58 protein-coding genes, 1 tRNA gene and 1 pseudogene (1 of these 60 cut by a window edge) are annotated in these 57,671 nt (G+C 41.6%); 33 read left to right on the forward strand and 27 right to left on the reverse strand.

The genetic code is table 11. The annotated features are described in order from the left end of the window. Window positions 1–648, reverse strand: a pseudogene (locus RMY64_RS16520) (hypothetical protein); the annotation flags it as partial. Between the two features lie 603 nt (window positions 649–1,251). Here RMY64_RS16520 and RMY64_RS16525 point away from each other — a divergent pair. Then, a complete protein-coding gene (locus tag RMY64_RS16525; RefSeq protein WP_094348028.1) occupies window positions 1,252–1,449 on the forward strand; it encodes a hypothetical protein in 198 nt (65 codons plus the stop codon). Window positions 1,450–1,529: 80 nt separating this feature from the next. Then, window positions 1,530–2,006: a Tic20 family protein gene (locus tag RMY64_RS16530; RefSeq protein WP_322670288.1), complete on the forward strand. Its 477-nt coding sequence runs from the start codon at window positions 1,530–1,532 to the stop codon at window positions 2,004–2,006. A 3-nt stretch (window positions 2,007–2,009) separates the two neighbouring features. Here the strand turns inward: RMY64_RS16530 and RMY64_RS16535 are convergent, their stop codons facing one another. After that, window positions 2,010–2,783 (reverse strand): fumarylacetoacetate hydrolase family protein, encoded by a 774-nt coding sequence (locus tag RMY64_RS16535; protein WP_322670289.1) that lies wholly within the window; start codon window positions 2,781–2,783, stop codon window positions 2,010–2,012. A 382-nt stretch (window positions 2,784–3,165) separates the two neighbouring features. Between RMY64_RS16535 and rpsF the strand changes: the two genes are divergently transcribed. Together rpsF and RMY64_RS16545 are read left to right on the forward strand one after the other, a co-directional pair. Then, window positions 3,166–3,522 (forward strand): 30S ribosomal protein S6, encoded by a 357-nt coding sequence (rpsF, locus tag RMY64_RS16540; RefSeq protein WP_322670290.1) that lies wholly within the window; start codon window positions 3,166–3,168, stop codon window positions 3,520–3,522. 227 nt (window positions 3,523–3,749) lie between these two features. Beyond that, entirely contained in the window at window positions 3,750–4,310 is a 561-nt protein-coding gene (locus tag RMY64_RS16545; protein ID WP_094348024.1) for an Npun_F5560 family protein, read from the forward strand. Window positions 4,311–4,790: 480 nt separating this feature from the next. On the opposite strand, the gene RMY64_RS16550 is transcribed toward RMY64_RS16545, so the two are convergent. Beyond that, entirely contained in the window at window positions 4,791–5,144 is a 354-nt protein-coding gene (locus RMY64_RS16550; RefSeq protein ID WP_322700624.1) for an STAS domain-containing protein, read from the reverse strand. Between the two features lie 454 nt (window positions 5,145–5,598). Between RMY64_RS16550 and RMY64_RS16555 the strand changes: the two genes are divergently transcribed. Next, window positions 5,599–6,228 (forward strand): DedA family protein, encoded by a 630-nt coding sequence (locus tag RMY64_RS16555; RefSeq protein WP_322700625.1) that lies wholly within the window; start codon window positions 5,599–5,601, stop codon window positions 6,226–6,228. A gap of 122 nt (window positions 6,229–6,350) precedes the next feature. Here the strand turns inward: RMY64_RS16555 and RMY64_RS16560 are convergent, their stop codons facing one another. Together RMY64_RS16560 and RMY64_RS16565 are read right to left on the reverse strand one after the other, a co-directional pair. Next, window positions 6,351–7,553: an argininosuccinate synthase gene (locus RMY64_RS16560; protein ID WP_322670293.1), complete on the reverse strand. Its 1,203-nt coding sequence runs from the start codon at window positions 7,551–7,553 to the stop codon at window positions 6,351–6,353. A 445-nt stretch (window positions 7,554–7,998) separates the two neighbouring features. Continuing rightward, a complete protein-coding gene (locus RMY64_RS16565; RefSeq protein ID WP_322670294.1) occupies window positions 7,999–8,760 on the reverse strand; it encodes a PEP-CTERM sorting domain-containing protein in 762 nt (253 codons plus the stop codon). 493 nt (window positions 8,761–9,253) lie between these two features. On the opposite strand from RMY64_RS16565, the gene RMY64_RS16570 reads away from it, so the two are divergent. The 4 genes from RMY64_RS16570 to RMY64_RS16585 all read left to right on the forward strand — a co-directional run bounded on the left by RMY64_RS16570 (window position 9,254) and on the right by RMY64_RS16585 (window position 14,460). Beyond that, on the forward strand, window positions 9,254–10,516 hold the full coding sequence (locus tag RMY64_RS16570; protein ID WP_322686430.1) for an anhydro-N-acetylmuramic acid kinase: 1,263 nt from the start codon (window positions 9,254–9,256) through the stop codon (window positions 10,514–10,516). 202 nt (window positions 10,517–10,718) lie between these two features. Then, window positions 10,719–11,165: a hypothetical protein gene (locus tag RMY64_RS16575; RefSeq protein ID WP_322686429.1), complete on the forward strand. Its 447-nt coding sequence runs from the start codon at window positions 10,719–10,721 to the stop codon at window positions 11,163–11,165. Window positions 11,166–11,389: 224 nt separating this feature from the next. Continuing rightward, a complete protein-coding gene (locus RMY64_RS16580) occupies window positions 11,390–12,403 on the forward strand; it encodes a glycosyltransferase family 2 protein (RefSeq protein WP_322670297.1) in 1,014 nt (337 codons plus the stop codon). Window positions 12,404–12,906: 503 nt separating this feature from the next. Further along, on the forward strand, window positions 12,907–14,460 hold the full coding sequence (locus RMY64_RS16585) for a serine/threonine-protein kinase (protein WP_322670298.1): 1,554 nt from the start codon (window positions 12,907–12,909) through the stop codon (window positions 14,458–14,460). A gap of 461 nt (window positions 14,461–14,921) precedes the next feature. Here the strand turns inward: RMY64_RS16585 and RMY64_RS16590 are convergent, their stop codons facing one another. The 5 genes from RMY64_RS16590 to abc-f all read right to left on the reverse strand — a co-directional run bounded on the left by RMY64_RS16590 (window position 14,922) and on the right by abc-f (window position 20,447). After that, window positions 14,922–15,119, reverse strand: coding sequence for an NblA/ycf18 family protein (locus tag RMY64_RS16590; RefSeq protein ID WP_041565841.1), 198 nt, complete (start codon window positions 15,117–15,119; stop codon window positions 14,922–14,924). Between the two features lie 681 nt (window positions 15,120–15,800). Further along, complete coding sequence (locus RMY64_RS16595) at window positions 15,801–16,538, reverse strand: Stp1/IreP family PP2C-type Ser/Thr phosphatase (protein ID WP_322688396.1); 738 nt, start codon at window positions 16,536–16,538, stop codon at window positions 15,801–15,803. A gap of 16 nt (window positions 16,539–16,554) precedes the next feature. Continuing rightward, window positions 16,555–18,240: an AarF/ABC1/UbiB kinase family protein gene (locus RMY64_RS16600; protein ID WP_322670300.1), complete on the reverse strand. Its 1,686-nt coding sequence runs from the start codon at window positions 18,238–18,240 to the stop codon at window positions 16,555–16,557. A 159-nt stretch (window positions 18,241–18,399) separates the two neighbouring features. Continuing rightward, entirely contained in the window at window positions 18,400–18,726 is a 327-nt protein-coding gene (locus tag RMY64_RS16605) for a DUF6825 family protein (RefSeq protein ID WP_322670301.1), read from the reverse strand. Between the two features lie 107 nt (window positions 18,727–18,833). Beyond that, the gene (gene abc-f / locus RMY64_RS16610) at window positions 18,834–20,447 is read right to left on the reverse strand and encodes a ribosomal protection-like ABC-F family protein (protein WP_322688395.1); all 1,614 of its coding nucleotides are present in this window, start codon (window positions 20,445–20,447) and stop codon (window positions 18,834–18,836) included. Window positions 20,448–20,850: 403 nt separating this feature from the next. On the opposite strand from abc-f, the gene RMY64_RS16615 reads away from it, so the two are divergent. The 5 genes from RMY64_RS16615 (at window position 20,851) to RMY64_RS16635 (ending at window position 22,960) form a co-directional block, all read left to right on the forward strand. Continuing rightward, complete coding sequence (locus RMY64_RS16615; protein WP_322700626.1) at window positions 20,851–21,198, forward strand: hypothetical protein; 348 nt, start codon at window positions 20,851–20,853, stop codon at window positions 21,196–21,198. 230 nt (window positions 21,199–21,428) lie between these two features. Then, complete coding sequence (locus RMY64_RS16620) at window positions 21,429–21,767, forward strand: DUF433 domain-containing protein (RefSeq protein WP_322700627.1); 339 nt, start codon at window positions 21,429–21,431, stop codon at window positions 21,765–21,767. Further along, on the forward strand, window positions 21,764–21,949 hold the full coding sequence (locus RMY64_RS16625) for a DUF5615 family PIN-like protein (protein WP_322700628.1): 186 nt from the start codon (window positions 21,764–21,766) through the stop codon (window positions 21,947–21,949). The genes RMY64_RS16620 and RMY64_RS16625 overlap by 4 nt, the downstream gene beginning before the upstream one ends. A gap of 6 nt (window positions 21,950–21,955) precedes the next feature. Next, entirely contained in the window at window positions 21,956–22,132 is a 177-nt protein-coding gene (locus tag RMY64_RS16630; protein WP_322700629.1) for a hypothetical protein, read from the forward strand. Between the two features lie 84 nt (window positions 22,133–22,216). After that, a complete protein-coding gene (locus RMY64_RS16635) occupies window positions 22,217–22,960 on the forward strand; it encodes a Uma2 family endonuclease (protein WP_322688391.1) in 744 nt (247 codons plus the stop codon). A gap of 12 nt (window positions 22,961–22,972) precedes the next feature. Here the strand turns inward: RMY64_RS16635 and RMY64_RS16640 are convergent, their stop codons facing one another. Further along, window positions 22,973–25,711, reverse strand: coding sequence for a CBS domain-containing protein (locus tag RMY64_RS16640; protein ID WP_322700630.1), 2,739 nt, complete (start codon window positions 25,709–25,711; stop codon window positions 22,973–22,975). 157 nt (window positions 25,712–25,868) lie between these two features. On the opposite strand from RMY64_RS16640, the gene psbZ reads away from it, so the two are divergent. The 5 genes from psbZ (at window position 25,869) to RMY64_RS16665 (ending at window position 29,400) form a co-directional block, all read left to right on the forward strand. Next, complete coding sequence (gene psbZ / locus RMY64_RS16645) at window positions 25,869–26,057, forward strand: photosystem II reaction center protein PsbZ (RefSeq protein WP_322670309.1); 189 nt, start codon at window positions 25,869–25,871, stop codon at window positions 26,055–26,057. Between the two features lie 192 nt (window positions 26,058–26,249). Beyond that, window positions 26,250–26,828 carry a 6,7-dimethyl-8-ribityllumazine synthase gene (gene ribH, locus RMY64_RS16650; protein WP_322670310.1) on the forward strand — a complete coding sequence of 193 codons (579 nt, stop codon included), beginning with the start codon at window positions 26,250–26,252 and terminating at the stop codon, window positions 26,826–26,828. A gap of 176 nt (window positions 26,829–27,004) precedes the next feature. Continuing rightward, window positions 27,005–27,076 (forward strand) — tRNA-Gly (locus RMY64_RS16655). 649 nt (window positions 27,077–27,725) lie between these two features. After that, window positions 27,726–28,133 carry a hypothetical protein gene (locus RMY64_RS16660; RefSeq protein WP_094348002.1) on the forward strand — a complete coding sequence of 136 codons (408 nt, stop codon included), beginning with the start codon at window positions 27,726–27,728 and terminating at the stop codon, window positions 28,131–28,133. A 4-nt stretch (window positions 28,134–28,137) separates the two neighbouring features. Beyond that, the gene (locus RMY64_RS16665) at window positions 28,138–29,400 is read left to right on the forward strand and encodes a glutamate-5-semialdehyde dehydrogenase (protein ID WP_322670311.1); all 1,263 of its coding nucleotides are present in this window, start codon (window positions 28,138–28,140) and stop codon (window positions 29,398–29,400) included. 68 nt (window positions 29,401–29,468) lie between these two features. On the opposite strand, the gene RMY64_RS16670 is transcribed toward RMY64_RS16665, so the two are convergent. Then, the gene (locus tag RMY64_RS16670) at window positions 29,469–30,482 is read right to left on the reverse strand and encodes a hypothetical protein (RefSeq protein WP_322700631.1); all 1,014 of its coding nucleotides are present in this window, start codon (window positions 30,480–30,482) and stop codon (window positions 29,469–29,471) included. A gap of 238 nt (window positions 30,483–30,720) precedes the next feature. On the opposite strand from RMY64_RS16670, the gene RMY64_RS16675 reads away from it, so the two are divergent. Together RMY64_RS16675 and RMY64_RS16680 are read left to right on the forward strand one after the other, a co-directional pair. After that, window positions 30,721–32,292, forward strand: coding sequence for an alkaline phosphatase (locus RMY64_RS16675; protein ID WP_322700632.1), 1,572 nt, complete (start codon window positions 30,721–30,723; stop codon window positions 32,290–32,292). A gap of 813 nt (window positions 32,293–33,105) precedes the next feature. After that, window positions 33,106–33,960, forward strand: a complete 855-nt coding sequence (locus RMY64_RS16680) for a universal stress protein (protein WP_322670314.1) — start codon at window positions 33,106–33,108, stop codon at window positions 33,958–33,960. Between the two features lie 176 nt (window positions 33,961–34,136). Here the strand turns inward: RMY64_RS16680 and psbM are convergent, their stop codons facing one another. From psbM to RMY64_RS16705, 5 genes are all read right to left on the reverse strand, one after another. Further along, window positions 34,137–34,253 carry a photosystem II reaction center protein PsbM gene (gene psbM, locus RMY64_RS16685; RefSeq protein ID WP_084227279.1) on the reverse strand — a complete coding sequence of 39 codons (117 nt, stop codon included), beginning with the start codon at window positions 34,251–34,253 and terminating at the stop codon, window positions 34,137–34,139. Between the two features lie 201 nt (window positions 34,254–34,454). Next, complete coding sequence (locus RMY64_RS16690; RefSeq protein ID WP_322700633.1) at window positions 34,455–34,751, reverse strand: 2Fe-2S iron-sulfur cluster-binding protein; 297 nt, start codon at window positions 34,749–34,751, stop codon at window positions 34,455–34,457. A gap of 185 nt (window positions 34,752–34,936) precedes the next feature. Next, window positions 34,937–35,074 (reverse strand): photosystem II reaction center protein K, encoded by a 138-nt coding sequence (locus RMY64_RS16695; protein WP_006195022.1) that lies wholly within the window; start codon window positions 35,072–35,074, stop codon window positions 34,937–34,939. A gap of 125 nt (window positions 35,075–35,199) precedes the next feature. Then, window positions 35,200–36,324: a tRNA guanosine(34) transglycosylase Tgt gene (tgt, locus tag RMY64_RS16700; RefSeq protein ID WP_322700634.1), complete on the reverse strand. Its 1,125-nt coding sequence runs from the start codon at window positions 36,322–36,324 to the stop codon at window positions 35,200–35,202. Window positions 36,325–36,769: 445 nt separating this feature from the next. Then, a complete protein-coding gene (locus RMY64_RS16705; protein WP_322662022.1) occupies window positions 36,770–37,222 on the reverse strand; it encodes a hypothetical protein in 453 nt (150 codons plus the stop codon). 376 nt (window positions 37,223–37,598) lie between these two features. Here RMY64_RS16705 and cobS point away from each other — a divergent pair, with 376 nt between their 5' ends. After that, window positions 37,599–38,375: an adenosylcobinamide-GDP ribazoletransferase gene (gene cobS / locus RMY64_RS16710; protein WP_322700635.1), complete on the forward strand. Its 777-nt coding sequence runs from the start codon at window positions 37,599–37,601 to the stop codon at window positions 38,373–38,375. 66 nt (window positions 38,376–38,441) lie between these two features. Here the strand turns inward: cobS and RMY64_RS16715 are convergent, their stop codons facing one another. The 4 genes from RMY64_RS16715 to RMY64_RS16730 form a co-directional block, all read right to left on the reverse strand. Then, entirely contained in the window at window positions 38,442–38,897 is a 456-nt protein-coding gene (locus RMY64_RS16715) for a PPC domain-containing protein (protein WP_322670317.1), read from the reverse strand. 86 nt (window positions 38,898–38,983) lie between these two features. Next, entirely contained in the window at window positions 38,984–39,661 is a 678-nt protein-coding gene (locus RMY64_RS16720) for a ComF family protein (RefSeq protein WP_322670318.1), read from the reverse strand. Window positions 39,662–39,754: 93 nt separating this feature from the next. Continuing rightward, window positions 39,755–40,246: a GNAT family N-acetyltransferase gene (locus RMY64_RS16725; protein ID WP_322670368.1), complete on the reverse strand. Its 492-nt coding sequence runs from the start codon at window positions 40,244–40,246 to the stop codon at window positions 39,755–39,757. Between the two features lie 569 nt (window positions 40,247–40,815). Beyond that, complete coding sequence (locus RMY64_RS16730; protein ID WP_322670319.1) at window positions 40,816–41,982, reverse strand: AI-2E family transporter; 1,167 nt, start codon at window positions 41,980–41,982, stop codon at window positions 40,816–40,818. A 274-nt stretch (window positions 41,983–42,256) separates the two neighbouring features. On the opposite strand from RMY64_RS16730, the gene RMY64_RS16735 reads away from it, so the two are divergent. Together RMY64_RS16735 and RMY64_RS16740 are read left to right on the forward strand one after the other, a co-directional pair. Further along, window positions 42,257–42,598: a hypothetical protein gene (locus RMY64_RS16735; protein WP_322670369.1), complete on the forward strand. Its 342-nt coding sequence runs from the start codon at window positions 42,257–42,259 to the stop codon at window positions 42,596–42,598. 286 nt (window positions 42,599–42,884) lie between these two features. Beyond that, on the forward strand, window positions 42,885–44,309 hold the full coding sequence (locus RMY64_RS16740; protein ID WP_322670320.1) for an LCP family protein: 1,425 nt from the start codon (window positions 42,885–42,887) through the stop codon (window positions 44,307–44,309). On the opposite strand, the gene RMY64_RS16745 is transcribed toward RMY64_RS16740, so the two are convergent. The 6 genes from RMY64_RS16745 to RMY64_RS16770 form a co-directional block, all read right to left on the reverse strand. Beyond that, window positions 44,281–45,375, reverse strand: a complete 1,095-nt coding sequence (locus tag RMY64_RS16745; RefSeq protein WP_322700636.1) for an anthranilate phosphoribosyltransferase family protein — start codon at window positions 45,373–45,375, stop codon at window positions 44,281–44,283. The genes RMY64_RS16740 and RMY64_RS16745 overlap by 29 nt on opposite strands. A gap of 380 nt (window positions 45,376–45,755) precedes the next feature. Beyond that, window positions 45,756–46,397 (reverse strand): FHA domain-containing protein, encoded by a 642-nt coding sequence (locus tag RMY64_RS16750; RefSeq protein ID WP_322670322.1) that lies wholly within the window; start codon window positions 46,395–46,397, stop codon window positions 45,756–45,758. Continuing rightward, window positions 46,375–48,513: a substrate-binding domain-containing protein gene (locus RMY64_RS16755; RefSeq protein WP_322700637.1), complete on the reverse strand. Its 2,139-nt coding sequence runs from the start codon at window positions 48,511–48,513 to the stop codon at window positions 46,375–46,377. Before RMY64_RS16755 ends, RMY64_RS16750 begins: the two co-directional genes overlap by 23 nt. A 43-nt stretch (window positions 48,514–48,556) precedes the next feature. Further along, window positions 48,557–49,237, reverse strand: coding sequence for a response regulator transcription factor (locus tag RMY64_RS16760; RefSeq protein ID WP_322700638.1), 681 nt, complete (start codon window positions 49,235–49,237; stop codon window positions 48,557–48,559). Between the two features lie 36 nt (window positions 49,238–49,273). Continuing rightward, complete coding sequence (locus tag RMY64_RS16765; RefSeq protein ID WP_322700639.1) at window positions 49,274–50,395, reverse strand: HAMP domain-containing sensor histidine kinase; 1,122 nt, start codon at window positions 50,393–50,395, stop codon at window positions 49,274–49,276. A gap of 404 nt (window positions 50,396–50,799) precedes the next feature. Next, window positions 50,800–51,048 carry a hypothetical protein gene (locus tag RMY64_RS16770; RefSeq protein ID WP_322700640.1) on the reverse strand — a complete coding sequence of 83 codons (249 nt, stop codon included), beginning with the start codon at window positions 51,046–51,048 and terminating at the stop codon, window positions 50,800–50,802. 161 nt (window positions 51,049–51,209) lie between these two features. Here RMY64_RS16770 and RMY64_RS16775 point away from each other — a divergent pair, with 161 nt between their 5' ends. The 9 genes from RMY64_RS16775 to RMY64_RS16815 form a co-directional block, all read left to right on the forward strand. Then, the gene (locus RMY64_RS16775) at window positions 51,210–52,049 is read left to right on the forward strand and encodes a Pvc16 family protein (RefSeq protein ID WP_322700641.1); all 840 of its coding nucleotides are present in this window, start codon (window positions 51,210–51,212) and stop codon (window positions 52,047–52,049) included. A 30-nt stretch (window positions 52,050–52,079) separates the two neighbouring features. Then, window positions 52,080–53,741: a phage tail sheath family protein gene (locus RMY64_RS16780; RefSeq protein WP_322686408.1), complete on the forward strand. Its 1,662-nt coding sequence runs from the start codon at window positions 52,080–52,082 to the stop codon at window positions 53,739–53,741. A gap of 208 nt (window positions 53,742–53,949) precedes the next feature. Further along, window positions 53,950–54,405 carry a phage tail protein gene (locus tag RMY64_RS16785; RefSeq protein ID WP_094331970.1) on the forward strand — a complete coding sequence of 152 codons (456 nt, stop codon included), beginning with the start codon at window positions 53,950–53,952 and terminating at the stop codon, window positions 54,403–54,405. 221 nt (window positions 54,406–54,626) lie between these two features. Beyond that, window positions 54,627–55,121 (forward strand): phage tail protein, encoded by a 495-nt coding sequence (locus RMY64_RS16790; RefSeq protein ID WP_322700642.1) that lies wholly within the window; start codon window positions 54,627–54,629, stop codon window positions 55,119–55,121. Window positions 55,122–55,132: 11 nt separating this feature from the next. Beyond that, window positions 55,133–55,480, forward strand: a complete 348-nt coding sequence (locus tag RMY64_RS16795) for a hypothetical protein (protein ID WP_181931614.1) — start codon at window positions 55,133–55,135, stop codon at window positions 55,478–55,480. A gap of 35 nt (window positions 55,481–55,515) precedes the next feature. Then, complete coding sequence (locus RMY64_RS16800) at window positions 55,516–55,908, forward strand: hypothetical protein (protein ID WP_322700643.1); 393 nt, start codon at window positions 55,516–55,518, stop codon at window positions 55,906–55,908. Further along, window positions 55,898–56,281: a hypothetical protein gene (locus RMY64_RS16805; RefSeq protein WP_094347971.1), complete on the forward strand. Its 384-nt coding sequence runs from the start codon at window positions 55,898–55,900 to the stop codon at window positions 56,279–56,281. The genes RMY64_RS16800 and RMY64_RS16805 overlap by 11 nt, the downstream gene beginning before the upstream one ends. After that, window positions 56,224–56,427, forward strand: a complete 204-nt coding sequence (locus RMY64_RS16810) for a DUF6760 family protein (RefSeq protein ID WP_322700644.1) — start codon at window positions 56,224–56,226, stop codon at window positions 56,425–56,427. The genes RMY64_RS16805 and RMY64_RS16810 overlap by 58 nt, the downstream gene beginning before the upstream one ends. Continuing rightward, window positions 56,424–57,671, forward strand: partial view of an FHA domain-containing protein gene (locus tag RMY64_RS16815; protein ID WP_322700645.1) — the 5' portion only. The gene runs 855 nt beyond the window's last position; only the first 1,248 of its 2,103 coding nucleotides appear in the window; its start codon is at window positions 56,424–56,426; its stop codon lies off the right edge, out of view. The genes RMY64_RS16810 and RMY64_RS16815 overlap by 4 nt, the downstream gene beginning before the upstream one ends.

Raw genomic sequence — 57,671 nt, forward strand, 5'->3', positions numbered from 1 at the left:
AACAATGAGGTTGCCATCTGTAGTAATTGCCAGTCCTTCAGAAACTGCGATCGCTCGATCTGGCTCAATTGCAGTTTCTGCTGGGGCACTATATTCCAAGTTCTCTTCATCTGGCGCAACAATGAGGTTGCCATCTGTAGTAATTGCCAGTCCTTCAGAAACTGCGATCGCTTTCTCAAACGTAAATAACGTAATTGCAGTTTCTGCTGGGGCATTAGATTCCAAGTTTTCAGAAACAGTATCTACGCCATCGTCGGGTGAACTCGATCCTAAATTTTTCCTCGGCTCTCTCTCTGCTAACAGCGAGAAGACTTGTACTTGCACGCTGTATTGCCAAGATTTACCGAGCAGATCCGACATCAAATCGCCGGAACACCGCAACTCCCAAACTCCCGGTTGGAAGTAGGTAAAAGGAATTACCGCCATTATGCCTTCTGAATTAGTGCGACGCGATCGCTTGAAAATTCGCCGCGTTGGTTGAACTTCCTCGGTTGAAGAGTGAGTTACCCGCACTTCCACGTCTGTATTAAGAAGGTTAGAACGAGCCAAAACTCTATACTGCCCTTCCAAAATTTCCAAATTTGGCGATTCTAGGATATGCCACGAGCGAGCGCCTTGTTTCTGTATCAGAAATTGCCAGTGTTCCATTGTAAGTGATGCCCAGACCGACGAGCCGCTGAGTAATATTGTGTATTAACTTGCTTGCAAGTTTACCTCAGTATTTTAGAAATGCCTCACTTAAATGGCTATCAAGTTAACTCAATTTTACTGACTTGACTTCTCACACTTTAACTACTCACCTCAAGGGAATTTCGATAAGTCGCCGTGTTGCTTGTGCGTAAAGCTTTTGTTGTTTTCTAAATATTAAGTTTGACAGATTCTAGTGCTAAATTAACAGGGATGCAATGGATAGCGTTAGTTGTCTTTGCTCAACTTAATGCAAAAATTTTTGTATTATTTTTTACTAGAATTTCCACTTTGCAATAGACACAACGTACAATAAATTAAAATTCGCTTGAGAATTGTTATTGAATCGTAATTGCCCACATTTTTGCTACAAAGAGGTAGGATGCGGTTCTTAAGTGTCCTCTGCGATCGCCCAAGTTAGGCGCAAAGCGAGATTGCAAATTACAACACTTAACCACGCAAAACGCATCCAATCTATCTGAAGTGGCTCTTTGAAGCGCTACAAAACACGTCTTCCCCGGAGTGAAATGTGGGTTGACAATGAGGATTTACAGGAGGGATTCGATGCTAGTCATTTTAATGGACGAGCAAATCCTTGCCCCTGAGCAAGTTTGCCAGTCTTGTTTACTCGCTGACGGGAGCGGTCAACCCCGTTGGCGTGGGGGTCAACTGCGCTGTGGCCAAGCCATTCGCAAACTTACTCAACAGCAGCCAGACCAATATGAATGTATGATGGGCTTTCGCATCGCCCATATAGAATAGTTGAATTTCTCAGCAAGACCAGCAATTGCGTTATCCTATGCTCAAGTAACTATTAAAATTTAACCACAGGAGAACGCATAATGTCTTGGCGCGGGTCTACAACAGTTTCAGATCGGATTTTTGCTTCCTTGCCTTATTTGCTTCCTCTAATTGAAGTTTTTGTATTTGGTAGATATTTACTATCAGAGTTTCCACCGTTACAACTACTGTTTTTACCGCTTCTGCCATTATTAAGAATTTACTACGGCGTGCGTTATGCAGGAATGATTATTTTCTTTGCTTTATTTTTGCTGGTAGTAAGAAATGAAAAAATTAGTCATTTTATTCGTTTCAACACCATGCAAGCAATCCTTTTGGATATCATTATCTTTTTGTTTAGCATCCTAACTGATGTTGTGGGACTAGTTCCTTCCGGTGGTTTTGCAATCCAAACTCTATCCACAACCATTTTTATCGGCATAGTGGGAGCAGCAGCATATTCAGTCATCCAGTCTGTGAGCGGACGTTATGCAGAAATTCCAGCGATTTCTGATGCAGTGTATATGCAAGTGCGTTAGAAGTTAACGGGACGCTACGGTGTTTTCCAGGCGACCGATACCTTCAATTTCTACGCGGACGCGATCGCCTGGATGCAAAGCACTTACACCCTCCGGCGTACCTGTAAGCACCAAATCACCAGGAAGTAGCGTCATCACCTGACTGATATAGGAAACTAAAACATCGGGGGAAAACACCATCCGATCGATACAGGCAGATTGAACTGGATTAGCATCGTCATTCACAAAAGTCTGCAATCTCGCTCCTGGATTTAATTCTCGCACAATCCAAGGCCCCAAAGGACAGAAAGTATCAAAACCTTTGGCTCGCGTCCACTGACCATCCTGTTTTTGTAAATCCCGCGCTGTTACGTCATTGGCGATGGTGTAGCCCCAAATTTTGGTTTGGGCTACCTCTGGCGTACATTCAAAAGCGTAATCGCCAATCACTAGAGCCAACTCTCCTTCATAGTCAACTCTATGTGACTGGGGAGGATACTTAATTTCCCTTTCAGATGGAATGATCGACGTAGGTGGCTTAAGAAAGATTAATGGCTCAGAAGGTACTGGAGTTCCCATTTCGGCCGCATGATCTGCATAATTCTTACCCACGGCCACAATTTTTGAGGGAGCGCAGGGAGCCAGAATTTGGTAATTTTCTGGTGTCAAAGTTAAATCAGTGGGTTGTCCTTGTAACCAGGGTGGAGCATCTAGCACCTGTACATTCAGGGATAGCTGTAGTAACCCATAGTAAATCTGTCCTTCTGGATTTTGAATTCGCACGTAGCGCTGCGCCATAACCTTGATAAATACCTTTTTTCTGCTTTTTAGTTGCTGTGAGTACCTAGCAATCGTCAGTTAGCTGTTTAGCCAACCGATTGAGCCTTGAGCAAAAAAGCGATCGCTATAAGATGCCCTTTAAAGAAAGATACCCCTTAGCGAAGCTGATAGCTCGATCGATCTTGTGAAAGAAATATCAGGATTGCCTCTCAACCTAGTTTTCATTAGGGACATGCAAAAAATCCAAACTTTGGCGATTTGGCTAATGAAACAAAATTGAAAACTGGTAAGATTATAGTTCCTTGTTGCTTCAGATGTTGATTAATACTGGCATTTTAAAGAAAAGACAGGTATAAATTAATATCAGCAGCCACTTTTGTCCATGAGGAAACTGAAAAATATGACTACAAATTACGAAACAATGTACATCCTCCGTCCTGACTTGGGAGAGGAACAGGTAGAGCAAGCAGTTACTAAATATCAGAATTTGCTTCGCGAACAGGGTGCTGAAGAGATCCAAATTCAAAATCGTGGTAAGCGCCGTCTAGCTTACGAAATCAAAAAACACCGGGATGGCATCTACATCCAGTTAAACTACAGCGCGCCTGCAACTGCGATCGCTCCTTTTGAACGCGCTATGCGTTTAAGTGAAGAAGTGATTCGCTACTTGACAATTAAGCAGGACATTGAAGAAGAAAAACCCCCTAAAGAGGAAAAAGAAAAGCCTACTAAAGTAGCTGCACCTGCAACAGTGTAGGGAGGTGAGGTGCATGAGGGAGATGAGGGAGTAGGGGAAGCAGGGGAAGAATTCCTAACTCCTAACTCTCCACTCCCCAATCCCCACTCCCATTCAATAAAATTTTGTCTTTTTCTTTTTTCGTCACTTGTTTGGGAATGCTAAATTAACAAATACTTGCCAAAGGTAGTACTCCCGCAGTTATACCTAAGAGTGGACAAGATTCTGAATGGGAGCTTTAAGCTACTGTGAGCCAATCTGATACACCTAATATTCAAGTTCTCTCGACGGAAGTATCGCAGCTACGCCAGGAGCTGCAACTTCGCGATCAATTAGTGCAACAACTATCTCAAGAACTTTTCCGGCTGGTAAAGGGTAACACTAGTTTTATGCCACAGCAGCCGGAATTTGAGCGCGATCTGACCCAGTTACACGCTTTACAAGAACAACTTCAAGCTGTAGAACAGCAGGTGGCGTTCTACCAAGAGCAAATTACAACTCGTGACTCCGAAATTTATCAATTGCGACAGTCAGTTCAAGAACTTACCGACCGCACTCGGATGTTGGAGCAAGTAGTACAAGAGTTGCCTCAAATTTACCGTCGGAAGTTTGAGGAGCGGATGACGCCAGTGAGAGAAAAGGTAGCAACGCTACAACGGGAAAACCGCCAACTGCAAGCAGAACTGCAAAGTGTGAGTTACCGTTTAGCACTCAAAACTCGCAATGCTAGTCACAGCGGTATTGATTTACCAAATTTTCCCCGCCCAGCATCCGAACAAACTAATATTTCGACTCCCCAGAATGCCTAAAATTATCATTATGGTGGAATCTAAGAGGTAAGAAATTGGTGCATCAAAACATCTTGGAGGCATCCAAGTAGTAGATCGAGGCAAAAATAACTATAAAGTTAGAAATAACCTAAAAGCTGAGATTTTAACCTTTCTTACCTCCTGCTTCCTTTCACTAGTTACGTCCCATATAAAACAATTAGCTTAGAGTAATTTGCACAACCCTGGATTTAAAAGGCTGGGGAGTGTCACAAACAGTTGCATTTGATTTGATCGATTTTGGCAATTTCTGACTTTACTGCTTTAGGTAGATGACTTCCAACTAATGCAATTTATACTACCTAGCTTCAAAGATATGAGTTTCCCTCAACATTCTTCTCTGGACAATAAACAAAATCAGCCTGCTAGCACCAGACTGTTATTTTAAAGAGAATATGAAAGAATATGAACAAATGCAAATATTGCTTGACTCCGCCATCCTTCCATAGGTAGATTTATTAGTTAGTCTGCTAGCATCAGACTGTTATCTTTAACGTTGGTGAAAATATCTTGGTAAGTGTGAAAAATTTCAAACACTGTATCGAGTTGGGTAAGTTCCAAAATCAACCGTACAGGAGCTTGTACGTTGCATAGAACTAAGCGGCAACCACTCTGACGTGCAGCTTTTAAGCCTTTTACTAAAGGAACTAACCCAGAGCTGTCCATGAAGTTAACTTCTGCTAGGTCGATAACCCAGAGTTGATAAGCTTGAGGGACTACTCCAGCCATTTGTTCGCTCAAAGCCTTACCGCCTTGCAAATCTATGCTTCCTTGGGGTTTAAACAAAATCACTTGAAGTTCTTGTGTGAAAGCCATGAATTTAACAGGGTAATTGGAACACTTGACAAAAAATTGAAAAAGACATCAATACTTCTTCTCTTTCAACGGTAAAATGACCTTTTACCCAGATATTTGGGCAATTTTAGTCCTACAGTTGAGAGAGATTATTTCAGTATTCATGTCGTATAATTTGTGATAACTTTCATCAATATAGGCATAAGCGCCTAACAATTTCGGTATCAACCGTATCTTTTACAAGATTTTCACAATTTAAACGGATATTTATAAATTTTCTATAAAATTTTTAATCTTTTTTTAATAAATTATGAACATGTGGTATCAAGCCCAAAAATTGTATAGTTAATAGCCATAAGTTAATAGTTACCATAGAGTAGAAGTTATGTATTAGTTTGATTGACACCCCACCCAAAAACAAGCAAAAATGTAAAAATATAGTAAAAGTAAAAATTTGTAAAGACGGCGGTGTGGAATGTCTTTAGAGCTGATTTCACTAGAAAATATCCAGGAAGTTGCTCATAATTACGGGTATTGGGCAATTTTTTTCGGAATTTTGCTAGAAAATTTAGGCATTCCCCTTCCTGGTGAAACCGTGACCTTAGTGGGCGGGTTTTTAGCTGGCAGCGATGAACTAAATTTCTGGCTGGTTCTCGGTGACGCAATCATGGGTGCTGTCATTGGTGGCACTTGTGGCTATTGGATTGGTAGAGTTAGCGGTTGGGCTTTTCTGGTAAAAGTTGGCAGCATATTTCGGATTTCTGAAGTGCGTCTGCTGAGTATTAAAGACCAATTTAGTCAAAATGCTGCTAAAGCGGTGTTTTTTGGGCGTTTTTTGGCATTATTACGAGTTTTTGCTGCACCACTAGCTGGTATAGCTGAAATGCCCTTTGGAAAATTCTTTTTATACAACTTGCTAGGAGCAGTTGCTTGGGCTAGTTTGATGGTGACATTAGCTTTTTTTGCTGGCAAAATTGTCTCTTTAGAACAATTGGTTGCTTGGGTGGGTCAATTTGCGATCGCAGCTTTACTAATCCTCGCTGCCTTAATTATTGTGCCCCTGTGGCTGGAGTCTCGCCAAGTTAAAGGTGCAGCAGAAGAGTAAGTCAAGCATAAACTAAGTGAGGAGTGAGGAGTAAAGAGTAAAGTAAAAAGTGAATTTTTTTAACTTTTACTTTTGTATTTTGCTTTTTTAACTCCTAACTCCTAACTCCCAACTCCTAACTCTTAACCCCTAATCTGCTTTGACCAAATGCGAGTCGGTAGTCCCCAAACGTATATAAAGCCTTCAGCGGCTTTGTGGTCAAATTTATCCTCGGCTCCGTAGGTTGCCAAATCAGGAGTATAGAGAGAATTATCGCTCGAACGCCCAACTATCGTAGAGTTGCCCTTGAACAACTTCACTCGCACAGTTCCAGAGACTTGCTCTTGTGTCTTTTGAATAAAAGCATCGAGTGCAACTTTGAGTGGACTGTACCACAAACCGTTGTAAACAATTTGGCTGTAAGTTTCTTCAATCCCACGCTTGTAATGGGTAACGTCTGCTGTTAGCGTCAAGCTTTCTAAATCCCTATGTGCTTGAATTAGCACCAACATTGCAGGTGATTCGTAGATTTCCCGCGATTTGATCCCCACCAGACGGTTTTCAATCATATCTATCCGTCCGATGCCATGATTTCCCACCGCCTGATTGAGTTCTTCAATTAGCTCAACTGGCTTTTTAGCTATTCCATTGAGAGTTGTGGGGATACCACCCTGGAAACCAATTTCAATGTACTCTGGCTCGTTGGGAGTGTGAGCGATCGCTTTGGTCATCTCATAAATTTCTTCTGGTGGCTCAAATGAAGGATCTTCGAGTAAACCAGCTTCAATACTACGACCAAGCAAATTTTTGTCAATACTATAGGGAGAAGATTTTTTAACTGGTGAGGGAATACCAAACTTTTCCCCATAAGCGATCGTTTCCTCACGACTCATTCCCCATTCTCTGGCTGGTGCGAGGATCTTCAGGTTGGGGTTTAAGGCGGTGACAGAGACATCAAAGCGAACCTGATCGTTGCCTTTGCCAGTGCAACCGTGAGCGATCGCATCAGCACCATATTTTTCGGCTGTTTCTACTAATATTTTGGCAATCAGTGGACGAGCTAGGGCGGTTCCTAGAGGATAACGATTTTCATAAAGGGCGTTGGCTTGAATCGCTCCAAAGGCGTAATCTTTAACGAAGCTGTCTTTGACATCCGCCACTAGGGATTCACTTGCACCCGATTTCAGAGCTTTTTCTCTGATTGGCTCTAATTCATCTCCCTGACCTAAATCTGCTGCTAGGGTAATCACCTCTTCCACACCCCACTCTTGCTTAAGGTAGGGGATGCAAACTGAGGTATCCACTCCGCCAGAATATGCCAGGACAACCTTTTTGGCGCGACCCATTAATTTCTCCAGTTAGGACAACAAAGAATGAGTCATTATTATATCTAAACTAATCCACGTATATTTTATTCATGCAATAACCTATAGGAGTCAAAATTACGGTTCACTCTCAATACAGTCTGGTTAAGCTCTAAGCAGTATTGAGTAGACCTCTTGCACAAATGAAATGTAAAATTTGCCCACCTTACGGGATCTTGCTACATCCCTCAACCCCTTCTCCCAATTTTGCATGAATAAAAAGTCTAGTTAAAGAAAATTTTCTTAGCTTGCTGCGCGTAGCATTGACTGTAGAAGAAGCCCCGATTATAAATGGCAAATGGATTAGGGCGAGTTTACCTAAGTAAACTCACCCTGAGTTGCATTTTATATTAACTAAGTTTTGAAATCCTTCTACAGGCTAAGGTTAGACTATAGAGAAAATCTTACTGAGTTCAGATTGATATGTTTAATGAGATTGTCTTACAGTTTGTAACTTTTCGTTCTTGCGCTTGCGTAGAAACATACCACCTACAGCCAGCATACCTAATGTAATACTAGGCTCAGGAACAGACTTAGGGTCAAAACCTGTAAATTTGTCAGTTCCTAGATGGAAAGAATGGTTGTCGCTTTCAAATCCACCACCACCTGTTTGGGTAATGACAATCTTGTTGAAAATGTCGTTGCTACTATCTGAGTAGAAGTGAAGGTAGCCATTTCCTTCACCGCCATGCTGTGATGCACGAATTGGAGCAACTGGGTTCACATCCTCAGTTGTAAATGATTTGATTAAATTATCGCCATTGTAGAAGGAAAAAACGTTACCAGAACTAATAGCTCCCCAGTCAATACCGAAATAATTGAGGGAACTTGCAAGGTTAATTGTGACTTTATCGCCGTTGAAAACTGCCAAATACTTCCCATTATTGACCTCACCATTTGCCCCAGCAGGTGCCCATACATCTGACCTCACACTGCTGGTTCCACTGTTATTCTCAAATGAGTATTTAGCAAAACCAGTGGTTGGTGCTTGACCATTATTGAAGTTAACAGTTGTCGTACCAGGAAGTTGAGTAAACTCAGAAAAAGCACCTTGGTCAGTTTCTCCATTAGGGCCTGCAATGCCAGTGGTTATTTGGAAGGAAATAGCCTGGGCAGAACCTGCATAGATAAATGAGGAGATTGCAGATAAAGATAGAGCAGCGATACAAGCAATTTTTGTAAAAGACATAATCTTGAAATTCTGTATTTTTAATTGTTGAAAAGTTCGTTTGCGACTTGGATTCATTATGTAGTGTCTTCTAGAAGAAACAATAGGATGAAACTACTGGATTTGTATTTATTGAAAAATTCCTATATTTAGCCAACATTTTGCCCTATTCTTGAACAGAAATCAGTAGTTTCACTTGCAGAAAAAGTGGATAGTATATCTGTTATTTATCTGAAATTAAAAAAGTTGTAAAGTTAGCCTGCATATATTAAGAATTTGTATCTTCGGATGTTGTCCTGATTAAGGAGCAATTAAGATAACAAACAAAATTGTTTTAAATTCTTTGTTTCCTGATAAATATAAATAGATTCGTGGTATTGCTATTGGTTTTGAGATTCTTCCGTCGCTATATTTACTTTTTCTTCTGTAATTAACTATGCAACCTGAGTGTTTTGACATAGCTATTAACATGAATTAAACTAAACTCTTGCAATCAACAAAAGAATTTTGACCGATGCATCCAACTGAAAAAGCTGTTGTCCCTACTCGCGTTATTGGTTTAATTAGTGGCACATCCGTAGATGGCATAGACGCTGCGTTGGTAGAGATTTCCGGTACAGAATTGGATCTCAAAGTTGAGTTGCTAGCCGGGGCAACATATCCTTATCCAGCCCAACTCAGAGAAAGAATATTAGCAGTTGGTGCAGGCGTTGCCATCTCAATGGCAGAATTAGCGGAAATAGATGATGCGATCGCCCAAGTCTTTGCCCAAGCCGCCCAAAATATTCAAATTGGTCATCAGCGCGCCACTCTCATTGGTTCCCACGGTCAAACGGTTTATCATCGACCACCCAAAGAGGGAGCAGAGGGAGATGAGGAGCAGGGGAGCAGGGGGAGAGAAATGATCGCTACCCACGGGCTAAACCCTAGCTATCCGTTAACAGCATTGGGCAGTCCTTTGGGTTATAGTCTTCAACTAGGGCGAGGTGCATTAATTGCACATCTTATGAACATTACGACTGTGAGTAACTTCCGCGTTGCTGATATTGCTATTGGTGGTCATGGTGCGCCTCTCGTGCCTAGAGTCGATGCTTATTTACTCAGTCATCCCCAGGAGGGGCGTTGTATTCAAAACATTGGTGGTATTGGCAATGTTGCTTATATTCCGCCTCGGCATGGAGACTGGCTCTCAAAAATTCGTGGTTGGGATACTGGCCCAGGAAATAGTCTGTTGGATCTTGCGGTGGAGCATTTAAGCGGTGGTGCTAAAACTTATGATGAAGATGGCAATTGGGCAGCAAGTGGTACTCCTTGCCATCAATTAGTAGAACAATGGCTCAACCAAGACTACTTTCATCTACCGCCGCCCAAATCCACTGGACGCGAATTATTTGGTGTGACTTACTTGCATCAGTGTTTAAAAGATGCTCAAGCATACCAACTCAATCCTGCTGACGTACTGGCAACTCTCACAGAACTTACAGCTGCTTCAATTTTTCATAGTTACCGCTCTTTTTTGCCAGAAATGCCACAACGAGTATTATTATGTGGTGGTGGTAGTCGCAATCTTTATTTGAAACAAAGGTTACAGTTGTTGTTAGGATCGATACCAGTCTCCACAACAGATGAAGTCGGCTTGAGTGCAGATTTTAAAGAAGCGATCGCCTTCGCGGTTTTAGCCTACTGGCGACATTTGGGTATTCCTGGCAACTTACCTGCTGCCACTGGTGCACCTCAAGAAGTACTTTTGGGAGAAATTTACCAAGGTCAGTTCTGAGTCAAGAACAATAAACAAGATAAAAAATTTCTCCATTCTCCACAGGCTAAACGTCCCGCTATCGCTAACGCAACTTAGCACCGTCTTTATCAATATTCAAAGCTACTATCTTTATAGGCTAAACGTCCCGCTATCGCTAACGCAACTTAGCACTGCTATAACTGTAGTCTTGGCAGCACTCAAGCAAGACAAGGAATAAAAGGTGGCTCATACTTTTTTATTGGAACCAGGACGCTGGGCAATGCAAGGAAATTGGCTGGAACGTAATGGTACGCCAATCAGCGTCAAGGGTATGACATTGGTAGCTTGGAATCGAGATAACTGGTTTACTATGGCCACAAAACTGATATTTCCAGGTAGCGATCGGTCTGAAATCTCTCTCCAATATAAGGGACGGTTGCATGATGGAGAGCGTCAGTATACTTTTTTACTACAACATAATATTTTGGGGCAGGTTGAAGGCGAAGGCTGGATTGGTCTGGATACTATCGTACAGCGTTACTGGGTACTAGGCGATCGTCAGCGTCGTAGTGGTTTTGAAACCCTACACCGGATTTCGCAAGATACATATTACCTCAGTAGTGGTATCTTGGCTGGTCATTTTTTAACTAGCACAATGGAAGCTAGCCTAGAGCGTCAGTCAGCTTAAAAGCAGCCCTACCTCACCGCTTTGCTGTTCTTCTAAGCCAAAAACTGCCGTTCAAAGAACTCTGGCAACGCACTGGTTTACCAACGCCTAATATCTCCTACCCGACTTTAACCACTCATCGTATATTCTTACCGACCTACTGAGTTGTATAGTAAAAAAGAAACGATCAAATTATGGTCAGGATTTTAGTATTTTACCTAACCATGTGTCAGGAGTTCAGTTTCGTGAATCCTAAAGTCTCTGTTATTATCCCTGCTTACAATACTGAAACTTATATTGGAAAGGCAATAGAGTCAGCCTTAAAGCAAACACTCACTGACATTGAAGTTATCATGGTCGATGATGGCTCAAGTGATAAAACTGTAGAAGTCGCTAAAAGTTTCACCGATCGACGTCTCAAAGTGATAGTTAATCAGCAAAATGTTGGAGCGGCGGCGGCACGTAATCGCGCCTTCAGAGCAGCCCAAGGAGAATGGATTGCTGTACTTGATTCAGATGATTGGTATGCTCCCAAAAGATTAGAAAATCTTGTGTCTCTGGCAAATCAAACAAATGCAGACATGATTGCTGATGATGTTTATTTGATCGAAGACGGTACAACATCTCCTTGGAGTACATTGATTCAAGAAAGTGGAGAACGTATAGATAAAATCTTCCAAATTGATATCGTTTATTTTGTAGAAACTGATGTCTATGGGCAACCAGGGTTGCATCTTGGCTTAAGCAAGCCTCTATTCAAACGAGAATTCCTGATTAAGAACTGCATCGAGTACGATGAAGAAATTAGAATGGGTCAAGATTTTTGGATTGACATGAAATGCTTAATCAAAGGAGCTAGGTTTTTTATTGAGCCAAAACCCTATTATTTCTACCGTTCACGCCCTGGTTCTCTTGTATATCAAAGCCAATTACCACGTCTAAATCAATACTGCAAAACTACTACTTCTTTCATGCAACAAGACATTGTGAAAAATAATCCTACTCTAATGCGTGCTCTATCTTATAATCTCTCAGTCTATAAGAAAAATCTAGCTTATCTTCAAGTTGTAGAACCTATAAAACAAAGAAAATGGTTAACAGCATTCACAGGAATCAGGAAATATCCGGGTTTCTTTTATGATTTTATGTCCAGATTTCATAGTATTGTCGAGCGTCGAATTCAATATTATATAATGAATAATAAATCAAGTTTTGATATATATCCTAATCAACAGGAAAAACGAAAAAACAACACTTAAATATTACAGTTTACCAATGAATAATGCATTATTACATAGTAATAATTAGCTTGAAGATTAAAAAGATTGTTAGGTAATCAGAAAATTTTTTAAAAGTATTGGGTGAATATAATTCGTTATTACATAAACTAAGTCTATCTTCGTGAACTAATGCGAATTTAAGGGTTTGTTAACCTACAAAGACAGGTTTATCAAATTAAACATGGCTAGTTGTCAAATTATTTAATTGGGCAGTTAAAACGTCCAGATATTGCTATGTCAATGGCTTAGTTTTTAGGCAGTCGGCGCGCTCCGCACGCCATTGCTTAATCAGTTGCGTAAGTCCTGGTGTAGCCAAACTAATGCCGTCTTCTCCCAACACAAACCAACGTCTCGTAGAGAAAAGGAGATGCCAAGAGTGATAGCGCATTAGTCAAAATTGGGCAAACTAAAACTACACCACAATTTTTGAATGCACTTGTCCTCCCAAATATTTACAAACTGCTTTTGGAGTCGAATTTTCTATGTCAGACCCCAACATTGGTCGCTTACTCAGCAAACGCTACCAACTCCAAGAGTTAATCGGTACTGGAGCAATGGGTCGGGTTTATCGTGCTAAAGATACATTGTTGGGAGGTGTACCTGTTGCAGTTAAGTTTCTGGCTCTATCAATCCAAAATGAAAAGATGCGATTGCAAGACCGTTTTGAGCGAGAAGCAAAAACCTGTGCTTTACTAGGGCAAAAAAGTATCCATATTGTCCGAGTTATGGACTACGGCGTAGATGACAATAACACCCCGTTCTACGTTATGGAATACTTACAAGGACAAAGCCTGAACAATATTATTCGCAAGCAACGATTACCTTTAGCTAGATTCCTCAGTATGGCGCGTCAACTCAGCTTAGGGTTACAGTGCGCCCATGATGGCATCCCGGTTGATGGCGCTATTTGCCCAATTATCCATCGCGATGTCAAACCAAGCAATATGCTGGTGATTCAAGATCCCAGTTTTGGAGAATTGGTCAAGGTTCTAGATTTTGGTATTGCTAAGTTATTACAGTCAGATGGCGACCATACAAAATTTTATTTGGGGACATTGGCTTATTCTTCTCCCGAACAGATGGAGGGTAAAGAATTAGACAACCGTGCTGATATTTATAGTTTGGGCGTCATGATGTTTGAGATGCTCACAGGCAAAATGCCACTGGTGGCACCAACTCACTCTTTTGGTGCGTGGTATAAAACACATCACTATCAAAAACCACGTTCTTTTTCTGAGGCTGTGCCTGGATTAGAACTACCAAAAGAAATTGAAAATTTGGTGATGAGTTGTCTAGCTAAAGTAGCACGCGATCGCCCCCAAAGTATTACTGAAATCCTCAGAGTTTTAGCATCTTTAGAAAAGCCTGAGCATACACGCAAAATTCAGCAAGCCAGCCATTCCCTCGTTCCTACTACTACAGCTAGCACTGAGCTTGAACAAAAGACCAAAGCCGATTTGCGGGTATCCTGGTCAAACGATGAAATCGCTCGTGCCATTTCCTGGCCCAAAAATAAACCAATTGCCGATATTGTGTTTCCCCAGCCCATTCATACCAATGGGGAGGTTTTACCAGCTTTGTGGGTGATGCTACCGCAAGAAGAAATTCAAAAACGCTTACTCTGTACACGCTATAACCAATTTCTGTTCATCTCTATCCCCCATCCCATGCTCCTATGGATTACTGTCATCTACAATCGCAAGCATGGCGCTAAATGGTTGCCTTATTATCTCGATCTCAAAACCAGCCTTGGTCAAGAAATTGCTCGGTTACTACAGCACACAGGTTACTACCGCCTCTTATTCTTTGCACGAGAAGCACCAAATCCCTGTACCCACATCTTACTTTCCAGCGTCGCTTCTGCCCAGCGGCAACGACTGCAAGAGTGGGTCGCAATCAGCAATACCTTGATGTCCTCTGCCGACCCGCAAATTAGTAAAAGTTTACTCAAAAACGAGTACGAAAAGATTAAGCCTCAGATTATAACAAAACTGGAAAGTATAGATACAGATTCTCCATACGATCTTTCCAGCTAGGCATAATTTCTTAATGTTACGTGTTTCATAGGTGGTCGCTCTCACAATGTAACGTTTTATAAACAAAATATATATAAAGATGTAACTTCTAGTTATATGTATAAAGAGTGAAATCACTAGCTGCTAAAGCAGTAGTATATAAATTATCTCTGAATCTTCCTCTGCAAATATTCCAGTGGATTGTCAATTTGTGCAGGTGTGATTCCCTCATTAGACGAAACAACAAAAAGTTTGGCTAAAGCAAACAAGAGTTTTACCCTGCAATGCTAAAGTTAGTCTAGACTTCATCAGATATGCCGTAGACAATGTTTACTCATTCTTAGTTAATTTCGGGAATTGAACTTTTGCGCCATATTATTGTGGAATTACTTATCGAAGTTGACGCCCCGGCATCCCCAGCTCTTTTCCTCCTTGGAACCAAGCAAGAGAAGGAGGTCGCCCACTGCGACATTAGAACGACTCTATGCCATAGTGGAACCGGAATCTAAGCCCCACTGGTGTTTAAGAAGCTCTTGATAAGTTGCCTCGCGCACGACCATTTGCTCATAGAGCTTGACTAAAAAATCTTTAGCTTGATCGTGGCTCATATTTTGCACCTGAGTAGCAAATGAGCAGATGCTGAATTGCTGTTCCAAGGATAGTTTCATTGGTTGATTCATAATTACTCCGAAAAAACAACGCGTAAAGGTGATATCGCTCACAGAAGTCCAAATGGGATAATATTTGGACTTATATCTGTCCAACATTTGTTCCTCCGTATTACGAAAGATAACAATTGTTTGACAGATTGCCCACATCCAAAGTGTGGACTTTTTTCTGCTTTGATATCTTGCACCTAATCCTACTGATATACCACCCAAGTCAGCTGAACCATATTCCGGAAAATAAGCTCTATTTGGTCTTAGATAGGTATAACTACCTCCCTTATTCCTTCCTGTTTTGCACAAATATCTTTTAAAGAGAATATTTGGTGCTATGTAAAACCTGTCTTAGTCTTTGTGTTTAAAAAGCCTAAGATGCTGTCTCCGCAAGGGTGGAAGAAGCTTCGGAGGAGGGAAATTGTAAGGAGGTTGGGGAATTAATGGTAATAAGCGTGAATTATAGTCGCTTTACCTTATTACGTGCAAGATGTCAATTTACTAATTTATACAAATTTATCCTCTTTGGGTGATTTTAGAGGCTAAAAATATTTGTATCAAATTGTAAAAAGGAAAAATGCTCACGCTGAACAAATTACTGAGTATATTTACCGGATTTGTCATTTATCCTTTGTCAGTTGTCCTTTGTCATTTGTTTAAAGTTACCAAATCGACTAATGACCAATGACTAATGACTAATGACTAATGACTATTTTCTTCAAGCGAGACGATGACAACTGTGATGTTATCGTGCCCTCCATGCTCTTTGGCAGCCTCAACAAGAGAGATGGCGGCTTTATCAAGCCAAGGACTATTTTGGAGGCAGTTAGCAATCTTCTGCTCGACAAGTTCTTCTGTAAGACCATCACTACATAACAGCAAGCGATCGCCAACTTTTACATCTAGTGGTTGTACATCAATTTGATGCAAGTCTTCACGCCCTAAACAACGCGATAATACATGGCGAAAAGGATGTAATCGTGCTTCATCTAAGGTGATGTCACCGATTTTGATTGCTCGTGCTACCCAAGTGTGGTCTTCCGTCACCTGTTCTAAGTGCGACTCGCGGAAGCGATACAGCCGCGAATCGCCAACATGAGCGCACCAAGGCGACTCTGGGGAGCGAAAAATTACTGCTACAACAGTTGTCCCCATATCGGCGCGTTCGGGATGATTTTGCTGATCCTGCAAAATCGCTTCATTGGCACCCCACAAAGCTTGCTCTAGTAATTCTTGAGAAGACTTAGAAGTTTCCCAATTTGCTACCAAATACGCCTGAATTTCTTCAGTAGCAATCCGACTTGCCTCTTCACCTCCGGCATGACCACCCATACCATCGGCAACAACGAAAAATCGTCCTTCTGGGTCTATATAGTAAGCATCCTGATTATTAGAACGAATAAGTCCCGGATCGCTAAAACCCGTGAAATTAAGTTTCATAAATTTTTTGCAACAATTAATACATACGATCGTAACGGTCGAGGCGTAAAAGTAATCGGATCGTGATCGCTGAAAGCGCAGCTGCAATTAAAGCAGGCAGCAGTGCTAACCATACATAATCCTTAACCACTAAAATAGTAGCTGAAAGCGTGAAACCGCTGATTAACAGAGCATAGCTTATTGAGAGCTGAATACTGCTCTGTCGTCGCAGCAGGCGTTCAGTTTCTATAGACCGAACGCGCAAGCGCATATCTCCTTGCTCTAGCTTCTCTAGTGTATCCTCTAATCTACGTGGTAGACCAAAGGCGGTACTACTTACCTGAGCTGCTTGACGACTTAATTCGTTAAGAAAGCTATTCCCCTCAGAACCATTCATATCGGTCATAAGTTGCATTGCATAAGGTTTGGCAACTTCCATAAAGTTAAACTCTGGATCTAAGCCTTTACCTACCCCTTCTAAAGTAGAAAAGGCTCGCATCACGAAAGTGAAAGTTGCTGGAAATCTAAATGGCTGATTATAAGCTATTTCGTAAAGGTCGTCACTGATTGCTGCAACTGATTGGTTCTCAAAGGGCTTATCCATAAAATGATCCAGCATATACTGGACGGAACGCCGTACTGGGCCCATATCATCAGTTGGGGCGATCGCACCTAAATTTATTAAAGATTGCACAACACGATCGCCATCTTTTTGGGCAATACCAAACAGTGTTTGCATCAATCCTTCGCGGATGTTGGACTTAATCCGCCCCATCATGCCGAAATCGTAGAATATCAAAGCACCATTTGCACTAACGGCAATATTGCCTGGATGAGGATCGGCGTGGAAAAAGCCACTATTGAGCAATTGTAGTAAGTAGGCTTGAGCACCTTGACGAGCGATCGCTTTTCGATCTAAACCTGCTGCTTCTAAAGCTTCATATTGGCTAATTTTAATTCCAGGGAGATATTCCAAAGTCAGCACTCTGGAAGTAGCATAACGCCAGTATATTCTGGGGACGCTCACCCAATCGTAGCCGCGAAAGTTCCGGCGAAAAGTATCGGCGTTACGACCTTCGTTAAGATAATCAATTTCTTCCCAAAGAATGCGACAACATTCTTCGTAAATACCCAACCAATCTCGTCCACGTCCCCATTTGGGATGGTTTTGAAAGTAGCGGGTAATTCCTTTGAGAATCTGTAAATCTATTTCAAATAACTTCTTTAGCCCAGGACGTTGCACCTTAACAACAACTGATTCTCCAGTATGTAGTATAGCTTTGTGTACTTGCCCCAAGCTAGCAGCAGCTAAGGGAATAGGTTCAAAATTATGGAAAAGTTCAGGAATTTTCTTGCCTAGTTCTTTCTCAACGATCGCTTCTACTTGCTCATAGCTAAATGCCGGTACTTTGTCTTGTAACTTGGCTAGTTCTTCTACATATTCACCAGGGAATATATCAGCACGGGTAGAAAACAGTTGCCCAACTTTGATGAAGGTTGGCCCTAAATCCAATAGAGTATTGCGAATCCAGACTGCTTGGGTTTTGCGTCTTGCAGCTTGCTTGACATCAGTCACACCTCCCGGATAACTCCAAGATTTGTTGTATAGCCAAAGTTTGAACAGTAAGGTCAAGACAAAAGACCAAATGTCCACAAAACGCCGTTTGCTAGAGTATTTTTCCCGATTCCAACGGTATGCCTTCTCTGAATAACCTTGTTCCATATACTTTGTTTACCGTTGGTTTGCGATCGAATCACTTGGAAGAAAAGACACTCTGATTCCTAAACTATTCTTTCTTAAGTGTCATTTGTCCTTTGTCCTTTGTCATTTGTGCATAATTCTTAGCCTAATGACTAATGACCAATGACCAATGACTAAAATTTATGCAGAAGTTCTACGATAATGTTGCAATTCTGTTCGTAACAGGGCAATTTCAGCTCGTAATTCATCAATCTCTGCTTGCAAGTCACCTGAATCAGAACTGGCTTGCCCAGTACCTGGGGTAGGTTGACTGGCATTAGCTGCTTCTGCTGCCCGATTTGCTCGCTCTAAAACTTCTTCTGTAAATTGGCGCAGTTGCTCTCTAGCTTCTGCATCAAATTTGCCCAGATCGCTCAAAGCATCGGTCAAGGCGACCTCTAAACGCTCATTAACTACTTCTGCTACCGCTCTGCCTACGAAAAAGGCTTGTACAAGGGGGTTACTCATAAATTTTTGTTACGTTGCACCGCAAGAGAATTATAACTTGCCTGTATGCTTTACGGCTTCTGTTGTTGAGGTAGAAATTTACTAGAAATTTACATAAGGCGATCGCTTTATTGATTGTATTCCAGCAACTCTCGATAATATTGCTCTGGTGTACTTGGTAAATAAGTTGTCATTTGCAAAGTTTGTTCCCTCAACTTGAAACCTTGGGTAATGTTAATCTGGCTGAGAAAATCTATATCGTGGGAAATTACCCAAAGCGCTCCTTGGTAATCATTGATACCTATTACTATTTGTTCAACAGTTTCAATATCTAAGTTATTAGTTGGTTCATCGAGAATCAGTAGATCGATTTCTGAGATACTAATCATAGCGATCGCTAATCTTGCTAATTCACCTCCACTCAGTACAGAGGCGCTTTTGTGAACGTCATCATATTTAAAGAGAAAGTGTCCCAGTTGTTGACGTAAATGCTGATAGCTGAGATCGGGATTGGCAGCTTGCATATTTTCTAGAATTGTGTATTGGCGATTTACCAATTCGTAGGTTTGATCGAGATATACAGCTTTCATCGCTGGTGTGAGCAAAACCTCACCTGATTCTAAAACCGCTGTTTGGTTTTCCATTCCCAAAATTGCCTTTACCAGACTCGATTTACCAGAACCGTTTGCACCGATAATGGCTATGCGATCGCCAGATGATATATGCAGTTGAATATTTTGAATCAATAGACGCTCTGATATCCTAAGATTTGCACCCTGGATATTAATTAGATTTCGGCGTTTTTGATTTTTTTCTTCTAGCTGAATACTCGTTACTTTGGTAGTTTTGACCTTCGTCTGTGTAACCTTTTGATTAGCCTTTGCTACTGCTGCTTCATGTTTCTTTTTCGCAGTTCCGGTAGACACCTCAGCTTTGGTTTTAATCAGTCCTGCTGCCATTCTATCAATACTACCATTCAGAAACTTGGCGCGACCGTTGCGACTAGATTGGGCTGCGCGTTGCTGTTCTTGCATCGCTGTGATTTGGGTACGTTTGAGTTCCTTTCTGGCAACTTCGTGCGATCGCAATGCTGCTTCTAACTCTATTTCTTTCTGTTGTCGATAATGAGAAAAATTACCTCCATATACTTTCAAACCAACAGGTGTAAGTTCCCAGGTTACTTCTGTTACTTGGTCTAAGAAAAAAGGCTTGTGAGAGACAATTACATACGCACCTGTGAAATTCAAAAGAAACTGTCTTAAGCTTTCTAATGCTTGCAAATCCATGTGATTAGTTGGTTCATCGAGCAATAACAAGTTTGGCTTTTGAGCTAAACCGATCGCCAAAAACAGTTTAGTAAGTTCTCCACCACTCAAGTTAGCAATTGGTAAAGATAAGTCAACTTTGGTGTGGAATTGTGTTTGCAAAATATCCTCAATCTTCCACCATTCATCAGAGATAGAAATCAAAAAATTAAGTACTGTATCTGCTGTAATTTCTTGTCTGATAGTGCTGATTTGTGGCAAATAATAGACAATACCATTACAGCAAACTGAACCTGTATATCGGTTAATTTGACCTGCAAGTATCTTGAAAAGTGTTGATTTTCCTACCCCGTTGCGACCAACCAAAGCAATGCGATCGCCCGCGTCGATATTCACATGAACTCCTTGAAACAAAGTTCTATCTACGCTGAGGTCATAGGCTAAATTCTCAGCTAACAATATTGATTTTTTCGGCATTATTCTCAAACCTCAATTCGCAAACTTCCACCCGCATATTTCCAAAATTTACGGGTAAATTAGACACAAAAAAAACTCAGCCGCAGACAATCGTCAAACGGTTCTATATAGATAGGAATGATGACAATATTTTTAGTGCATGACTATGTGAAGTAACCCTGTCAAACTAGTTGCGTTTATTCTTCGTTGACATTTGTTGCTTTAGTGCAACAGGTGTTTGGTACTACTTCATTTGTGCTATCTCATTGGAGTTGTGATGAGGTTTGATATTGACTACAGTGTAGCACTAAGGTATTTCGGAAAGTGAGAATGCGATCGCTTTTTCTATTTCCACACTCCCCAGCCCTACTAGAAAGACTTACAGCAGTTTGATTTTGTCTTAAATACTCTTGTGGGTGCGTTTATGGGTAGGGATGTGGGTGTGGTTGTGGTTGGGACTGTGGGTTGGTTTGTGGGTTGGTTTATGGGTTGGGTTGTGGGTTTGGTTGCGGGTTGGGCTGTGGGTGAGGCTGTGGGTTGGGCTAGGGATTGGGTTATAAATTTGGCTGAAGACTCATTTACAACAGTACTAATACTACTAACATTAGGATTTGGAGCTACTGTAGGAACTAGGATAATAGCAAGCTTTCTAAATCAATTTATTTTGTTAGCACTAACAGTAACCAGTTTATCCGCACTTTCCATGCTGCTTTTTTCACCCCTAAAAAGACGTAGATTAATTACTAAATATCGCCAGTATGAAGAACTTTAATTAAACTGTAATCAAACAGATGCCCGACTTGTTTAAGAAGTCGGGGATCTAGTCTTGTTTGTGACAAAGATAAGATCGCACTCTCTTTTTTTGTGTCTAACTTAAGAATGCGAAGCCTTTTTTTCCCAAGCCTTAATGTAGTGCGGTAAGCGATCGCTATGCCGTCAAGCTTATCGCTTGAGCAAAAAGATTACTATATATAATAACTAACTATGAATATAGGTCAATCTATGTCTACCAAGCATATCGCAGAGTATTTCAACTTTCTCTCTTCTGAAGACATTAGACTGAAAGACTCAAGAATCGGTATTGAAACAATTCTTTATGAATACATTGATTGTGGACGTTCTCCAGAAGAAATTGCCCAAAATTATCAAACAATATCTTTAGAGCAAGTATATGCAACAATTCTTTATTATTTGCAAAACAAAGAAAATGTCAGTGCTTACATCAAAAACTGGATAGAACACGGTTATAGAATGCGAGAACAACAGAGGCTTAATCCCCCGCCAGTGTCAGAAAAACTGCGCCAACTCCGAATTCAAAGACAAGCTAAACAGCAAGCATGATACTGCAATATCTGATTGATGAAAATGTCAATCCTATATATCCAAATCAAATTAGACTACGAGAACCTGATATTGCGATCGAAGTGGTAGGAGAATCAAGAACTCCACCAAAAAGTACACTCGATCCAGAAATCCTGTGTTGGTGTGAGAATAATAATTTTATATTAGTGACAAACAACTGAACTTCTATGCCAGTACATTTAGCTGAACATATTACTGTTAATCGTCACGTACCAGGAATTTTTATCCTCAATCAAAATTTAAGTATTGGTGAAAATATAGAAGAACTCATAATAGTTGCTTTGGCATCAGAAGACGATGAATATCAAGACAGAATAGTTTATTTACCCTTACCCTACAAATAGGCGATTACCTACGGTACGCTAGGCGACCGCTAACTACAAAACTGCTAAAGTAAATTTATAACTACTTGATGCCATATCCATTCTATGACCATTGCTCAAGAATTAGATTCTCAAGAAGGCATCTGCCAAGATATTATATTTCCCCCTGGTGATTTATATAGTGACGAACCTCCCTTGGAAAGCGAACTGCATTTACGGCAAATAATTTTACTTTTAACCTGTCTGGAATGGTTGTGGCGAGATAGAAATGATTTCTATGCGGCGGGAAATCTGACTATCTACTACAGTCCGCGCCAACGCAAATCAGAATACTTCCGGGGGCCAGACTTTTTTGTTGTGCTGGGAACTGAACGTAAAACCCGCAAAAGTTGGGTAGTCTGGGAAGAAGATGGTAAATATCCGAATGTAATTCTAGAAATTTTATCTAACTCAACAGCTAATACTGACAAAGGTTTAAAGAAAACAATTTATCAAGATACTTTCCGCACACCCGACTATTTTTGGTTCGACCCTTACACACAAGAATTTGCGGGATTTCATTTAATAGATGGAGAATATCAACCTCTACAAGCAAGTGAAGAAGGGTATTTGTGGAGTCATCAGCTAGGGTTATACTTAGGAGTTTATGAAGGTTTATTGCGGTTTTTTACACGAGATGGACAACTAGTACCAACGCCAGAAGAAACGGCAGAACAGGTACAGCAAAAAGCTGAACAAGCCGAACAAAAGGCTGAACAAGCTGAACAAAAAGCTGAACAAGCCGAACAAAAAGCTGAACGTTTAGCAGCAAAACTGCGGGAGTTAAATATCAATCCAGATACAATTTAGACCAGAGCTATTTCATTTAGGATAGTGTTGTGCTAAAAACTCCTTAGCTTCAGTCTTATCTTTAATTACTCCATCCAAGGTAGCTGCAAGCATATCATCTAATATTTGTCGATATTGAGGCCCTGGTTTGTAACCCAGTTTCTTTAAATCATTGCCATTCAGTAGTGGCTGCACATTAGCCCAAACAGTTAAATATTCCCAAATCTGATGTCTAAGCGATCGCAAACTTTGCACAGCAATTAAAATCAGCATTGGTAAATCATACTGTCGCAATAACTGTACTACTTGACTAGGACTTTGGCACTTAGGCAAAGATTCCATTACTTCAGTTTGAGCACAAACCAAGTTTTGCAAGCGTTTAATGCCATCTTCTTGCAATTGCAGATTTTTTGCCACTTTTGCCCGATATTCTGGTGTTAGATGGGCGATTAACGTTTCTAAACGCATTTCCCAATGAATGAGGGTTGGTTGTGGGTCAAATCGCCGCAAACAGCGTTCTAGCAAACGTAATTGTCGTAGGACTTCCACATCTAGCTTCAGGCTAGGATGGATGCATTGCAATGCCTCTAAGTTATCTAGCAACTGCAAAGCCGATTTCCAGTAGGGGGCTTCTAGGATATGTTTTAGTTCTGTTTTCAGTCGAGTTTGCAGGGCTGGAGTTCTGCTATTCTCTTGAGCAGTGCGATCGTAAACACCACTGTTGATGGCATAGCGGATAAACTCTTCAGTTTGCGATTCTATCTGAAATCCGAAGCGCACGGCAAAGCGCACGCCACGAAAAATGCGGGTGGGGTCTTCGATAAAGCTGTTGGCGTGTAAAACCCGAATTTGTTTAGCTTGTAAATCTAGTAATCCACCAAAAAAATCGAGTAATTCACCAGTCCGAGGAGAAGTCAGGCGCAAGGCGAGGGCGTTGATGGTAAAATCTCGGCGATACAAATCTTGACGAATAGAACTCGCCTCAACTTCTGGATTTGCGGCTGGATAAGGATAGAATTCTGTTCTAGCGGTGGCAATATCTACCCATAAAGAATCTAATTCTGGGTCTTTGTGCCACAGCAAAGCCGCAGTTTGAAAAGCCCCGTGGATTTCTAAGCGAGCCGTAGGGTAAAGTTGTTGGAGTGCCTTGGCTAATTCCACACCAGCACCGACATCTGCTGATTTATGAAAGCCATCAACCACAAGATCGATATCTTTAATCATCAAAGTGCCCGCTACTGCTTCTGTTAATAGCAAATCCCGCACCGCACCGCCCACTAGATAAAGATGCCAACCCCGTTTTTCTGCCTCTTGCGATGCTGTAGTGAGTAATTGCCACAGTTGGGGAGCAAGGCGATTTTGCAATTCAGTGCTGAGAGGAATTTTAGATTTTGTTAGCGCAGCGTTAGCGAGTCCGTGAGCGTCATTTTGAATTTTGAATTTTTGTCCCTCTTGGTCTTCATCCCTTTCTTGATGTAATTCCCGCAAGACATCAGTACGCGTCACAATGCCCATTAACTGCCCATTTTCCAATACTGGTAAGCGTCCGATATCATAAGTCACCATCAGCGACTCAATTTGTGGCAATGTCGTATCTGGTGTAATCGTTTTGAGATTCTTGGTCATGTAGCCCTTGACTGGCGCATGACTAAATCCGTGGTGTAAGGCGATATCAATATCCCGCCGCGAAATAATACCTACTAGTTGCCCTTGAGTATCAACTACGAATAAACCAGAGTGTCCATAGCGTAATAAAATGCGCTGGGCTTCGGCAATTGTGGTTTCAGGCAGAATCGTGCGGACAGGAGAAGACATCAAATCCCTAGCAGTGAGGGGATGGGGAATTTGTGCTTTTATCCCGTCAAGGAGTTGTTTTAATATTGCTTGCGAATCAACTCCCCTGAGATTTAGCGATGCGGCTTGCGAATGACCGCCGCCACCCAAGAGTTGGAATAATAGGTTAAGATTCGTTTTGGGAATTTGCGATCGCCCAATTACAGTTAACCGTGAATCCTCTTCACCTAAAGGATACTCATTAGCCAGCAGTAGGGCATCAATTTCGGTTAATTCCACAAGTTCCGAAGCTAGGCTCGATAGCCCTGGTACAAAAGCCTCAGTTTTCAAAGTTACCCAAGCAACCGTATATCCATGTACACAGACATATTCTAAACTTTCCAGAGATTCAGTTAATAGCTGCTGCAATTGCGGAGATAATCCGGGGTCACGGTAGGTGGAAATTACTGATAAACTAGCCCCTTGTTGCATCAACCAAGCCAAAGCTAAAGCATCTCGTGGTGTGGACTGGTCATATGTCAAAGAGCCAGTGTCAACGTGGATACCCAAAGCCATCACAGTTGCTTCGGCAGCAGTCAAGGAAATTTCCTGTTGTTGCAATTGCTCGACGATTAAAGTTGTGGTGGCTCCTACTGAGTCAATATGCGATCGCGTGGCAGAAATATCTGATTCTTGTCCTAAGTGATGGTCATAAACTATAATCTCTCTTACAGTAGGTAAATCAAACCACTGGGCAGCTTTACCCAAGCGATCGCGTTGCTGTGTATCCACCACGGTCAGAGAGCGAATTTTTTCTGGATTCACCGAACGGCGTTCAATCAGTGGATATTCATCCCGATGCAATGCTAAAAAATCCCGTACAGTAGGATGAGAGCCGCCAGGTAGCACAATCTTGCTTCCCGATAGTAGGCGCGTCAACCCTACTGCTGCTCCTAATGCGTCAAAATCTGCTGTTGTGTGGCAAAGAATTAAATCCATAGTTAAGAGTCATTAGTCATTAGTCATTGGTGTTTAGACAAAGGACAAATGACAAAAATGTTGCAATTTCTGCTAGCTTAAAAATAATAAGAAAGTGTCAGTGTCGCCCTTTAGGATATTCTATCCTTAGTATTTCGCTGTATTGGGAGAAGCAAAAATGACCATAATATTCCAATTTGCCTTGATCGGTCTAGTAGTGTTGTCTTTTGTCCTCGTTGTAGGCGTTCCGGTTGCTTATGCCACTCCCCAAAACTGGAATGAATCTAAAAAACTGCTCTGGCTTGGTTCTGGGGTCTGGATTGGTTTGGTGTTTTTAGTTGGTTTGTTAAACTTTTTTGTCGTGTAGGCGACGGCTTCGCTCTGGCGCAGGCACATAATATAAGAAATAGAGGGGCAGAAAAGCCTAGGTCAAAGGTTAAGGGAAACAAGGGATTTTTTCTTTTTCCTACTAACTTAATTTTGACCGCGCTTTCCTGCTCCTCTACATTTAAATAAGAAATGTATATTGGCCAGAAGTATAGTTGATAAAGAGGCAGTCATGGCAGTTTTCGAGGGAACTTTTACCCAAACGGAGCCTTTGCGGTTTGCAGTGGTGATTGGTCGATTCAATGACCTCGTTACCGGAAAGCTGCTAGAGGGATGTCAAGATTGTTTAAAACGCCACGGTGTAGACCCTAACCCCCAAGGTAATCAGGTGGACTATGTTTGGGTTCCGGGAAGTTTTGAGGTACCTTTAGTAGCTCGCCAATTAGCACTTTCCCATCGTTATGATGCTGTAATTTGTCTTGGCGCAGTGATTCGAGGACAAACACCCCATTTTGATTACGTATCCTCAGAGGTTTCTAAAGGCATTGCTGCCGCTAGCTTTCAAACTGGGGTGCCAGTCATTTTTGGCATTTTGACAGTAGATACTATGCAGCAAGCCCTAGAACGGGCAGGCATAAAAGGTAATCATGGCTGGGATTACGCCCTGAATGCTTTAGAAATGGCTAGCCTGATGCGACAACTGCGTTCTAACCTAGCAGAGCCATATTCTCGTAGTAGCCAGTCTCTGCCACCTTCTTTTCCAAGTGCCAGCGTTAGCAATTTAACTGTCGAGTCAGAAGAACTCAGCTAGTCCGTCATTAGTCATTTGTCCTTTGTTATTCATTAATGACGAATGACCAATGACTAATGACCAATGACCAATGACGAATGACCAATGACTAATGACTAATGACCAATGACCAATGACTAAATTAAGGGGTTGACAATTACAGATAAATCTGAGATATTGGTATTCGGGTGATGATCGCGGGTATAGCTCAGTGGTAGAGCGTCACCTTGCCAAGGTGAATGTCGCGCGTTCGAATCGCGTTACCCGCTTCCAACTAAAACCTCTTGAATTTAACAATTCTAAGAGGTTTAGTGTTTTTAGGGTGCGTTGAAGTGTTCGTAGATTACCTCTGCACTCTTGTGAACTGCTCCGAATGTGGACAGATCGGTTAAAATTAGCCACAATCTATATATTTGGACAAAGAGTTAGACACTAAATATGTTTTAGCAGTTTCTGCTCTGGAAACGCCTGTGAACTCCAAGGCATAGAGATTGGAGACAATCCCGGTCTAACCTTGATAACTGATTGTAATATATAGTGACCCAAAGGGAAATTAGCGGGTTTGTTAATGCGTGTTGTTTACGAGCCTAGCCTTCCCAAAGGATTGGCTTTAGGAGTGGTCGCCACCTATGCGCATAATAAATCCCCAAAAACGCAACCACATTACCTTGAAAGCGACAGATGAAGAGAAGGAAATTTTTAAACAAGATCGCCAACTACGGGGAAAGATTAAAAATAGATAACTCCGTACTGTGGCAATTAGTAGGATACTTAAAGTTAGCTGCATCTACTGTTGGTAATCAGGGCAATGTTTGCATCACCTTTTTATGTATATAAAGACAGAAGCCTTTAAGGTGTTTACCAAGGCATTATATTCTCGTAGTTCGTGTAAAACACGCTCAAGTTATTAGAACGCTTGTGCAATCTCAAAAACCCGAAAAAATCGATTTCAATACCGAATACCCCTGTCCCTGTCGTCGCCGGGGTCAGTTAATTCCGATTACGCTGACAGAAGCATTTGGTTGCGATCGCTGTCAGCAAATCTTTGTTGTAGAAGATAATGGTCATGTCCTAGAACAGCTTTCCACCACCTATCCCTACAAACGGGCTTGGCGTTGGATGGGAAATAGTTGGCATGTTGTCCATCCCCGCTTGGGAGAAAGCTATTTGCCTATAGCGCTGGGGATTATTTTCGTGCTAGTGATTATATGGCTGCCATTAGCACTGCGATTGGCAAATGGTTCCAGCATTATTGCTTGGGCAATGGTGGCGGTGCTATTGGCTATCTTACCAGCACTAATGGTTTGGCTTACCTACAGACGTTAACTCAATGACTGTTGAATTGTATGACCACCCCGAACCGATTACTAGTGCCCAACGAGCCTATCAAGCTTCCCTAAAGTTGGCGCTCACAAAGGGAGCAGACCGAAGTCGTGCAGTATTGGCAATGGCAAAGGCGATTGAGCGCTCATTTGACGACATTCTAGAAGCCAATACCTTGGATTTAGAGGCTAGTCGGGAAATGGCAGTGCCTGAATTGATATTGGACTGGCTGAAGCTGACTCCCACAAGGCTAGAGATGACAGTGGACATTTTACAACGGTTGGGGGAATTATCAGATCCGCTGCGACGCGTCAGAACTGCTGATTATCAACTGGAAGATTCCCAGAGTTATACCCAATTAATGCCCTTGGGAGTGATTGGATTTATTTATGAGGCGTTTCCCGATTTAGGGGCGATCGCAGCGGGTTTTTGTATCAAAACTGGTAATTGTATAATTCTCAAAGGCAGTACCGAAGCTAGCCATTCCAACGCGGTCATCGCTGAGGTACTGCAAAATGCGATCGCAGAAGTTGGCCTAGCTCCTGGCTGTCTAGAACTGATCACAGCAGAACATGGGGCTTCTGTTCGGGATCTAGTCACCCAAGACCAGTACGTGAATTTAGTTATTCCCTACGGACGTACTAGCTTAGTGCAGCAGGTAGTCCGACAGGCAACTTGCCCAGTTTTAAAGTCGGCGATGGGTAACTGTTACCTCTACTGGTCGCTCAATAGTAGCTTAGAAATGGTGCGCTGGATGATTCTTAATAGTCATCAAAGTGAACCCGATCAAGTCAACGCCATTGAAAAAGTACTAATTCATCGTCAAGCCTTGCCATCATCTTTAGCAGTCTTGTGGAACAGCTTGATGGAAAAAGGCTTTGAAATTAAAGGAGATGCAGAACTAGTCCAATCCTTTCCTCAGTTGCAGCTGGTAAAAGAAGGCGAATGGGGAAACCCTTATTTAACGAGGACAGTAGCTTTTAAACTGGTGGATAGCTTAGAGGGTGCGATCGCTTGGATTAATGAATACAGCAGTGGTCATGCTGACTCCATCGTGACTGAATCCTACCAGGAAAGTCGGCAGTTTGCCTTGGGAGTTAACAGTGCCTCTACCTACATCAACACTTCTCCGCGTTTTTCCCGTAACCCCTCGCGGGGAGATTCAGTATTTCTCGGCATGTCTAATCAAAAAGGTCATCGCCGGGGATTTATCAGTCTGGAAACTTTGACCACTGTTAAGCACATTGTTCAGGGAAATGGCAGGTTTTAAATAATTCGTAATTTATACAGTGTAATTCGGAATTTTGAAGTAAAACTATCTGAAATCACCGTGAAAAATTAAATTTCCCACACCTCAACGGTGTTGTCTCCACTCCAAACAAATAGTTTCTGTCCATCTGAGCTAATTGCAAGACCAGTAATTGACGATAAATGACTTGTGAGACTACAAAGTTCATGTCCTGTCCGAATATTCCACACTTTAATGGTTCCATTTTCACGACTACCACTAAGTAAAAAGCGTCGATCGCGGCTGACAGTAATTACAGGCATATATCCTGAAAGGCTTAAAGTGCAAATTACTTGTTGTGTTTGCCAATCCCATATTTTATACTTTTGGTCAAAGCTTTGTTCTTGAGTCACTAAAACTTGCGAATTTGAATAGATAAAATTCTGACCCAGATTAAACATAGAAATATAGAAAATTATTTCTCCTATTTGTATATCCCACAATTCAAAAATTTCTCCGTCAACAGCATTTAAAAATGATTGACCATCTGGGCTAAAGGCAATATACCAAAACCAATCTGAGCGCCGATGTGTAGTGAAGATTTTTTGTTTTGTTTTTAGATCCCACACTTCAGCATAATCATTACAATTCCAAAGTCCTAAAACGCGATTGTTGGGTGCGATCGCGATTTGATGAAATTCCTTCGTTGCTTCTGGCTGGAATGTGCATATTACCTGTTTTGTTTGCATATTCCACACTTGAATTATGTTTTTATAATTACAAGTAACTAAGGTTTGCAACTCTTGGCTTATATCTACACAAGCTATCCTGCGAACTTCATCGGTATACCTTTCAATAGTAAAAAGATACTCAAAAAATAAATAGGGGTTGTATGCCTGTAATGCCAGTTTAGCTCTTGGCTCTGCACTTTCTTGAAGTAGCCAATAAGCTGCTTCTTGAATATCAACTTCTGAGTTCTCTAAAGCTTGAATAATCAAGTCTAAGCCAGCTTCCCCATACTCAAAAGCATCTAAAAGGGCATCAATTTTTTGTTCAAATTTTCCATAAGCTAGCAAGTGCTTAACTCTTTCAATCCCTCCCAAAATTGTATTGTTAACTGTCATAAATTATTTACTATTTAGGTGGTGGGTTTAAATTCCCCACAAAATTCTCCCAGTGCCAATTCCCTAATTCAAATTTAAATTTAACAAAATCTTAATTTCTGCTTGATCCTGGTTTGCTAAGTTCCTTGTGTTTGGTTGAGCAGCAATTAGGAAACAAGTCAAATCAAGCCATTATTTGTGCTTTTCACAACTGACCTTCCTAAATGCCAACTGTATTTACATCTGAATAGGGGTGAATATGGAACTTATTGATAGCACACGCCTCCTAGCAAATCGGTGCAGAAGGCGGAATTTTTTGTTGGGTGCAGGATTTTTAACGGGGTTAACAATCGCTAGCCAATGGCATCCGGTATTGGCTAACTCCAGGTTTTCTAGCTATCCGTTCAGTCTTGGTGTTGCCTCTGGCGATCCTTTGCCGGATGGTGTTGTTATCTGGACACGACTGGCTCCAAATCCACTCTCTGGAGGCGGAATGCCACTGGTAAATGTTCCAGTGCGGTGGCAAGTTGCCCTTGATGAAAACATGAAACAGGTTGTGCGGCGAGGAACAGTACTAGCAACACCAGAGTTAGCGCACTCAGTCCACATTGATGTCCGTGGGCTAAACCCTGACCATTGGTATTGGTATCAATTTCAAGCAGGTAAGGAAGTTAGCCCCATTGGACGGACTCGTACAGCACCAGCATTTTATAGCTATACCCAACAACTGAACTTTGCTTTTGTCTCCTGTCAAGATTGGCAAAATGGCTACTATACAGCTTATCGGCATTTAGCTGAGGAAAATCTCGACCTTGTGGTTCATCTGGGTGACTACATCTACGAATACGGGCCACAATCTGGTGGGCCGCGCCAGCATAATAGTCCAGAAATTATCACTCTTAAAGACTATCGCGATCGCCACGCTTTGTACAAAACTGACCCGAATCTGCAAGCTGCTCATGCGGCTTTTCCCTGGATTGTGACTTGGGACGATCATGAAGTTGACAACAACTACGCCAATTTAATCCCGGAAGACAACCAAACCCAAGAGGCTTTTAAAAAACGGCGAGCTAGTGCTTACCAGGCTTACTACGAACACATGCCCTTACGTCTGTGTTCATTGCCCAAGGGCCCAGACGCGCTGCTTTATCGGCGGTTGACTTTCGGTAATTTAGCTGAGTTCAATGTGCTAGACACGAGGCAATACCGCACTAATCAACCTTGTGATGACGGACTTAAGCCTCGCTGTCCCCAAGCTTTTGATACAAATGCTACGATGACCGGCTCAGAGCAAGAACAGTGGCTACGAAAAGGGTTAGACCAATCGCGATCGCGCTGGAATGTGATTGCTCAACAGACCATGCTAGCCGAGTACAATTTCAATAGTAATCCAGGTGTTGGTGTCTTCAATGTGGATCAGTGGGACGGTTACGTGGCTGCGCGTAATCGGCTTTTGAGTTTTCTCAACCAGCGCCAACCCTCTAATCCAGTGGTAATTACTGGAGATATTCATTCTAGTTGGGTACACGACCTAAAGCTTGACTTTAATAACCCAAACTCGCCGACTGTAGGCACTGAGTTTGTAGGAACTTCAATCACCTCTGACTTTCCCACCTCATTCATCGCTCCATCTCAAGCTGCTCTAACTAATAATCCCCATACTAAGTTCTTTGATGGTGCTTACCGAGGATACGTCCGCTGCAACCTGACTCCAAAACGCTGGCAAAGCGACTATCGTGTTGTATCAAGCATCGTTGACTTGAATGCTTCAGTCAAAACCTTAGCTTCGTTTATAGTCCAAAACGGACAACCAGGGGCGCATCCAAGTTAAGCAAATCTCACAAGTATAGGACTTACGCACTATACAAATCAACCAAAACGTGTATTACGGGATTTAGTCTTTTCAGAGGCTTCAGATAACCCTGATTTATTCCGACATTTGCGTAGGCGTAGCCCGTCGTAGACATCGCTGGATGCAAAACATGGCTAAAATACCTAAATTGTGTTTAGTACTTATGTACGATGCGTAAGTCCTAAAGTAATCAAACAAACCCTCCAAATAGAATCTGGGGGGTTTCAATATAGTATTAAATATAATTTCGACTATTAGAATATCTGAATTCGGAGCTTGTTATCCCACATTTTGCGGGTGTTCCGATATAGCAATATTATCTGAGTTACTAAAACTGCAAAAGGTTTAAAAAGCTAGAGAATATGGGAAACTCAAAAGGAGCGTAGACTATATTAAGTGGGAAGCGATCGCCTGTTAAAGGTTATACTAAATCAATTTTCCTATAGAGTTATTTTGGCATTTATTTGCAATACTTAACTTATCTATAATTAATAAAAGTAAACATAGATTAAAAATAATAACTAACATCATAATTTATTAAGTTCATTAGACTAAATTAAGAGTATGCTGAATAGTTGAAGCCTAGTTTAGAGTTGAAGTACTAAGTGCAAATAAAGTTAAATATTTGTTTAGTTTTTTCTCCTTTGTCATTTATTTGAGTGTTAAATACTAAAAAACAAAGTTTATTTGTGCCAACTTCCTAACTAGGTTGTCAAGCAAAGTGGTGAAAATCCGACCAGAGCCAAGTACCAACAGCGAAAACAAAAGTAAACTTCACAAAAATTACGTAAAATGATCAGAAGAATTTTGCTGGCTGTATCGGGATTGGGACACGCAGAAGAAATGCTCAAAACCCTGAAAGAAATCCCTTCAATTCAATCTGCAAAAGTTACAATTTTGCATGTTGTTCAAGCACAAAATGCTGCTGCTACCATGACAACTAAATGGGAAAATGGGGGTAAAATTCTGGCGAATGCCATTCAAACCTTGAACTTAGATCCTAGCCAAGTTTCTTCAATTTTACGTGAAGGCGATCCCAAAGATGTGGTTTGCCAGGTCGCTGATGAAATCGATGCTGACTTGATTATTATGGGTTCGCGCGGACTGAAGCGGCTGCAATCGATTTTATCAAACTCAGTCAGTCAGTATGTTTTCCAGTTATCTTCTCGCCCCATGTTGCTGGTAAAAGATGACATTTATGTTAAAAGAATTAAGCGAATTATGGTGGCAATAGATAACTCTGATTCAGCAAAAAATTGCTTGAAATTGGCATTGTTTTTACTGCGAGATATTCCAGGTGGCGAATTAATTTTGGCAAATATTAGTACAGATTTCGGCGGTAAAAAATCGGAAATAACCAAGGTTAACCCAGCTCAAAATCCAGTTTTAGCAGCCGCTGTTGCAGAAGCTGAAAAACAAGGCATCCAATCTCGTTCTTATATCAGCAGTGGCAAACCTGGTGAAGAAATTTGTCGGTTGGCTGAAGAGTTGAATATAGACTTATTATTGCTCGGTTCTCCAGATCGTCGGCCATCGATCGCTAAGAGTTTTGTTGATATCGATCGACTTATCGGATCTTCCTTGTCTGACTATGTTCGAGTCAATGCCACTTGTCCGGTATTGTTGGCGCGGACAATCGCTTCTTAAAGTAAACAGTGCTGAGTATAATAATTGTTGTAATAAAATAGTAAAGAAGTAAGATTTTTCTTGTCTTTACTATTGGGCACTCAGCATAGGCTACGCTAACAGCACTAAATGGATAGTTGATAAATAAAAACCCCTACACTATTGGCGCAGGGGTTATTTATTTTATACACAAACTCTTAACTATCTTTTCCACCTTCGCGGCTAGCAGTTTGGATGTAAAGAATTAGTAAAAACACGGCGGGGACTAGTACGAACAAAATGCTCGCTATGAACCCCAGGTCATTAACTTGCATGGCAAGAAAGCCTCTCTTAAATTTCCAGTCAACAACATTAGGATAGCATTATCGATGACAGAGTTATACCAATTCAAAATTCAAAACTTGTACTGAGCTTGTCGAAGTATTCAAAATGTCCGCGTAGCGTCTCGTAGAGAGGAAACTCAATTTTGGTAAGTATTTTGACTACTGACTGGATATAATGACAGATTTGAGAACTTAAGGCTTCGTGACTACGCTGACTGAGCCATTCACTAAAGTTTGACAGGCAAGGCGGTAATTTTCTGGCTTTTTCTTGAATTTCCGGTTTTCTACGTCTGTGCGCGGGGAAAGATTTTCTAGTCCTTCGACTATTTCAACAACACAAGTACTACACTGACCATTACCACCGCAATTGGTCATTTTACCAATCAATGTATATATATCAATGCCATTTTGTATCGCCTTGAGCCGGAGATTAGCACCATCTGCTGCCACTACTTCTTTATTTTCTTTAACGAATTTGATATTACCCATAACTGATTCCTCCTTGACTGTAAGCTTGGCTTTCAAGGCTTCATATTGACATAGCTTGATTAATATCTTATTTATTATAATAATTTATTGCAAAATATTAATAAATATTAATTTTATTAAATACGACACTGCAAAAAAATAGGACAGGTAGTCTACCTGTCCTATAAATTGAACAATAGATTAACTTATCTAAATCCCACAGCTGCTTGCCAAACGAAAGCAAGCAACAAGAAGAATACCGGGATAACTGGGAGAACGTCTACCAAAGGATCGAAGATTTGGTAAGCTTCTGGCAGTTTTGCTAATAAAAGTGCTGCTTCCATGTTTGTTTAAATCCACCTATCCAACACAGCTTTCATAATTGAGAAGTATCTTAACATGGTTTGGTCATTGGTCATTGGTCATTTGTCATTTGTCATTTGTCATTAATCCTCTGCTCTTTGACTCTCTATTTCTCATCTTTGCTTTCTTCGGTGAGCCAATGACCAAATTCTGCGACAAAGCGATCGCTCAATATTGCTTCTCGAATTTTTTGCGTAAAGCGAATTAGTTCGGTAATGTTGTGAATGCTCAACAAGGTATAAGCCAAAATTTCCTGCGATCGCACCAAATGAGATATATAAGCACGGCTAAAATTTTGACAACTGTAGCAAGGACAAGTTTCATCTAATGGCGTAAAATCTTCACGAAACTTAGCATTTTTTAAATTCCAGCGTCCGCCTTGGACTATCGCTGTACCATGTCTTGCCCAACGGGTGGGAATGACGCAATCAAATAAATCTATACCAGATGCGATCGCGATCGCCATTTCCCGATAAGTTCCCACACCCATCAAGTAACGCGGCTTTTCGGGGGGTAAAAGTGGTGCTGTTACTTTGACAATCTCAGCCATCAATTCTGGCGGTTCTCCCACACTCACGCCACCAATGGCATATCCCGGCAAATCTAACTTAGCCAAAGCTTCCGCTGCACGGCAACGCAAATCCAAATACACGCCCCCTTGCACAATCCCAAACAAAGCCTGATCGCTGCGTTGATGAGCCGTTATGCAGCGTTCTAACCAGCGGTAAGTGCGCTCAGTTGCAGTTTCTACTTCTTGGCGAGTCGCTGGGTAAGGCGGACACTCATCAAAGGCCATAATCACATCTGCCCCCAAAGTATTTTGAATCTCAATGGAGCGCTCTGGTGTTAATTTAATAATTTGTCCATCATGGGGCGAGCGAAAAGTTACGCCTTCTTCAGTAATTTTTCGCATCTCGCTTAAGCTGAAGACCTGAAACCCACCTGAATCTGTGAGCATTGGCCCGTTCCACCCCATAAATTTATGCAACCCACCACCTCCAGCCACGATCGCTTCCCCTGGTTGTAGGTGAAGATGATAAGTATTGGATAAGATCATTTGCGCCCCAGTCTCTCGGAGTTGAGATGGAGTAATAGTTTTGACATTAGCCAGCGTTCCTACTGGCATAAATCTGGGGGTTTCTACAAGACCGTGAGGGGTGAAAAACACTCCTGCTCTAGCTTTTGTCTGACTACAGCAAGCAAGACATTGAAAAGAAAAATTCGCACTCATGCCATTTGGAATTTTAGATTTTAGATTTTGGATTGTGAAACACTAATCGGTAAAGAGTTTCAAAAATCCCTAACTAGTACAACGCAGCAGAAATAAACCACCCCTGACGCTCGATGACTCGCTTGCCGCCGGCGCTAACGGGTGACGTTCGCAAGCTCGCTAACGCTACGCTAACGGCAGTTCCTTATGGCGGGAACCCCCTCTGAGCGACTGCCTCACCATTTCATTACAGCCAGAAAGCGCAAAATGAAAGCTTTTTGACTTTTGGCTTTTGCCTTGCGGTACTAGCAGCCATAAAACCAAATGGTATTAGGGCAAAATTAATAATATTTGGCTAAATTATGGACAAACATCAAGATTGGTAGTTGAGTTTTAGCGAACACTTAAGCATTCATTATTAACCTAGTTACCAACTTTACGAGTATATACTCTAAATAATTGTTATTTAGAAAGAATCAGAACAGTCATCGTCAATTTCTGCATCCCACTTGGCTGAGAGTACTTGTTCCATCATCGCTTCTATAGCGCTGACATTGAAGCTTCGCTCTCTTCGCTCTTGTAAAGGTGTCGATCGGGGAATTAACCGCAGACACAATCCTTCTTGCATCAAATCGAAGTAGGTTTCTTGTTGCGACGACTGTTTTAGTTCTAAGTAATCAAAACTACAAACATTCAGATATAGCGCGCGGTTAGCCACTAAGGTAGACCTTTGCGGATTGGCAAAAACTTCCATCACATCCCCTTCACCCTCGCTCAGTACCTTATCTTCTTGGGTGTAGATGTAGTGGACTCGACCTAAATCTGCCAGCAATCGCCGGATGTCGAGCTTATTCACAATGATGCCCGTGTTAATAATGCACGGAGCTGGTATCCTGGTGTCGGGTAGATGATGACTCATAGGAAAATTGCGATTGAGCTAAGGAGAGCAACAACATAGCTAAACTGTCATAATTGAATAGCTTGTTTACTCCCTACATTTAAAAAAATATCAATTTTATGGGGCAATCGTCTAATAATTTGGAGTAAGTTTTTAGTTAACGAATACAAAACAGAAATTTTGCTCCTTGATGGAATTTTAACTTCCTAAGTTAGTCGTTTTTGTATAAAAAAATACTCAAAAATATTTGTTTACCACTTAGACCAGCATAACAAAATTTTCAACGAGAATGTTTAATAGAAGTAAATCTTATTTAAAGTTTTAAAGTCTACTGATGTCGGTTCTACCGAAATTATGACTATTATCCAGCAATTTACCAAAAATTAATGTAATTCAGATGACGAAACAGCAACAGTGGTGGAAAAAGCTGCTGTTAAAGCTGGCGGCTAGTATTATATTTTACACAAGTATTCCGTTACCGTATTTGAACGGATTGGACTTTCAAAGAGTAGCACGTCTTGCTTCGCTTGTTGGAGTGATGATTGGGGGAATTTTAGGGTTTCTGGATACGGGGATGGATTATCTGGGGATGCCCGTGTTAACTCGTAGTGCTTTAGTAGTAAGTGTTTGGATTGCCATAACTGGAGGATTGCACTTAGATGGGGCAATGGATACTGCCGATGGTTTAGCAGTGGGCGACCCAGATCGGCGACTGGAGGTGATGGCAGATAGTGCTACAGGAGCCTTTGGAGCAATGGCTGCGATCGCCTTGGTGCTACTGAAAATAACAGCTTTGACAGATATGCCAGAAAACCGTTGGTTATTGCTGATGGCTGCTTGTGGCTGGGGACGTTGGGGACAACAGCTAGCGATCGCCCGATACCCTTATCTGAAAGCAACTGGTAAAGGCGCATTTCACAAACAAGCCATTCGTTCTTACAAAGATTTGTTACCAGGATTGTTGTTGTTGTTTAGTTTGAGTGGTTTACTTTGGCTGATAAATAGACAGCAACTATTTCTCGCACTGGCAATGATAATTGCTGGAAGTGCGATCGCTACTTTAACTGGTGCATGGTTCAACCACAAATTAGGTGGACACACTGGAGATACTTACGGCGCAGTCGTTGAGTGGACTGAAGCCTTATTTCTCTGCGTACTGACTGTAGGAAGTTAGGAGTGAGGAGTCAAAAGTGAGGAGTTAAAAATCAAACTCCAAACTCCTAACTCCAAACTCCTAACTTTATTTAATCGGTTGCAACTTTGTCACTTTGAGTTTAAAAGCCCCAACCCCAGTTTCCCCAAAAGACCGGACACGAATCACATAATTCCCTGTCTCTACGATGCGAGTAAAGAGTAAGGAATTGCTACTACCATCAGGGCCATCATCATTTTCTGCCAAAGTCGAACCATCAGGTGCTAGCAGTGTGATGATGCTGTCAAAGTTTTCCGATGACAGGTCAACTGCTAAATTATCGCCCTTCTGCAACTTCACAGTGTAATCACGGGCAAACCCACCTTGACCTGTGGGAATATCTTTATCTGAAAGGCGATCGTCAATTTCAGTACTGTTAGATAAAGGAATTGGACTATACAATTTATTTTGAGCAAAAGCTGCACTAGTACTAATGCCTATTGCCAGCAATGTGGCAGGAATGATGACAAGTTGTTTTAAACCTGCCGCAAAAACTTTATTCATACATTTCAAGCAATTTTTCTACAAAAATAGGGTAATTAGGTCAATTTATGTACTTATCCGTCAAAGCTTGCCTATTGCTTCTTAATTTATCCGTCTTTGACGGCAGTGGCTACAGCTACTAATCCTAAGACCACAATTCCATACTGACGAAGTGTTTGCACAGCAGACCTGGCAGTAGCACCAGTAGTATAAATGTCGTCCACTAACAGCACTGGGACATTTGGAGGACGATGGCGAAATTCTTGCCCAATAGCAAAAGCTTGGTTCAAGTTTTTTTCTCGTTTAGATACCGACAAACCAAACTGCGCTTCAGTTTCTCGCACTCTTGCTAAACCGTTTAGTTTCAATTTTAATCCAGTTATTTCGCAGAAACTTTGTGCTATCAGTGCGGCTTGATTGTATTTACGTTGTTTTTGTTTGCTAGCGTGAAGTGGGATAGGAACTACTACAGGCTGGCTATCTCGCTTCGGTGAATTTAACAACCATGCTTCCCCTAACCATTGACCCAAAGGACGAGCTATTTGGGGTTGATTTTCATATTTCATCGCTGCGATCGCTCGTTTCACTGGCCCACCATATTCCCCCCAGCCAAACACTGGTATAGGCTCTTGCCATAGAGAAATCGGGTCTTTACGTTGACATTTTTGCAGTTGTCTGGTGCAGTTTTGACAGAATTCTTGGGAAGTTGCGCGTTGACATAGAGGGCAATGGGATTGAAGAAAAAGATTGAGTAAGCCTGTGAGATTTTTAATCCAAGCGTGCATTTAAAATTGTCCTTTGTCATTTGTCATTTGTCATTTATCGTTTGTCATTTGTCCTTTGTCGTTTGTTTTTAGCTAATGACTAATGACTAATGACTAATGACTATTGATCAATGACTTAACATACACGCGATCGCACCTTGTTGTTTCCACTCCTGTTGCTGGAGTGTAGCCATTGTTTTCATACAGCTTGACTGCTTCCACCAAAACACTGGCGGTTTCAATCCAAATTTGTTGAAAACCACGCTTTGCGATCGCTGCTTCTAGCTGTTGTAACAAATATTTCCCTAATCCTAAACCCCTAATGCTGGGTAAAAGATACATTTTGCGGATTTCTACAGCTTTTTCACCTCGGTGTATGGGGTAGTATGCTCCAGTACCTACTAACTGACTTTGGTGTTCAATTACCCAAAACTCTCCCCCAGTAGCTAAATAACATTCCTCAACTCGCAGCACATCTTGGTCAGCACCCTTGGGTTCCCAAGCCAGACCGTATTCTGATAATACATAACTGATGACTTCGGCGGCTCTTGTGCGATCGCTTTTCACCCAATCACGAATTAAAAAATCTTGATAATAGTTTTTCATTACCATTTGCTGGTCAAGTTTACCCAGAAAAATTTTCCGCATCTATATCCCAATTTACTCAGCAAATAGCAATTCTTGCAGAGTTCATTTCAAGCTGTAATCTCCAGGCGTGAATTATGTCCACAAATTCGGGAATTAATTCAGTCACGTTCCCAGGTGATTATTCAGGGAGATGGTATCGATCGGCAAGTGTAGAACCTAGCAATTTCACTCCTGCTGCAATTTAAAAGCACTTCTTGCAAAGTAGTTTCCTTTCCTAAATTCTAAATTAGATAATGATTCTGAAAGTTAGATTTATTTAAAAGCTTAAAAGCTATTTAGAATATTGAAGCGAAACACCAACTGGCATTCATTTCTTGTGGCAAAAGCTGACTTTTCACAGTATTTAGAAAATTTTGATATTAAACAATCGCTTGCAACAGAATTTAAGAAATAAGAGAGGTAAAGGGAAAAAGGTTAATAATAGTCTCTCACCATAGAAGCAATAGCTTTTTACCCTTTCCCTTGTCCCTTACCGTTCCTGATAAATAACTGATGATACACTTCCTGCTCCTTCCTGCCTTCTTGTATTAAGGCAATGTTGCTTCAGAAATGCTCAAAGTTTTGTTGTCGTCGGCTTTCGAGGACTCATTTCCTGGAACGGATGCAGTTATCTCCCCAATGGCGCTGTCGTTTGTCCCAGTACCAGGACGCAAGGCACTTAAAGCAGTCTTAATCACAACAGCTGTAGGTACTGCCACAATTACACCTAACAGTCCGCCAATTCTTGCCCCTGTTAAGACCGAAATTAAAATCCAAACTGGATTTAAACCGGTAAAACTGCCTAAAATTCGGGGGGCAATTAAGTTTTCGAGAATTTGCTGTACAATTACCGCTGCGATCAACACTCTCACACCCATTGAAAAATCTTGCAACGCTACCAACAGTGTAGTCAGGGCAATGCCTACAGAACCGCCAAAGGGAACGAGAGCCATCAGGCCAATAGTTAGTCCGAATAACAATCCAAACGGCACTTTCAGCCACAAAAAGGTAGGAATAAGGGCTGAAGCCATACAGGTAGATAAAATCAACTGGGTGATGAAGAAATTTTGGAAACTTAGGCGGACTGTTTTAGAGAAAGGCTCGCGAAATTTATTAGGTAGCCACTCCACTAAACTTTCCCAGAGTTCACCCCCATGCTGTAAAAGATAAAAAGTCAAAACCATCGTCAAGAGAATATCTAGCAGACTAGTAACTGTCAGTACAGCTAGATTTAAAACTTGTCCGGCGATCGCTTGTAATTGTCCTTTGACGCGATCGTTGATTTGCACTACCAGAGCATCGAGGTTAATCGGCAAGCCAAAAGTCTCAGCTTTTTCGTTTAATATCATTAACTGAGAGCGTCCAGAGTCGATCAGCTCTGGCAAACGAGCCACCAGTTGTTCAGCTTGGGTAAGAGCCAAGGGAAAAAGTGTCACACCCAACGCTAATAAAATCGATAAAGCCAAGAGAAATACTAAAATAGCAACTTGCTCTCTCTTAGCACCATGATGCTCCATCCAGCTCACGGGGTAGTTGAGCAGAAATGCTAGCACTGAGGCTCCGACTAAAATGACTATGAGAGAATGGAAATAATTGAAAAATACCGAAATTGCCCAACCATTGATAACTAGCAGCGGAGCAAATAGCGCGATCGCCCCGATTCGCGCTATTGGAGTAAATGTTTGCCACCAGTCGAGTAGCTTACGTGTCTGCATTTTGAGCTGATTGCGGAATAGAACTAAATGAAATTTTTCCTTACAGCTTATTATCTCTAACTATATGAATCTTATTCATCCTTCTAGTTTAGGAGTTAGATTAACCCCAATGAAGAATTTTGAACCGAAAGACAATAGGGACTGGGGACTGGGGACTGGGGACTGGGGACTGGGGGAAGAAGAGGGACAAGGAGGACAAGGAAGAATTATTCCAGAAGTCTCTTTTTTGTCTTCTTCCAATTCCCAATCCCCAGTACCCAATCCCCAGTACCCAATGCCTAAAACACAGTTGCTTTTACATTTAGTTCCGATCGTCGGCTTTTTTCCATCCTTGTGGACGCTCTATCGAGGCCAGGGTAATCGGGAACAACTTGCTATTAGTCGTCTGTCTATTACTTTGGCACTTACTTGGTTGTTGAGTTATTTATTATTGGCTACCGGGGTAGCAACTTCAGATTTTTTTCCGCTACGTCTATTTATCCTCAATAGCTTTCTCACGTCAGGTTACTTTTTAGTAAGTATTTGGTTGATTTTGCGCCTAATGCAGGGCAGATCTAGTCGTTTACCAGGGTTTAGTAATTTAGCTGAACGAGTGCTTGGCAAGTATTTATCTTAATTTTTTAAGGCGATAAATTGTCGGTGTTTTTACTGAATTTTGGAAAATTTCTGGCTGATTTCTTTATATATCTAGTCAAATCCAGTTTATTATTGCCATACTTCAGTAAAACATCTCCAGGTTGTCCCAAAAAAAGAATAAATGCTGCTATAAGTGTTGTGGTTGACACTACATTAAAAAAGTTAGCACCGATAATTAAGAGTTAGCTATTATGGGTTAATTTGTTTGGGTGTTTTTAGTCTGCAAAATTACTGAATTTGATTAGTGAGTAAGTGTGAGGAAGTCTGTGACCATTCAAAGAAGTTCGGCGGAAGAAAACCAGTCGGGAAAAGCCTCAAAATCCAATAAAAAAATTCCCCAAAGCTCAACATCAGGGCGGTGGCTGTGGTTTTGGGTAGGTATGGGTGGTATTGCGATGGTATCAGCAACTGCGGGGGCGCTTTTAGCAGTGTCTTTGACGAGTACGCCTTTGCAACAAGCGCAGCTAACTCCAAAGGATGAGGCGGCCTTTGATAGCGATCGCATTTCTGGAGGTGTGCTGCGATTTTCAGAATTAACTCGTCCAGTGAATCTTTTGGTGATGGGAATGAGCGTACTTCCCCCAGATATCCAAAACCCTCCTGAAGATACCAAAAATCTCAAATACCTGCCCCAAGTCAACTCTTTTGATGGTCTTTCTGATGTGATGCTCTTGGTCAAATTCGATCCAGAGACGAAAAAAATAAATATGCTCTCCATTCCCAGAGATACCCGCACGGAAATAGAGGGGTATGGAGTGAAAAAAATTAATGCTGCCAATGTTGACGGTGGGCCAGCTTTGACTGCCAGAACTGTTAGTAATCTCTTAGGAGGAGCAGGAATCGATCGCTATGTCCGAATTAACGTTTTGGGAGTTGCCAAGCTAATTGATGCTTTGGGTGGCGTGACTGTCTACGTTCCTAAAGATATGAAATATCAAGATGATTCTCAGCATTTGTACATCAATTTGAAGGCTGGTAAGCAGCACCTCAATGGCGAGCAAACATTGCAATTACTGCGTTTTCGCCATGACGAACTCGGTGATATTGGTCGGATTCAGCGCCAGCAAATGGTCATGCGTGCTTTGATGGAGCAAACACTCAACCCGGCTACTGTTGCTCAATTACCGAAAGTTCTTGATGTCGTGAAAGACCACATTGATACTAACTTGACGGTTGAAGAGTTAGTAGCGCTAATGGGTTTTGGGGTGCGGACAAATCGCTCTAATATGCAAATGTTAATGCTGCCAGGTCGCTTTAGCGAAAAGAATGAGTTTGATGCTAGCTATTGGTTGCCCAACAAAGATGGAATTGCGAAACTGATGGCTCAACACTTTGGTTTGGAGTCAGAACAGGAACAGCTGGCAACTACAACTAACCCCCGCTCTTTGCGTGTAGCAATTCAAGATAGTACAGGTGGCGATCGCTCTAATCTGCAACCGTTAATTAGAGCCTTAGAAAAATCTGGATATCGCAACATCTATGTGGCCAAGGCATGGGGCGAACCTCTAGATGTAACTCACATTGTCGCCCAACAGGGAGATGGTGACAGTGCTGAGTCAATTCGCGGCACTTTGGGATTTGGAGAAGTGCGGGTGGAAAGCACTGGCAACCTTGCATCGGATATCAGTATCCAAGTAGGTAAAGATTGGTTGGAACAAAAATCTATTTTGGAGAAGTCGTTGACACCCTAAAGGGTATATCTGCTGATACTGAATTTATTACCTGGCTCAGTTCTTGGAGTTTAGCTGCTGCTACACCATTGGTTAATAATTCTTCTGCTTTAGCTAAACCTTCTGCCATATCTGAACAAATACCACTGCGCCATAGATAAAATCCGCCATTCCACAAGGCTGTTTGCATCAATTCACCTGGTTTACCTGCCAAAACCTCTTGAATATCCGCCACCAGTTCTTCAGTAGTTCCAAGGGGTACGTTCTTGGTAGTAAAGCCGTAATCGCGCGGTACGAGGTGCAATCGTTCTACCTCTTGGGGTGCTACGGATGAAGATAAGCTGATGATTGCAGTGCGATCGCGCGGTAAGTCGCAACTACCTTCCAATCCTTTGACTAATGTAAATTTTGTCACTCCTCGCAGTCCTAGAGCGATCTGAAACATCCCTTCTGTCGGTGGATGGACAAACCCAGCAATTACGTGAACATCCCCAGCATAAGGACACCAAATTAGCTCCATTGTCGCCAACGGCGGACGTTTGCCCAGTTGGTCGCGGTACTCCCAAAGACTTGTAGTTAAGGGAAAATGCTGAGGTAGATAAATAAAGCCGATTGCCGTTTGCTCAAACACTTGTTGAGTTTGTGCTAGGGGTAAAGTAGTCCAATCGACTCCTAAACCCTGCCAAATATTTATCAGAGGTAAGCCGTACTTCGTGGGGAGGCGATCGCCACCATGCATTACCACTGGTTGTCCCACTGCGGCGAGTAGTAAAGCTGTGACGGGACTAATTGGTGCTGTACGTGTCCTACCATCATAAGGGATGCCAAGAGCGATCGCTGGTCGCCCAGAGGCTATGGGTTGCAGCTTTGGCCCCAGTTCCTCATAAGCATCCAACATTCCGGCTAACTCTTCTCCCGTAGGACGCTTGATTCGGTGAGCAATCAAAAAGGCTCCAATTTGGGCTGGTGTCGCTTCACCCAGCAGCATCATTTTAGTAGCGGTGGCTGCTTCAATACGAGTTAAATTCTTAGATGTGTGGTTTCCACTGCCTACTTTTTGCAGAAATTCCCGAAATACATTGCTCATTTTTCCTTTGTCCTTCGTCCTTTGTCCACTGTCATTTGTCCATTGTCCGTGAATAACCGAAAATGGCTAATGACCGAATTATGGATTTACAGCAGTTTTCATGTATTTAGACCACAATTATGAGACCTAACCCCCAGCCCCTTCCCTACTAGCGTTGGGGAGAAAATCAAAGCCTCTCTCCTTTTAGGAGAGAGGAATGGAAGTGAGGCCTATTTGTGGTTCATTTACCTGAAAATCGCTGTAAGAAGGTAAAAATGAGTCGTCAACAGCAGGTTTACTAAATTATTTAGCCCAAAAGTTTGTCTACCTTTAACAAAGGGCTTAAGCTTGTTGTTAAGCCCCAAGTCTTGTTAATTTAAAGTTATAAATTCAGCTTTCTACTACACAACATATACAGTGAAATTAACTAGATTATCCTGACCAAATCGCAGGGAATCGCCGTTCAGTAGGCGATACTGCATCCCAGGAGTTAAAGGATTGTTGTTTAAATAAATACCATTTGTACTCATATCAACAATCATATAGGAATTTTGCGACCAGTCCCAATCGACTCGCGCATGACGACGTGAGACTATTCCCTCACTGGGAATGCCGGTCAAGTCAATTTCTGGCGGCGCTATTCCTGGACTCTGACTGCGGCGACCAATATAACCTCCTTCCCCAATGAGGTGAAATTCTCTGCCAGTGCTATGAATCAGCTTTAAGGCTGGCGCTCTTTGAGGTGGAGGGGTATAAACAGGTGGTGTTGGTTGATAGGAAACTCGTGGCTGATAGACTGTTGAATAATCAATTGGGGCTTGTTGGGGAGCTTGGTAATTAGGTTGGTCTGTAGGCGGCCGCTGATACTGAACAGGTGGTTGACTAGGCTGTTGTTGAATAGGTGGAGGTTGACTAGGTGGTTGTGGTGTAGAAGAAACTACATTACCCACAGGGGTAGAACACCAGGGACAAACCTTAGCATTGTTCGGCAGGGCGCGGTTAAAATATTCGCAACTAGGATTAGGGCACCGATTTGCAGGCATAAGACTTTATATCATCAGGCATAGGTTGTAAAGCTACAAGACCTACTTTACTAAATAAACACTGACCCTGACGAGTAGTTAGCATCTGGGCAAATGTAGAACCACCAGGTAGGCGATTGCTGTCTTTAGGGTACACCACAAAAATAGGGTATCCCAAGGGGTAGCTTTGGAAAGTTGTGACATCAACATAATAATCATCATGTTGACACAAATCATCTGAGGGATTAATTGAGCGGCGATCGCGCTTTTGAAACAGAGGTTGAATAGCGGACTTTTTACCATCTGCGATTGCTAAAGGATAGCCAGTACACTGACTCGAAGTTTTACTGATAATCCCAAAACTGATAATACCAGTAGTTCGCCCATCTAAAGTTTCACTGCGTATCAGGTTTTGGGTTTTTGTTGTATCAAGTTTAGTAACTTTCGCTGCAAATAAAGCTTCGTCTTGAGGAGCATTTTGCAGAACTATTTGTTGAAATTTACTGATTGCTTCCGGTTCAGTTGGGGCAAAAGGTTTCACAGGCAGATTTGGAAGTTTAGGATTAATCTGCTGCCAATTAGTAATTTTACCTGTGTAAATTTGACGCAATTGCTCAAGATTGATTTGCCCTCTCAGAGCATTGGCAAGATTTGAGTCTCTTTTATTAAATGCGACAAAAACAAGTAACCCATCATAGGCTACTGGTTTTTTCGCAAGTTTATCTGTAATATTGTCTACCAAACTAGTAATTGCAAAATCTTTCTTGTTTGTTTGAACTTCTTCGATACTTTTAATCGGATTATTTATATTTGATGACAAAACAGATTTATAGTCAAATGTTGCTGTTGCATCTGGCTTTGGTCTGGTCAATAAATCTCCTAAACGACTGTTGTCTACTAATTGCGTTAAAACAAAACTCCATGTACTATCTTTTTCTCCTGTATAAGTAAATTGTCCAGAAGGAACGTTGGGGACTTCGGAAAAATTCCGCACAAGTCTAGACCATTGGATATATTGATTAGGAGTATCTGTCTTCCTACCCCAAAGCCAATACCAAATTCCCCCGCCAAGTAGTAATAGAAATAAGATTAATAACAAAATTAAGGGCATTGGCAAAGGCTTTTTTAGTTCTTGAGAACCTGGCGATCGCACTGAATTTGAATTTCTAGCACGATCTTCTTGAGGAAGTTCTAGTAGTGCTTTACGAGCCGCTTCTGCACTTTCAAAGGGAATTTCCAGCCCAATTAAACGATAAATAAATTGCTTTAAATAGCTATCAGTATCCGGCCATTGTTGATGATCTCTAGGATTGAGAGGCTGGTTAGATGAAAAATTAGTTGTCCGCCCTACCCATAAATAAAAGGCTAATAATCCTAATGATTCTAAATCTTGCTCAGGTCTGGCGACAGCAGGTTGAGGAATAATTGGGGGAATAAATAAGTTTTCCCAGATAGCTAAATCACAAAAATATATAGAAAATTTTTGATTATTTTCTACTTTAATTAAAGTACTATCTAAATTGATATTACCGTGAGTAATACCCAGTTGTGTTTGATTGGAGGGAAAACGTAGCTTTTGAGTGTGGAGAAACTGGAGAGTTTGTAAACCTTGATTTAGTACCTCACGCACCTCAAGAGATGTCATTGCTCCCTTTTCTATGAGATATTTACCTAAAGTTTGGGATGACTCTATGCCTTGAGTAATTAAATAACAGCGCTCTCCTTTTTCATCTGCGATCGCTTCTTTAGTTTCCACCAGACGGAAGTTTTGAATTCGACTATCGGCTAAACTTATCCCACCTACACGTTTAAAAGTCTCTTTTCGCTTTTGAGTCTCACTTTCATTAAAAGAACGATTGGGGAGCAAATATTCTTTGATGATTACAGGTTGTTTGTCTTTAAGTTGAACACCTGAGTATAAGCGGCCTAAACCGCGCACACCGACAAAACTAGTTATTTGATAAGTTCCCTGACTTCCTTTAATCTCACCCTCCTGTGGTAAAGTCGCTGGAAAACCACATTCCAAGCAAAACTTAGCACCCTTGATTTGCTGCGCCGTTTGAAAGGGGCGATCGCAACTTAAGGGAGAATTGTACGAGCAGGGGTATTCTTGATAAAAAGATTCAAATGAAGCCATATCCAAAAAGTTTCGTGAATTGCGCCGACTACTTCCGTCGCGCTCAAGCGTGAACTAATCCTAACTTGAGGGCAGCCACAATCGCTTGAGTCCGGCTAGTAACCTTCAATTTTTCAAAAATACTGGTGAGATGCGCCTTAACAGTAGCAACTGTTACATATAAATGTTTAGCGATTTCTTCATTAGAAGCACCTTGAGTTAACCAGTATAAAACCTCTTGCTCTCTTTCGGTTAAATGCACCTCATGACACGCTTTTACACAAGAATCTGAATAAGCCTGAAAAAACCGGAAAAATCGACTAGCAACTTCTGAAGGTAGATAAATTTCTGACCTAGTTACAGTGTCAATAGCTTCACACAATTGGGTTGCTAAACGATTTTTAAACACATAACCTGCGGCTCCCGCTTGCATCGCTCTAAAAATCCAGTCGTCTTCTTGATGAGCCGACAATACTAAAACTTTGCCACTGTAAGCAGCTTCTTTAAGACGTGCCAGAACTGTAATTCCATCACATCCTTTCAATTGCATATCCAGCAAAATTAAATCTGGACACTTCTGAGTTGTAAACTTTAAAACCTGCTCAACAGAATCTGCATCGCCAATCACTTCTACAGGTAACGCAGAATTAATACTATAAAAATTTAGGAGAGTACGTAACCCTTGACGAAAGCGTTCTTCGTCATCTACGAGTAAAACCGAAAGTTTATTATTATCATTAGCCATATCTTTAATTACGAATTACGAATTACGAATTATAAATTAATTTACGCTCCTTGAACGAGGTAAAATCATTGAAAATTGTGCCCCGCTTTCTGATAAAACTTGTGCCCAGATACTTCCTTGATGATCCAAAATGATTTTTTTAGCAATAGTTAAACCCAGTCCTGTACCTCCTTTACGTCGGGAATAGAATGGAGTAAATATTTTTTGTAAGTCTTCTTGAGACAATCCTGGCCCTCGATCGGAGATTTTAATTAAAACTTCATCTTGAAAAATTTGCCAGCTACAGGTAATAGTTCCTGAATCAGGGCTGAAATGAACGGCATTACTGAGGATATTATCAAAAACTTGTTTCATTTGTAATTTGTCTATTTTCAATATTGTCGATGTATCGGGAATCGATATTTTAAGTTTTTTTTGATTAATTAGAGGTTGTAAATTTGTGATACTTTCAACCACTAAACTTCTTAAATCTTGAAGTGTTACCCTTAATTTTGCACTTTGACCGCAATCAATCAGTTCATTTAAATTAGTATCTAAGTCTTGTATACTTTCGCCGATGATTGTTGCTTGCTCTTGCCAAGGGCTATCCTCTAAACCTAAGCATAAATTATGTGCATACAATCCTATAAGTCCTAGAGAGTTACGCAATTGATGACCTACTCGATGCAGGATATCTTCTAGGAGTTTAATTTCAGTTTTTTGTCTGCCATAGTCCAAGGAAATATCTACATACTTACTCAGCAGCATAGCAGAGCGTTTTACATATAGTTGTAAACTCGGTGAGAGAGGTTCATGAGTAATGATTTGAATATATTCAATTTTCTGATTTCTATAAGATATGGGGCAAATATAAGAAATAGATGAAAAGTCCTTAAGCTTAAATTCATGTAAATTCAAAACAGGCGGAAAATCTGTCAGCCATGCTTCCAAACGCAAATAAGCTAAAGTTTTTGGAGAAAAAGGAGTTTGGTCTTGACCATAATTTATAACTTCTTGATTAGTTCTCAATAATGGATCGTGATAGACAATCCGAGCAAATAAAATTGGATATTGACTAGTTAATTGCTCAGACTCAAGCTGACAAAAGCTTTGGATGTCTGAGGAATTCAAATAATTAGAGCCATTGTCTAGTTTTTGTACAGAAAAGCCTAGTGTCATAGCTTCACTCGCTTTTTGCAACCAAATGTTTTTACTTTTCTGCTGACCAGTATAAAATTATGCAGTCTCAGCAATGTTTATTTTTTTGTTAAGTTATCTTTTGGGATAATTCATCTAAATAATTATTAAGGTTTGTATTTACACGTGTATCAAACTAACTTTGCTGTGTAAAGAAGTTTGTAGTAAAAACTTTAGTCCTGATGTTAAGCACTGAAATGCTTACTACTTACCTAAGCTTTCGTTAGCTTAATAGACTACTTAGGATGTCTTTTCAGCCATTAGTCTCAAGTTAAGATGAAATCACTGGGGTCAATTAGTATAGCTAGGGACACTTCGGCAAGCTCAGTGCATCGCTGGGGACTGGATGAAAAGTCTTTTTGTCTTTAGGTTTTATCCTCCTCAAATTAAAATTGAACAAAAATAATAATCGGCTGCCTGAATTCAATAAACGGCTGCCCGAATTCAATAAACAACACCCCAAATTCGATGAACGACTGCCCGAATTCAATAAACAACACCCCGAATTCGATGAACGACTGCCCGAATTCAATAAACAACTGCCCGAATTCGATGAATATACCTTTGACATTTGGGCTAACTTGACACCAATGCTTTTCAACCCACCCCACAAGAAAAAAATATAGTGCGTCCAATTAAGAACTGCTCCAGATTAATCTACAAACTGAAGTTGCTGCTTTACGGATTCTTAACCAAATACCCGATTTAAAAAATATCGACAAAAGTCTAATTAACTTTAGAAGCCCGATACATATACTGTAGAGGCATCTGGATTAGCTACCAGCAGAACACCTTCATGCTTATCTTCGTTCTTCAAACTTTAGCCGAAATTCTCGCTGGAGGAACCTCACTTACCAGTACAGAGCAAATTGACTTTAGCCATCCTGGTAATCGTAGGGAAGAGGGAGCAGGGCCGACTCTCAATTTATATATTTTTGATATACGTGAGAGTAAGCAGGTACAACATTCTGGCAGGCAAGTAGAACGCAAGCTAACACGCGCTCTACAACCTGCTACTGTAAATTGGGCACCCGCTTGGTTTGATGTTTCGCTGCTATTAACAGCCTGGGATAGAACAGCTTTAGGTGAGCATCACTTTATTAGTGAGGCGTTGACTGTGCTGTTGCGCCATCGCACCTTGGAAGAGGAGTTTTTAGTTCCTGAATTGCGGGGCTATGGTAATTTGAACATGACAGTTGCCTTAGAGCCGCCAATTGAGATTGGCTCTTTATGGAGCGCTCTCAATGTGCCATTGCGTTCAGCCTTATATTTGACAGTTACAATACCCTTCGAGCCACAACCTACTCCAGTACCTTTGGTTTGGGAGCGAATTTTCAATTTGCGAAATCAATTGTCTCGCGATAGTGACAGTCTAGTATTAACCAGGCGAGTTGCGATCGCAGGTATTGTCAAAAGTGCGGTGACAAATCTGCCGTTGGTAGCGACAGAAGTGGCTGTGAGGGGAACTGAAAAATCCATATTAACCACTAAAGAAGGGCTGTTCTTTTTTGAAGACCTTCATTTAGGTAATTATGTTTTGACTCTGAATCATCCGGGCTATCTACCTCAAAACGTCAATGCATTGGTAGATAACCAAAGTAATACTTTCAAAGAAATATTTCTAACTCCTGAATAATTAGATTTTTACTGACTTGGAGAAACTTTCATGGCTAGACTTGATTACTTTGCTCCTGGTGTTTACATCGAAGAAATTGACCGGGGTAGCCGACCAATTGAAGGTGTTAGCACAGCAGTTGCCGGATTTGTAGGCTTTACAGAAGACGTTCGCGGTGGGGCTGAATTATATAAGCCCATGCTAGTAACCACTTGGACGCAATACTTAAACTACTTTGCCCGTCTCAACTCTGATGGCTTCACCGACTTCAACGCCTATTTACCCTTTTCAGTCTACGGCTACTTTATGAATGGTGGCGGTCGTTGCTGGGTAACAAGCATTGGGACTCAGTTACCAAACGCACCCAGACCCGCAACTCCAGAACCGGCTACCCTCAGAATCAACTCTAGAGGTAATCGTCCAGCCCTCCGCTTTACTTTGCGTGCTGAACAAGCATCAGGCGGATTAGTAAATCTTGTAATTATTGATGGTTCACCGCGTGCCCTACCTGAAGGTACTGAAGGAGAAGCACCTCCAAATACGGGCGAGTATTTCACCATCCAAATTCGTCGGGGTGATGAGCTTCTAGAGGAATACGAGAACTTGACAATGAACCGCGAACCTGCTGCTCAAGCAGCGACTTATGCGGTGACGGCATTAAGAAATTCGATGTACATCACCGTAGAAGACATAACTCAAAGCGGACAGCCTTTAGCTCGTCGTCCGGTCAATGGTCAATATGAACTAGCGCCACCCATTGTTGCTGCCACACCCGATAGATTTTCGCAAAATTTAGAAGGGGTTCGAGACGATCGCACCGGGGTACGCGGTATCTTTGAAGTTGATGAAATCACAATGCTGGCCTGTCCTGATGTGATGCGGGCTTATCAAGAGCAGATACTTAATTTAGATCAAGTCCACGGCATCATCGAACTGATGATTAGTATGTGCGAGGGTTCTGCCAGTGGCGATATTCCCAATCCGCCCAACCGCATGGTTGTACTTGATGCGCCACCGGATGCCGTCAAACCGCAGCAAGTAGTGGAATGGTTGAATAGATTTAACCGTCGTTCCATGTTTGCGGCCCTTTATTATCCTTGGATTAAAGTACCTAATCCACGCGATCGCGGTAATCCAATTTTAGTACCTCCTTGTGGCCATGTGATGGGTGTTTGGGCCCGCACCGACGAAACCAGAGGAGTTTACAAAGCCCCAGCAAATGAAGTTCCCAGAGGCGTAATTGGTTTGGGCTATGACACAAACTTCCGCGAACAAGAACTATTAAATCCCTTGGGGATAAATTGTATTCGCAGCTTCCCCAATCGAGGTATCCGCATTTGGGGCGCACGCACTTTAGTTGAGCCAGATAAAACAGAGTGGCGTTACATCAGTGTGCGTAGATTAATTAGTTATATCGAAAAATCCCTAGAATTGGGAACTCAGTGGGTAGTTTTTGAACCGAACGACCAAGATTTATGGGCGCGTGTTACCCGTACTGTCAGTAACTTCTTAGAACGTATCTGGCGTGAAGGTGCATTATTTGGGGCATCTCCAGCCCAAGCATTCTATGTCAAGTGCGACGAAGAATTGAACCCACCAGAAACCAGAATTTTAGGACGTTTATATATTGAAGTCGGAGTTTGTCCCGTAAGACCGGCTGAATTTGTTGTTTTCCGCATCAGCCAATGGAATGGCATTGAAGATAGCGAATAGGGCATTGGGCATTGGGCATGGGGCATTGGGCATTGGGCATTGGGCATTGGGCATTGGGCATTGGGCATTGGGCATTGGGGAAAGAATTCTTATAACTCCTAACTTCTAACTCCTAACTCCTAACTCCTAACTCCTAACTCCTAACTCCTAACTCCTAACTCCCAAATCCCCATTTCAAAATTAATTACACACAAAGGAGTCTAAAAGTATGGCAGGCGAATTTTTAACCTCTTGTAAGTTTTACTTCGAGGCTGACGGAATTACTGATAAATTTATCAAAGAAATTAGCGGACTAGGCGTTGAAAATACACCAGCGCAAGAAGTTCACGGTTCATCTAAAGGCGCTAAACTAATGCGTCAAGCTACACCAACTGTTGTTAAATTTACCAACATTACAGTAAAAGTCATCGCCACTGATGATATAGACCTGTATAAATGGTATCAAGACTGTAACGAAGACATGGGAGACCCTCGCAAGTGGGCACAGAATCGTAAGACTGGTTCGGTGGTTGCTTATGACCAACAAGGCTCAGAAAAAGCACGGTGGAACATTGTCAATTGCTATCCCTGTAAATACACTGGGCCTACCTTAACAGCCTCTGGTGGTGATATGGCAAATGAGACTGTTGAATTGGTTCACGAAGGAATTAAACGAATCAAATAATTAGCTTATGCAGTAATTAAGGTTTGGGAGTTTAAGTTGCATAGCCTCTACAGGCAGAACGCTTTGTGTCGGAGTCTGTTTTGCAAAGTTGCTCCTCTTGGGAGACCCCATCGCTTTTAGCGTCTCCCCTTGGGAGAAGACCGCACTTTGCGCTAAATCTCCGTCACAAAACGTAATTACGAATTACGAATTACGAATTACGAATTACGAATTATTTAACAGTGGTACAATCCGCAAGCCGAATTCCAGAAGTTTTGACAGCCCATCGGTTCTATTTAGAACTGACATTAGAAGGTCAAAACGATGCCAATTGTTTCTTTTTGGAGTGTCAAGGCTTTAAAAGAACACAAGAGGTTATTGAAATTACTGAAGTCACTTCTCAAACCTGGGGTACAAAAGGGCAATCAAAAGGTCAGGTGGTGAGAACTAAGCTTCCTAGCAATCCCAAGAGTGGTAATCTCATTCTGCGTAGAGGTACCACCAACTCTATGGATTTTTGGAAGTGGTTTGAAAAAGTCCAACAGGGTAATTGGTCACAGCAACGTAGACTTGTTGCTTTGTCTATTTATAATCAGGCAAATCAAGAAGTAGCTAGATTTGAGTTAGCCGGTGCTTGGCCTGCAAGTTACAAGATTGCCGATGTCAACGCCCGCAGCCATGACATTGAAATTGAGGAGGTGGAGGTTGCTTTTGAGGAATTTAAACGCGTGAAATAATTAGGAGAATTATGTTTCCCACAGAGTTTGAATTTACACTGCCAAAGGGGTATCTAGACTCTGAAGGCAACCTCCATCGCAAAGGTGTAATGCGGTTATCAACGGCGATAGACGAGATTGCACCTTTGCGTGACCCACGTGTTAAAGCTAATCCCGTTTATGCCACAATTATTATCTTGGCACGAGTGATTACCCACTTGGGTGCTTTATCAGAAGTTACTCCTGCAATCGTGGAAAACTTTTTTTCCCAAGATTTAAATTACCTCCAAGATTTTTACCGTCGAATCAATGGCTTGGAAGGCGAAACTTCCATACCAGAAGATACAGTAAATTCTCCCGAAGCACTTCTTCATAATTGAATTGAGCATGGGGCATAGGGCATGGGGCATTGGGAGTGGGGAGCAGGGGGCAGGGGGAAAAGTTCCAAGCTACGTCTGCAAGTATCAAAGGCTCATTAAAGGAGTTCAAAGACTCATTAATGAGTATCAAAGGCTCATTAAAGGAGTTCAAAGGCTCATTAAAGGAGTTTAAAGACTCATTAATGAGTATCAAAGGCTCATTAAAGGAGTTCAAAGCCTCATTAATGAGTATCAAAGGCTCATTAAAGGAGTTCAAAGACTCATTAGCCTCGTTCCCAGCCTTCAGGCTGGGAATGTATTCCCAGAGGTTCTACCTCTTATCAACAAAGAGGAGGCTCCGCCTCCCAGAATGGATTCCCAGCCTTCAGGCTAGGAACCAGTCAGAGACTCATACCCAATGCCCAAATTCAATAACCTATGCGCCGTAAAAAGGATACTCTCTGCACAGAATTTGCTTTCACTCTTCCTAGAGGATTGAGTGATGGCGAACAACGAGTACATCGTCATGGGGTGATGCGTTTAGCCACCGCTAAAGATGAAATTTTGGTGCAACAAGAGCGCAAAGTTCAAGAAAATCCGGCTTACGGTGTTTTGGTAATGCTGGCACGGGTTATTACTCGCTTGGGCAGTTTCAATTCTGTTAGTCCTGATTTACTCGAAGGACTTCTCCTACATGACATTGCCTATCTTCGAGAATTTTACAATCGAATCAATCAACAAGGCAATGTACACATTCCGACACAATGTCCCCACTGCAATACTCAATTTTCGGTGGAGCTAGAACTAGCGGGGGAGTCGTAAGCTACCCCTCTGATACTTTATATGAGGAGGTAGCTTTTATTGCTTATCATTTCCACTGGTCACAAGATGATATTTTAAATTTAGAACACACTACCCGTCAGCGCTGGGTGGCAGAAATCAATAAAATTAACCAAAAATTAATATGAAAGTAAAAGTTAGCTACTCACCAAATTTAAGTGAAGTCAATGAAGTAGACCTTACCACAGAAACTCCAACGAGAGGAGAATGGATAATAGGCCGTTCTCCTGATTCTGATTTAATCCTAGACAGCCCTGATATCAGTCGGGTACATGCTAAGTTTTTTGTTAAAAGTGGAAATTACTACTTCTCTGACCTTGGTAGTAGAAATGGCTCAATAGTTAATGGGAAACAGGCTGAAAAAGATCGACCATATTCTTTGAGTGATGGAGATATTATTCGGATTGCAGATTATGTTTTGATTTTGGAGGCAGTTGCTCCCGTTTATGAGCAACCAGAGACAGTCTTTAGGATTATAGATCCTTCACTGTTTTCTCGATCGCGATCGCCTGAAAATGTCAGCGCTGCCAATGTTGTTAATCCAGCCGCAGAGGTAGTTAGCGAAGTTCCACCGCCAATTAGTTCCGGAGTAGAAGCACCCCCCGCCTTAGAAATCAGCGAAATCTCAGAAGTTGTTTCGACTCAACCTGATGATGTCATCCCTGTTGTTGAGACACCAGAAGCAGTTAGCGAAGTTCCACACGATGTTCGTGATGAAATTGTTGATTTGCGGACATTAGTTACACCAGAAGTCAGCGCCGATAGTGAGGAAGTCGAAGTTCCAGAAGTCAGCGAAGCCTCAGAAGTTTCTTTGACTGAACCTGATAACGCCATAGCTGCACCTGAAAACATCATTGAAACTCCTGAAGAGGAAAGTATTCTTCCAGAAGCTAGCCACGATGAGGCTGTAGATTTTGAAGCAGCACTGGCGACAGAATCTACTTTCGTACAACAGCGTGATATAAGTGCTACTCCAGACACTACCTATGACGAGGATGCAGAGTTAGAGGCAGCACTAGCAGCAGAAGTTACCTTCGTACAGCTACGTGATATTTTCAACGAAGTTCCTGTACAAAGCGCCACTCCAGAAACTACCTACAATGAAAATGCAGAGTTGGAGGCAGCACTAGCAGCAGAAGTTACCTCCGTCCAGCCGCGCGATATTTTCCACCATGTATCTGAGGAGGAAAGCGACATTCCCGAAACTACTCACGATGAAGTAGTGAATTTGGATACGCCAGTAGTAGAAGAAACCAGTGAAGTTGTTGAAAACGAAGAGATTCAGCCACAAGCAGGAGAGGAGCAGAGCCAAGTTACACGGGATATCATTGATGAAACTACTCACGATGAAGTAGTGAATTTGGAGACGCCA

The organism is Nostoc sp. DedQUE08, assembly GCF_034530895.1.
Taxonomy (GTDB): Bacteria; Cyanobacteriota; Cyanobacteriia; order Cyanobacteriales; family Nostocaceae; genus Nostoc.

Bases quoted from the DNA above. Each gene is read 5' to 3' on its own strand.
- RMY64_RS16690 (WP_322700633.1), bottom strand. From the start codon at position 34,751: ATGGGTAATATCAAATTCGTTAAAGAAAATAAAGAAGTAGTGGCAGCA.
- rpsF (WP_322670290.1), top strand. From the start codon at position 3,166: ATGACTACAAATTACGAAACAATGTACATCCTCCGTCCTGACTTGGGA.
- RMY64_RS16730 (WP_322670319.1), bottom strand. From the start codon at position 41,982: ATGCAGACACGTAAGCTACTCGACTGGTGGCAAACATTTACTCCAATA.
- RMY64_RS16745 (WP_322700636.1), bottom strand. From the start codon at position 45,375: ATGAGCAATGTATTTCGGGAATTTCTGCAAAAAGTAGGCAGTGGAAAC.
- RMY64_RS16680 (WP_322670314.1), top strand. From the start codon at position 33,106: ATGATCAGAAGAATTTTGCTGGCTGTATCGGGATTGGGACACGCAGAA.
- RMY64_RS16565 (WP_322670294.1), bottom strand. From the start codon at position 8,760: ATGTCTTTTACAAAAATTGCTTGTATCGCTGCTCTATCTTTATCTGCA.
- RMY64_RS16555 (WP_322700625.1), top strand. From the start codon at position 5,599: ATGTCTTTAGAGCTGATTTCACTAGAAAATATCCAGGAAGTTGCTCAT.
- RMY64_RS16560 (WP_322670293.1), bottom strand. From the start codon at position 7,553: ATGGGTCGCGCCAAAAAGGTTGTCCTGGCATATTCTGGCGGAGTGGAT.
- RMY64_RS16595 (WP_322688396.1), bottom strand. From the start codon at position 16,538: ATGAAACTTAATTTCACGGGTTTTAGCGATCCGGGACTTATTCGTTCT.
- RMY64_RS16670 (WP_322700631.1), bottom strand. From the start codon at position 30,482: ATGACAGTTAACAATACAATTTTGGGAGGGATTGAAAGAGTTAAGCAC.
- RMY64_RS16760 (WP_322700638.1), bottom strand. From the start codon at position 49,237: ATGGCTAATGATAATAATAAACTTTCGGTTTTACTCGTAGATGACGAA.
- RMY64_RS16570 (WP_322686430.1), top strand. From the start codon at position 9,254: ATGCATCCAACTGAAAAAGCTGTTGTCCCTACTCGCGTTATTGGTTTA.
- psbZ (WP_322670309.1), top strand. From the start codon at position 25,869: ATGACCATAATATTCCAATTTGCCTTGATCGGTCTAGTAGTGTTGTCT.
- RMY64_RS16805 (WP_094347971.1), top strand. From the start codon at position 55,898: ATGCGCCGTAAAAAGGATACTCTCTGCACAGAATTTGCTTTCACTCTT.
- RMY64_RS16605 (WP_322670301.1), bottom strand. From the start codon at position 18,726: ATGAGTAACCCCCTTGTACAAGCCTTTTTCGTAGGCAGAGCGGTAGCA.
- RMY64_RS16535 (WP_322670289.1), bottom strand. From the start codon at position 2,783: ATGGCGCAGCGCTACGTGCGAATTCAAAATCCAGAAGGACAGATTTAC.
- RMY64_RS16810 (WP_322700644.1), top strand. From the start codon at position 56,224: ATGTCCCCACTGCAATACTCAATTTTCGGTGGAGCTAGAACTAGCGGG.
- RMY64_RS16735 (WP_322670369.1), top strand. From the start codon at position 42,257: ATGCCTAAAACACAGTTGCTTTTACATTTAGTTCCGATCGTCGGCTTT.
- RMY64_RS16750 (WP_322670322.1), bottom strand. From the start codon at position 46,397: ATGCCTGCAAATCGGTGCCCTAATCCTAGTTGCGAATATTTTAACCGC.
- RMY64_RS16755 (WP_322700637.1), bottom strand. From the start codon at position 48,513: ATGGCTTCATTTGAATCTTTTTATCAAGAATACCCCTGCTCGTACAAT.
- RMY64_RS16705 (WP_322662022.1), bottom strand. From the start codon at position 37,222: ATGAGTCATCATCTACCCGACACCAGGATACCAGCTCCGTGCATTATT.
- RMY64_RS16640 (WP_322700630.1), bottom strand. From the start codon at position 25,711: ATGGATTTAATTCTTTGCCACACAACAGCAGATTTTGACGCATTAGGA.
- abc-f (WP_322688395.1), bottom strand. From the start codon at position 20,447: ATGCCGAAAAAATCAATATTGTTAGCTGAGAATTTAGCCTATGACCTC.
- RMY64_RS16665 (WP_322670311.1), top strand. From the start codon at position 28,138: ATGACTGTTGAATTGTATGACCACCCCGAACCGATTACTAGTGCCCAA.
- RMY64_RS16585 (WP_322670298.1), top strand. From the start codon at position 12,907: ATGTCAGACCCCAACATTGGTCGCTTACTCAGCAAACGCTACCAACTC.
- RMY64_RS16625 (WP_322700628.1), top strand. From the start codon at position 21,764: ATGATACTGCAATATCTGATTGATGAAAATGTCAATCCTATATATCCA.
- psbM (WP_084227279.1), bottom strand. From the start codon at position 34,253: ATGCAAGTTAATGACCTGGGGTTCATAGCGAGCATTTTGTTCGTACTA.
- RMY64_RS16780 (WP_322686408.1), top strand. From the start codon at position 52,080: ATGGCTAGACTTGATTACTTTGCTCCTGGTGTTTACATCGAAGAAATT.
- RMY64_RS16720 (WP_322670318.1), bottom strand. From the start codon at position 39,661: ATGCACGCTTGGATTAAAAATCTCACAGGCTTACTCAATCTTTTTCTT.
- tgt (WP_322700634.1), bottom strand. From the start codon at position 36,324: ATGAGTGCGAATTTTTCTTTTCAATGTCTTGCTTGCTGTAGTCAGACA.
- RMY64_RS16725 (WP_322670368.1), bottom strand. From the start codon at position 40,246: ATGAAAAACTATTATCAAGATTTTTTAATTCGTGATTGGGTGAAAAGC.
- RMY64_RS16765 (WP_322700639.1), bottom strand. From the start codon at position 50,395: ATGACACTAGGCTTTTCTGTACAAAAACTAGACAATGGCTCTAATTAT.
- RMY64_RS16785 (WP_094331970.1), top strand. From the start codon at position 53,950: ATGGCAGGCGAATTTTTAACCTCTTGTAAGTTTTACTTCGAGGCTGAC.
- RMY64_RS16775 (WP_322700641.1), top strand. From the start codon at position 51,210: ATGCTTATCTTCGTTCTTCAAACTTTAGCCGAAATTCTCGCTGGAGGA.
- RMY64_RS16715 (WP_322670317.1), bottom strand. From the start codon at position 38,897: ATGAATAAAGTTTTTGCGGCAGGTTTAAAACAACTTGTCATCATTCCT.
- RMY64_RS16600 (WP_322670300.1), bottom strand. From the start codon at position 18,240: ATGGAACAAGGTTATTCAGAGAAGGCATACCGTTGGAATCGGGAAAAA.
- RMY64_RS16675 (WP_322700632.1), top strand. From the start codon at position 30,721: ATGGAACTTATTGATAGCACACGCCTCCTAGCAAATCGGTGCAGAAGG.
- cobS (WP_322700635.1), top strand. From the start codon at position 37,599: ATGACGAAACAGCAACAGTGGTGGAAAAAGCTGCTGTTAAAGCTGGCG.
- RMY64_RS16525 (WP_094348028.1), top strand. From the start codon at position 1,252: ATGCTAGTCATTTTAATGGACGAGCAAATCCTTGCCCCTGAGCAAGTT.
- ribH (WP_322670310.1), top strand. From the start codon at position 26,250: ATGGCAGTTTTCGAGGGAACTTTTACCCAAACGGAGCCTTTGCGGTTT.
- RMY64_RS16795 (WP_181931614.1), top strand. From the start codon at position 55,133: ATGTTTCCCACAGAGTTTGAATTTACACTGCCAAAGGGGTATCTAGAC.
- RMY64_RS16695 (WP_006195022.1), bottom strand. From the start codon at position 35,074: ATGGAAGCAGCACTTTTATTAGCAAAACTGCCAGAAGCTTACCAAATC.
- RMY64_RS16635 (WP_322688391.1), top strand. From the start codon at position 22,217: ATGACCATTGCTCAAGAATTAGATTCTCAAGAAGGCATCTGCCAAGAT.
- RMY64_RS16630 (WP_322700629.1), top strand. From the start codon at position 21,956: ATGCCAGTACATTTAGCTGAACATATTACTGTTAATCGTCACGTACCA.
- RMY64_RS16530 (WP_322670288.1), top strand. From the start codon at position 1,530: ATGTCTTGGCGCGGGTCTACAACAGTTTCAGATCGGATTTTTGCTTCC.
- RMY64_RS16615 (WP_322700626.1), top strand. From the start codon at position 20,851: ATGGGTAGGGATGTGGGTGTGGTTGTGGTTGGGACTGTGGGTTGGTTT.
- RMY64_RS16590 (WP_041565841.1), bottom strand. From the start codon at position 15,119: ATGAATCAACCAATGAAACTATCCTTGGAACAGCAATTCAGCATCTGC.
- RMY64_RS16620 (WP_322700627.1), top strand. From the start codon at position 21,429: ATGTCTACCAAGCATATCGCAGAGTATTTCAACTTTCTCTCTTCTGAA.
- RMY64_RS16550 (WP_322700624.1), bottom strand. From the start codon at position 5,144: ATGGCTTTCACACAAGAACTTCAAGTGATTTTGTTTAAACCCCAAGGA.